General features: G+C 74.0%; 56 protein-coding genes and 1 pseudogene (1 of these 57 running past the window's edge). 25 read left to right on the plus strand and 32 right to left on the minus strand.

Annotated features, from left to right (window positions below):
* A pseudogene (locus LWC33_RS25460) lies at positions 1–1,513 on the minus strand (hypothetical protein); the annotation flags it as partial.
* A gap of 190 nt (positions 1,514–1,703) precedes the next feature.
* Here LWC33_RS25460 and LWC33_RS25465 point away from each other — a divergent pair.
* Positions 1,704–2,177 carry a hypothetical protein gene (locus tag LWC33_RS25465; RefSeq protein WP_233307198.1) on the plus strand — a complete coding sequence of 158 codons (474 nt, stop codon included), beginning with the start codon at positions 1,704–1,706 and terminating at the stop codon, positions 2,175–2,177.
* Position 2,178: 1 nt separating this feature from the next.
* Here LWC33_RS25465 and LWC33_RS25470 read toward each other — a convergent pair whose 3' ends face one another.
* The 5 genes from LWC33_RS25470 to LWC33_RS25490 form a co-directional block, all read right to left on the minus strand.
* Entirely contained in the window at positions 2,179–2,529 is a 351-nt protein-coding gene (locus LWC33_RS25470) for a VOC family protein (protein WP_233307199.1), read from the minus strand.
* A gap of 40 nt (positions 2,530–2,569) precedes the next feature.
* A complete protein-coding gene (locus tag LWC33_RS25475; protein WP_233307200.1) occupies positions 2,570–3,025 on the minus strand; it encodes a hypothetical protein in 456 nt (151 codons plus the stop codon).
* A 69-nt stretch (positions 3,026–3,094) separates the two neighbouring features.
* Complete coding sequence (locus tag LWC33_RS25480; RefSeq protein ID WP_233307201.1) at positions 3,095–4,150, minus strand: helix-turn-helix domain-containing protein; 1,056 nt, start codon at positions 4,148–4,150, stop codon at positions 3,095–3,097.
* 65 nt (positions 4,151–4,215) lie between these two features.
* Positions 4,216–5,178, minus strand: coding sequence for an alpha/beta hydrolase (locus tag LWC33_RS25485; protein WP_233307202.1), 963 nt, complete (start codon positions 5,176–5,178; stop codon positions 4,216–4,218).
* A gap of 57 nt (positions 5,179–5,235) precedes the next feature.
* The gene (locus LWC33_RS25490; RefSeq protein ID WP_233307203.1) at positions 5,236–6,408 is read right to left on the minus strand and encodes a serine hydrolase domain-containing protein; all 1,173 of its coding nucleotides are present in this window, start codon (positions 6,406–6,408) and stop codon (positions 5,236–5,238) included.
* A 165-nt stretch (positions 6,409–6,573) separates the two neighbouring features.
* Here LWC33_RS25490 and LWC33_RS25495 point away from each other — a divergent pair, with 165 nt between their 5' ends.
* Together LWC33_RS25495 and LWC33_RS25500 are read left to right on the plus strand one after the other, a co-directional pair.
* Positions 6,574–7,104 carry a GNAT family N-acetyltransferase gene (locus LWC33_RS25495; RefSeq protein ID WP_233307204.1) on the plus strand — a complete coding sequence of 177 codons (531 nt, stop codon included), beginning with the start codon at positions 6,574–6,576 and terminating at the stop codon, positions 7,102–7,104.
* Positions 7,105–7,114: 10 nt separating this feature from the next.
* A complete protein-coding gene (locus LWC33_RS25500) occupies positions 7,115–7,714 on the plus strand; it encodes a mycothiol-dependent nitroreductase Rv2466c family protein (RefSeq protein ID WP_233307205.1) in 600 nt (199 codons plus the stop codon).
* On the opposite strand, the gene LWC33_RS25505 is transcribed toward LWC33_RS25500, so the two are convergent.
* Entirely contained in the window at positions 7,711–8,259 is a 549-nt protein-coding gene (locus LWC33_RS25505) for a GNAT family N-acetyltransferase (RefSeq protein WP_233307206.1), read from the minus strand. The genes LWC33_RS25500 and LWC33_RS25505 overlap by 4 nt on opposite strands.
* A 198-nt stretch (positions 8,260–8,457) precedes the next feature.
* Between LWC33_RS25505 and LWC33_RS25510 the strand changes: the two genes are divergently transcribed.
* The gene (locus tag LWC33_RS25510) at positions 8,458–8,880 is read left to right on the plus strand and encodes an ATP-binding protein (protein WP_233307207.1); all 423 of its coding nucleotides are present in this window, start codon (positions 8,458–8,460) and stop codon (positions 8,878–8,880) included.
* A 274-nt stretch (positions 8,881–9,154) separates the two neighbouring features.
* Here the strand turns inward: LWC33_RS25510 and LWC33_RS25515 are convergent, their stop codons facing one another.
* On the minus strand, positions 9,155–10,822 hold the full coding sequence (locus tag LWC33_RS25515; RefSeq protein ID WP_233307208.1) for an FAD-binding dehydrogenase: 1,668 nt from the start codon (positions 10,820–10,822) through the stop codon (positions 9,155–9,157).
* A gap of 49 nt (positions 10,823–10,871) precedes the next feature.
* On the opposite strand from LWC33_RS25515, the gene LWC33_RS36250 reads away from it, so the two are divergent.
* A complete protein-coding gene (locus LWC33_RS36250; RefSeq protein WP_233307256.1) occupies positions 10,872–11,027 on the plus strand; it encodes a DUF899 family protein in 156 nt (51 codons plus the stop codon).
* 177 nt (positions 11,028–11,204) lie between these two features.
* On the opposite strand, the gene LWC33_RS25525 is transcribed toward LWC33_RS36250, so the two are convergent.
* Entirely contained in the window at positions 11,205–11,426 is a 222-nt protein-coding gene (locus LWC33_RS25525) for a hypothetical protein (RefSeq protein ID WP_233307209.1), read from the minus strand.
* A 258-nt stretch (positions 11,427–11,684) separates the two neighbouring features.
* Between LWC33_RS25525 and tatA the strand changes: the two genes are divergently transcribed.
* Entirely contained in the window at positions 11,685–11,957 is a 273-nt protein-coding gene (tatA, locus tag LWC33_RS25530) for a Sec-independent protein translocase subunit TatA (protein ID WP_233307210.1), read from the plus strand.
* Here tatA and LWC33_RS25535 read toward each other — a convergent pair.
* Positions 11,954–12,430: an NUDIX hydrolase gene (locus tag LWC33_RS25535; protein WP_233307211.1), complete on the minus strand. Its 477-nt coding sequence runs from the start codon at positions 12,428–12,430 to the stop codon at positions 11,954–11,956. The two genes, tatA and LWC33_RS25535, sit on opposite strands and share 4 nt — an antisense overlap.
* An 86-nt stretch (positions 12,431–12,516) precedes the next feature.
* Between LWC33_RS25535 and LWC33_RS25540 the strand changes: the two genes are divergently transcribed.
* The 3 genes from LWC33_RS25540 (at position 12,517) to LWC33_RS25550 (ending at position 14,399) form a co-directional block, all read left to right on the plus strand.
* A complete protein-coding gene (locus LWC33_RS25540; protein WP_233307212.1) occupies positions 12,517–12,954 on the plus strand; it encodes a hypothetical protein in 438 nt (145 codons plus the stop codon).
* A 110-nt stretch (positions 12,955–13,064) separates the two neighbouring features.
* On the plus strand, positions 13,065–13,883 hold the full coding sequence (locus tag LWC33_RS25545) for a Bax inhibitor-1/YccA family protein (RefSeq protein ID WP_233307213.1): 819 nt from the start codon (positions 13,065–13,067) through the stop codon (positions 13,881–13,883).
* A 60-nt stretch (positions 13,884–13,943) separates the two neighbouring features.
* Positions 13,944–14,399 carry a pyridoxamine 5'-phosphate oxidase family protein gene (locus LWC33_RS25550; RefSeq protein WP_233307214.1) on the plus strand — a complete coding sequence of 152 codons (456 nt, stop codon included), beginning with the start codon at positions 13,944–13,946 and terminating at the stop codon, positions 14,397–14,399.
* 58 nt (positions 14,400–14,457) lie between these two features.
* Here the strand turns inward: LWC33_RS25550 and shbA are convergent, their stop codons facing one another.
* Complete coding sequence (gene shbA / locus LWC33_RS25555; RefSeq protein ID WP_233307215.1) at positions 14,458–15,111, minus strand: RNA polymerase sigma factor ShbA; 654 nt, start codon at positions 15,109–15,111, stop codon at positions 14,458–14,460.
* 383 nt (positions 15,112–15,494) lie between these two features.
* Between shbA and LWC33_RS25560 the strand changes: the two genes are divergently transcribed.
* From LWC33_RS25560 to LWC33_RS25575, 4 genes are all read left to right on the plus strand, one after another.
* A complete protein-coding gene (locus LWC33_RS25560) occupies positions 15,495–17,147 on the plus strand; it encodes an nSTAND1 domain-containing NTPase (RefSeq protein ID WP_233307216.1) in 1,653 nt (550 codons plus the stop codon).
* A gap of 21 nt (positions 17,148–17,168) precedes the next feature.
* On the plus strand, positions 17,169–18,530 hold the full coding sequence (locus tag LWC33_RS25565; protein ID WP_233307217.1) for a cystathionine beta-synthase: 1,362 nt from the start codon (positions 17,169–17,171) through the stop codon (positions 18,528–18,530).
* A gap of 65 nt (positions 18,531–18,595) precedes the next feature.
* Positions 18,596–19,543: an endonuclease/exonuclease/phosphatase family protein gene (locus tag LWC33_RS25570; RefSeq protein ID WP_233307218.1), complete on the plus strand. Its 948-nt coding sequence runs from the start codon at positions 18,596–18,598 to the stop codon at positions 19,541–19,543.
* A gap of 10 nt (positions 19,544–19,553) precedes the next feature.
* Positions 19,554–20,702 carry a cystathionine gamma-synthase gene (locus LWC33_RS25575; protein WP_233307219.1) on the plus strand — a complete coding sequence of 383 codons (1,149 nt, stop codon included), beginning with the start codon at positions 19,554–19,556 and terminating at the stop codon, positions 20,700–20,702.
* 13 nt (positions 20,703–20,715) lie between these two features.
* Here LWC33_RS25575 and LWC33_RS25580 read toward each other — a convergent pair whose 3' ends face one another.
* Positions 20,716–20,982 (minus strand): hypothetical protein, encoded by a 267-nt coding sequence (locus tag LWC33_RS25580; protein WP_233307220.1) that lies wholly within the window; start codon positions 20,980–20,982, stop codon positions 20,716–20,718.
* 90 nt (positions 20,983–21,072) lie between these two features.
* Between LWC33_RS25580 and ilvA the strand changes: the two genes are divergently transcribed.
* Entirely contained in the window at positions 21,073–22,344 is a 1,272-nt protein-coding gene (gene ilvA / locus LWC33_RS25585) for a threonine ammonia-lyase (RefSeq protein WP_233307257.1), read from the plus strand.
* Between the two features lie 3 nt (positions 22,345–22,347).
* On the opposite strand, the gene greA is transcribed toward ilvA, so the two are convergent.
* A complete protein-coding gene (gene greA, locus LWC33_RS25590; protein ID WP_233307221.1) occupies positions 22,348–22,836 on the minus strand; it encodes a transcription elongation factor GreA in 489 nt (162 codons plus the stop codon).
* Positions 22,837–23,230: 394 nt separating this feature from the next.
* Between greA and mca the strand changes: the two genes are divergently transcribed.
* The 4 genes from mca (at position 23,231) to abmR (ending at position 27,309) form a co-directional block, all read left to right on the plus strand.
* Complete coding sequence (gene mca, locus LWC33_RS25595; protein ID WP_233307222.1) at positions 23,231–24,124, plus strand: mycothiol conjugate amidase Mca; 894 nt, start codon at positions 23,231–23,233, stop codon at positions 24,122–24,124.
* Positions 24,125–24,223: 99 nt separating this feature from the next.
* Complete coding sequence (locus tag LWC33_RS25600; RefSeq protein WP_233307223.1) at positions 24,224–24,505, plus strand: hypothetical protein; 282 nt, start codon at positions 24,224–24,226, stop codon at positions 24,503–24,505.
* 67 nt (positions 24,506–24,572) lie between these two features.
* Positions 24,573–26,582, plus strand: a complete 2,010-nt coding sequence (locus LWC33_RS25605) for a thioredoxin domain-containing protein (protein ID WP_233307224.1) — start codon at positions 24,573–24,575, stop codon at positions 26,580–26,582.
* Positions 26,583–26,706: 124 nt separating this feature from the next.
* Entirely contained in the window at positions 26,707–27,309 is a 603-nt protein-coding gene (gene abmR, locus LWC33_RS25610; RefSeq protein ID WP_372476691.1) for an ATP-binding transcription factor AbmR, read from the plus strand.
* Between the two features lie 15 nt (positions 27,310–27,324).
* On the opposite strand, the gene trhA is transcribed toward abmR, so the two are convergent.
* A complete protein-coding gene (gene trhA, locus LWC33_RS25615; protein ID WP_233307259.1) occupies positions 27,325–27,954 on the minus strand; it encodes a PAQR family membrane homeostasis protein TrhA in 630 nt (209 codons plus the stop codon).
* Positions 27,955–28,132: 178 nt separating this feature from the next.
* Between trhA and LWC33_RS25620 the strand changes: the two genes are divergently transcribed.
* Positions 28,133–28,900: an isoprenyl transferase gene (locus tag LWC33_RS25620; RefSeq protein WP_233307225.1), complete on the plus strand. Its 768-nt coding sequence runs from the start codon at positions 28,133–28,135 to the stop codon at positions 28,898–28,900.
* 93 nt (positions 28,901–28,993) lie between these two features.
* Here LWC33_RS25620 and LWC33_RS25625 read toward each other — a convergent pair whose 3' ends face one another.
* From LWC33_RS25625 to LWC33_RS25635, 3 genes are all read right to left on the minus strand, one after another.
* Positions 28,994–29,338 carry a hypothetical protein gene (locus tag LWC33_RS25625; RefSeq protein ID WP_233307226.1) on the minus strand — a complete coding sequence of 115 codons (345 nt, stop codon included), beginning with the start codon at positions 29,336–29,338 and terminating at the stop codon, positions 28,994–28,996.
* Positions 29,339–29,607: 269 nt separating this feature from the next.
* Complete coding sequence (locus tag LWC33_RS25630) at positions 29,608–29,952, minus strand: hypothetical protein (protein ID WP_233307227.1); 345 nt, start codon at positions 29,950–29,952, stop codon at positions 29,608–29,610.
* A 256-nt stretch (positions 29,953–30,208) separates the two neighbouring features.
* Entirely contained in the window at positions 30,209–30,598 is a 390-nt protein-coding gene (locus tag LWC33_RS25635) for a hypothetical protein (RefSeq protein ID WP_233307228.1), read from the minus strand.
* Between the two features lie 327 nt (positions 30,599–30,925).
* Between LWC33_RS25635 and LWC33_RS25640 the strand changes: the two genes are divergently transcribed.
* A complete protein-coding gene (locus tag LWC33_RS25640; protein WP_233307229.1) occupies positions 30,926–32,185 on the plus strand; it encodes a DUF885 domain-containing protein in 1,260 nt (419 codons plus the stop codon).
* A gap of 263 nt (positions 32,186–32,448) precedes the next feature.
* The gene (gene phoH2, locus LWC33_RS25645; RefSeq protein ID WP_372476692.1) at positions 32,449–33,807 is read left to right on the plus strand and encodes an RNA 5'-3' helicase PhoH2; all 1,359 of its coding nucleotides are present in this window, start codon (positions 32,449–32,451) and stop codon (positions 33,805–33,807) included.
* Between the two features lie 67 nt (positions 33,808–33,874).
* On the opposite strand, the gene LWC33_RS25650 is transcribed toward phoH2, so the two are convergent.
* From LWC33_RS25650 to LWC33_RS25700, 11 genes are all read right to left on the minus strand, one after another.
* Complete coding sequence (locus tag LWC33_RS25650; protein ID WP_233307230.1) at positions 33,875–35,407, minus strand: N,N-dimethylformamidase beta subunit family domain-containing protein; 1,533 nt, start codon at positions 35,405–35,407, stop codon at positions 33,875–33,877.
* Between the two features lie 101 nt (positions 35,408–35,508).
* A complete protein-coding gene (locus tag LWC33_RS25655; protein WP_233307231.1) occupies positions 35,509–36,948 on the minus strand; it encodes a GuaB1 family IMP dehydrogenase-related protein in 1,440 nt (479 codons plus the stop codon).
* Positions 36,949–37,072: 124 nt separating this feature from the next.
* Positions 37,073–38,512: an FAD-binding oxidoreductase gene (locus LWC33_RS25660; RefSeq protein WP_233307232.1), complete on the minus strand. Its 1,440-nt coding sequence runs from the start codon at positions 38,510–38,512 to the stop codon at positions 37,073–37,075.
* 212 nt (positions 38,513–38,724) lie between these two features.
* Positions 38,725–40,254, minus strand: a complete 1,530-nt coding sequence (locus LWC33_RS25665; RefSeq protein WP_233307233.1) for an ATP-dependent DNA ligase — start codon at positions 40,252–40,254, stop codon at positions 38,725–38,727.
* A gap of 76 nt (positions 40,255–40,330) precedes the next feature.
* Entirely contained in the window at positions 40,331–40,849 is a 519-nt protein-coding gene (locus LWC33_RS25670; protein ID WP_233307234.1) for a DinB family protein, read from the minus strand.
* 118 nt (positions 40,850–40,967) lie between these two features.
* Positions 40,968–42,479: a solute symporter family protein gene (locus tag LWC33_RS25675; protein WP_233307235.1), complete on the minus strand. Its 1,512-nt coding sequence runs from the start codon at positions 42,477–42,479 to the stop codon at positions 40,968–40,970.
* The gene (locus tag LWC33_RS25680; RefSeq protein ID WP_233307236.1) at positions 42,476–42,865 is read right to left on the minus strand and encodes a DUF485 domain-containing protein; all 390 of its coding nucleotides are present in this window, start codon (positions 42,863–42,865) and stop codon (positions 42,476–42,478) included. Before LWC33_RS25680 ends, LWC33_RS25675 begins: the two co-directional genes overlap by 4 nt.
* A 275-nt stretch (positions 42,866–43,140) precedes the next feature.
* Entirely contained in the window at positions 43,141–44,658 is a 1,518-nt protein-coding gene (locus tag LWC33_RS25685) for a class I adenylate-forming enzyme family protein (protein WP_233307237.1), read from the minus strand.
* A 2-nt stretch (positions 44,659–44,660) separates the two neighbouring features.
* Entirely contained in the window at positions 44,661–45,581 is a 921-nt protein-coding gene (locus LWC33_RS25690; protein ID WP_233307238.1) for an amidohydrolase family protein, read from the minus strand.
* Positions 45,582–46,391 carry an enoyl-CoA hydratase/isomerase family protein gene (locus LWC33_RS25695; RefSeq protein WP_233307239.1) on the minus strand — a complete coding sequence of 270 codons (810 nt, stop codon included), beginning with the start codon at positions 46,389–46,391 and terminating at the stop codon, positions 45,582–45,584.
* A complete protein-coding gene (locus LWC33_RS25700) occupies positions 46,388–47,623 on the minus strand; it encodes a CaiB/BaiF CoA transferase family protein (protein ID WP_233307240.1) in 1,236 nt (411 codons plus the stop codon). Before LWC33_RS25700 ends, LWC33_RS25695 begins: the two co-directional genes overlap by 4 nt.
* Positions 47,624–47,752: 129 nt before the next feature.
* Between LWC33_RS25700 and LWC33_RS25705 the strand changes: the two genes are divergently transcribed.
* From LWC33_RS25705 to LWC33_RS25720, 4 genes are read left to right on the plus strand one after another with little or no spacing between them, the layout of a single operon-like run.
* Entirely contained in the window at positions 47,753–48,421 is a 669-nt protein-coding gene (locus tag LWC33_RS25705; protein WP_233307241.1) for a TetR-type transcription factor C-terminal domain-containing protein, read from the plus strand.
* On the plus strand, positions 48,418–49,770 hold the full coding sequence (locus tag LWC33_RS25710; RefSeq protein WP_233307242.1) for a phosphotransferase family protein: 1,353 nt from the start codon (positions 48,418–48,420) through the stop codon (positions 49,768–49,770). Before LWC33_RS25705 ends, LWC33_RS25710 begins: the two co-directional genes overlap by 4 nt.
* Positions 49,771–49,806: 36 nt before the next feature.
* Positions 49,807–50,772, plus strand: a complete 966-nt coding sequence (locus LWC33_RS25715; protein WP_233307243.1) for an NADPH:quinone oxidoreductase family protein — start codon at positions 49,807–49,809, stop codon at positions 50,770–50,772.
* A 52-nt stretch (positions 50,773–50,824) separates the two neighbouring features.
* Positions 50,825–51,826: a helix-turn-helix transcriptional regulator gene (locus LWC33_RS25720; RefSeq protein WP_233307244.1), complete on the plus strand. Its 1,002-nt coding sequence runs from the start codon at positions 50,825–50,827 to the stop codon at positions 51,824–51,826.
* A gap of 32 nt (positions 51,827–51,858) precedes the next feature.
* On the opposite strand, the gene LWC33_RS25725 is transcribed toward LWC33_RS25720, so the two are convergent.
* The 4 genes in view from LWC33_RS25725 to LWC33_RS25740 are tightly spaced (at most 28 nt apart) and all read right to left on the minus strand, a layout consistent with a single transcriptional unit that may run on beyond the window.
* On the minus strand, positions 51,859–52,854 hold the full coding sequence (locus tag LWC33_RS25725) for an ABC transporter ATP-binding protein (RefSeq protein ID WP_233307245.1): 996 nt from the start codon (positions 52,852–52,854) through the stop codon (positions 51,859–51,861).
* Positions 52,855–52,882: 28 nt separating this feature from the next.
* Positions 52,883–53,698, minus strand: coding sequence for an ABC transporter permease (locus tag LWC33_RS25730; protein ID WP_233307246.1), 816 nt, complete (start codon positions 53,696–53,698; stop codon positions 52,883–52,885).
* A complete protein-coding gene (locus LWC33_RS25735; protein WP_233307247.1) occupies positions 53,695–54,603 on the minus strand; it encodes an ABC transporter permease in 909 nt (302 codons plus the stop codon). Before LWC33_RS25735 ends, LWC33_RS25730 begins: the two co-directional genes overlap by 4 nt.
* Positions 54,604–54,619: 16 nt before the next feature.
* Positions 54,620–55,715: the 3' portion of an ABC transporter substrate-binding protein gene (locus tag LWC33_RS25740; RefSeq protein ID WP_233307248.1), read on the minus strand. It continues 62 nt past the right edge of the window; 1,096 of the gene's 1,158 nt are visible here — the last part of the coding sequence; its start codon lies beyond the right edge, outside the window; it ends in the stop codon at positions 54,620–54,622.

A 55,715-nucleotide genomic window follows, 5' to 3' on the forward strand; every position in this document is an offset into this window, starting at 1 on the left:
GGGTCCAGCCGCGGTGTTTGAGGCCGTGGTCGTGGCGGCAGATCGGGCCGAGGTCTTCGGCGGTGGTGGGGCCGCCGTGGGCGTGGTCGCGGGTGTGGTCCAGGTCGGCGGTGTGGGCCGGGGCCAGGCAGCCGGTGAAGGTGCAGTGTCGGTCGCGCAGTTCGACGTGGCGGCGCAGTCCGGTGTGCGGGAACCGGGCGGTCGGGGCGTCGTCGAGGGCGCGGCCGCGGGCGGCGCGGATCTCGGCCAGCACCGCCCGCCAGGAGTCGGGCAGGTCGCTGCCGGGGGCGGCCAGCCGGGTGAGCAGCTCGGCGTCGACCAGCAGGTCGACCAGGCCCGGGGCGGCGGGGTCGGTGGCCGCGGCGGGTGGGCCGAGATCGTCGGGGTGTGGGCGGGTGCGCAGCGCCCCGGCCCGGATCAGGCGTCCGTCGGGTCCGGTGAGCGCGTAGCGCCACGGTGCCCGGTGCTGGGCGGCGACGAGCCGGCGGGCGCGGGAGGCGGGCAGCGGGCCGAGCGTGGGCAGGGTGGCGGGGCGCTCGTCGTGCCCGAGCAGGGTGGACAGCGCGATCTGCACCTGCACCCCACGCCGCGGGTGCGCCGGTGTGTCCGTTTCGGCGGGCTCGGTCTCGGCTCGGCCTGCGGTGGATCGGGCCACCGATCGGGATGCGGTGGCCCGTTCGGCTGTCGAGCTCTCCGGCTCAGCAGCCTGCGGCGACCCGACACCCGACTCTTCGCTCGTCTCCGAGGCCGAGCCCGAGGCCGAGGGCGAGGTCGTCGGCGGCGCCGCGGCCCCCGCCTGCTGCGCGCCATCGGCTCCGCGGCCGGACGCACCGGCGGCGGCGTCGTGGAGCAGGGCGGTGATGATCTGGGCGTCGGTCAGGGTGTGCAGACGCCCGTCGAGGAACCCGACGAACAGGTCGACCCGGATCTGGTCCAGCCGCCCCGGATGCCCGGCCCGGCGCACCTGATGGGCGAGTCGGTCGACCCGGGCCACCGCGGCGTCGGCGTCTTCCGGGGCCACCCCGTGCGCGGTGAGCGTGGCGGTGCCGTCCTCGGTCACGCACGCCGTCATGCCCCGGCGGGCGTGCGCGCGGCGGAACAGCCGCTCGTAGTGCGCCGGGTCGATCTCCAGGATCAGCCGGCGCAGCCGCCGGGAGATCTCGCTGGTGGTCCACCGCCGGGCCCGCGGCAGCACCAGCGCGCACAGCTGCGCGCTCTGCCCGGCCGACAGCCCGACGAGATGCCGCAGGAACACCGCCGCCTTCGGCCAGTCGATCTGCCCGCGCTCCAGCGCCACCCACACCGCGGGGAGTTCGACCACCAGCGCGACCGCCTCGTCGGTGCGCCCGTCCGCGGCGCGCCGGGTCCAGGCCAGCGCGGCGCGGATCTCATCGGCCCAGTCCAGATGCGGGTCGGGTAGCTCCGCGGCGGCGAAGGGCTGGTCCGGGTCGGCATACCCGACCGCGACCATGGCGCGCAGGAACCGGGCGTGGCTGACCGGTGAGCCGACCATGTCGGAGGCCGCGTGGCATGGGCAGAGGCGACGAGCCGACGACGCAGCGGCGGATCCGGCGGAGGAGCGCGTCGAGGAGGTCCCTCGCCGGCCTGAGCTGTGGAGCGCAGAGTGCTGTCCTTCCGCGGCCGATGAGGAACGGGACGTCGTCGAGTCCTTCCCTGCAACGCCCACCACCAGGAGGACCGAGATGGACGAGGCCGTCCGAGCTGCGGCGCTGACACGGCTGGAGCCGTTCGTGGGGGAGTGGGAGGCCGAGGCGCGCTTCTCCTTCACGCCCGAGCCGATCCGCGGAACCCTCGCCTTCACGTGGGACCTGGGCGGGCAGTTCCTGCGGCAGCAGTCCACGGTCGACCATCCCGCCGCGCCGGACGCCGTCGCCCTGGTGTCCGTGGCCGAGGAGGGCGACGGTCACGACTACGTGCAGCACTACTTCGACTCGCGTGGGGTCGTCCGCGTCTACCGCATGACGCTGCACGACGGCGAGTGGACGCTCCTCCGCGACCGACCCGACTTCACCCCGCTGCACTTCGCGCAGCGCTACACCGGCACGTTCGACGACGACGGGCGGACGATCGCGGGCCGCTGGGAGCAGTCGCACGACGGCGGCGCGACCTGGGAGCACGACTTCGCCGTCACCTACCGCAGGCTCGACCGCTCGTGAGCTACCCGTGCTCGGAGTACATGCTCAGCACATTGCCGTCCGGGTCGGCGAAGTCGAAGTAGTCGACGGCCCCGGGGACGTGCTCGAGCGGACCGACGACCACGCCCAGCCCCGTGAGCCGCGACCGCTCCCGGGCGGCGTCGTCGACGCCGAACCGGAGGACGACCTCCGCGCCGGAGCCGGCGGTCGAGTCCCGACCGAGCTGCAGCCACGCCGGCCCGACCCGGAACTCGACGACGCCGTCGGCAGGCTCCAGGTCGGGCTCGTCCAGTTCCAGGACGCGCCGGTACCACTCGATCGCACGGTCGAGATCGCCGACCGGAAGACCCACCGCCACGCTCGACACGTTCATACCCGACATTCTTCTCGAAGCGGTCCGACGGTCAACGCCCTCACGGAGCGAGGCGGGCGGCGCAGCGGGCGATCCCCTGCCTGATCATCCGGTCGTACCCGTCGTCGCCGAGGGCGCCGACGGCCTCCTCGGCCCGGTCGAGGTGCTCGCGCGCACGGGCGGGATCTCCGAGGCGGCGGTGGACGTCGGCCAGGTTGAGGTGCAGCGACGGGTAGAAGCCGGCCACGGCGAGGGAGTGGTGGTGCTGCTGCGCCCGCTCGTCCGTCAGTTCGTCGGCCGCCGCGAGGGCGCGGAGGTCCCAGCGCAGCTCCTCGGCGAGGTCCTCCTGGACGTCGGCCGCGTAGTGGGCGAGCGCGCAGCGGTGGAGCGGATCGCCGCGCGGGCCCAGCCGCGCCCAGAGCAGCGCGAACCGCTCCCGCGCCTCCGCCGCCGCGCGGGCCTGCCCCAGCTCGACCGCCTGCGCGATCTCCGCCATCACCGGGTCCGTCTGCTCCACCGCCGCCCCCTGTCTGCCTGCCCCGGACCGTACGGCGGGGGACCGACGGTTCCACCGGGCGAGGACACCTCAGCCCGCGGTGGATGCCCTGTACGTCGGCGCCGGCAGGTCCAGCACCCGTGAGTTGCGCAACCGCCAGACCAGGTACGCGATCCCGAGCCGGGTGCGGCCGATGCCGTCGAACGGGTCGAACCCGGCCACCTCGGTGATCGCGTCGAGCCGGGTCTGCAGCGTGCTGTGGTGCACCCCGGCCAGTCGCGCGGCCTGCCGGACCGACCCGGCGCGGACCAGCGCGTCGAGCGTGGCCGGGCCCCAGGCGTGGCCCATGATCTCGTCGAGGGAGTCGACGTCGGGGAGGTCGGCGTCGAGCGGGGCGTCGGCGAGCAGCTCGATCACCCCGCCGTACCAGTCGGCGAGCACGCAGCTCGTGGCCGGCGGCGCGCACAACCGCAGCGCGACGACGGCGGTGCGGAACGAGCGGTGCAGGTGCTCCACCGTGGTCGCGACCCCGATCCCCGACGGGATCGCCCCGCCGGGGGCCTGGTCCTGCGGGACGACGAGCGCGTGGATCGGCCCGTACGGCGTGGCGACGACGTCCTCGGCGCCGGTCGGATGCTCCGCCCACACCGCGAAGAGCGGCGCGGCGAGCACGCGGTACCGGACCCCCGGCGCGAGGTGCAGGCGTGCCGCGGCGGTGCGGCGTTCCTCCACCGGGACGGTCCGGTCGAGCAGCAGGCCCAGCTCGCGGCGGTTGTCCACGTCCCGCCGGCCCCGCCCGTGCCGGATCCGCAGGGCCAGCGCGAGCCGCTCGAGGATGATCCGGTCGTTGGCGTGAGCGGGCCCCGCGCGCTCCAGCCACACCGTGAGGCCGTCGCAGGAGATCGAGGAGTCCGGCGGCGGCAGCGCCCGTCCCTCGGCGATCTCGCCCTTCGGGGTGACCCGGACGGACCGTGGCGGCCGGTCCTGGCGGAAGCCCGCGGTGCAGCCCGCGAGCGAGGCCGCGGCGCTGAGCAGGCCGCGGGTGTTGACGTTGCCGACGACCAGCTCGTCGAAGCAGGCGATGACCCGCAGGCTCACACACGCCTGGGGATCGAGGGCGGAGATGCGGCCCAGGAGCTCCTGCACGACCACCTCACCACGTCGCTCCGAGGGCCCGAGTGTAGTGGCCCAGGTCACCGTCGAGTACCCGATCAGTCGGCCAGGATCTTCTCCACCCAGGCGTTCCGGGCGCGGATCATGCCGCGGGCGAGCGCGGTGTGCGGGGCGAAGATGTCGAAGGCGTGGAAGCCGCCCGCCCAGACGTGCAGCTCGGCGTCGCCACCCGCGGCCCAGATCCGGTCGGCGTAGCCGATCGCCTCGTCGCGGAAGATCTCCGCGGCCCCGACGTCGACGAACGCCGGCGGCAGCCCGCGCAGGTCCGTGGCGCGGGCGGGCGCGGCGTATTGCGAGACGTCCGGACCGCCGCGGGCCTCGCCGAGCAGCGCGGTCCACCCCGTCTCGTTGCTGACCCGGTCCCAGACGCCGACGCCGTCGAACTGCCGCGTCGACGGGGTGGCGCCCCGGTCGTCGAGCATCGGGTAGTCGAGCACCTGCCCGCAGAGCGCCGGCCCGCCCCGGTCACGGGCGGCCAGGGCCATCCCGGCTGCGAGGCCGCCGCCGGAGCTGGCGCCGGCGACCATCAGCCGGTCGCGCCGGATCCCGAGCCCCTCGGCGCTCGCGGCGACCCACTCGAGCGCCGCGTAGCAGTCCTCACGCGGGAACGGGTCGGGGAACTCCGGGGCCAGCCGGTACTCGACGGTCACCAGCACCGCTCCCAGCCCGTCGACCCAGTCCAGCACGAGGTCCGTCCCGCTGAAGCGGTCGCCGAACATCAGGCCACCGGAGTGCGCGAACAGCACCCCCGGGCGCGGGGTGTCGATCCCCGCAGGCCGCAGGACCGACACCGCGAGCGGATCGCCGCGATGGCCCGCGATCACGTGCTCGCGACGCTCGATCGCCCGGCCGCGCAGGGCTCCCTCGACCGGCGGCGACGCGTAGGAGCGCCGCATGAAGGCGATCAGGTCCGGTGTGATCGTCGGCGGGAAGACCCCGCCGACCACGGCCAGGCCGGCCTTCAGCTCCGGGTCGAACCCCGGCCGCGCGACCGCCGTCATCGAACCCCCTCCGACGTGCCCGCCGCGGCCGGAGCGCCGGCCGCGGCGGGCGGGCCCTCACAGGCTGGCGTAGAGCGCGGACTCGAAGTCCCCGTACAGCTTCCAGGCCTCGTTCTCGGTGATGAACGGCAGCGAGTTGGTGTAGATCGAGGCGCAGACGCCGGTGGCACGGTCGACGAAGAAGTGGGTGTTGAACAGCCCCGCCCACGCCCCCGTGCCCGCGCGCCGGCCGCCCGCGACGTCCCGGGTGTTCAGCAGCAGGCCCAGGCCCCACTTCCAGCCCGGCCCGACGCGGAGGGCGTCGGTGATCGGCGGGTCGGCCGTCGGGATCTCCGCCGGGAAGTCCAGGTCGCCGATCTGGTTGGTGAAGGCGGCGTCCACGGTCTGCTCGGTGAGGATCCGCACGCCGTCGAGCTCGCCGCCGCGGAGCAGGGCCCGCTCGAAGCGGATGAAGTCGCGCGGGGTGGAGTAGAGGCCGTGGCCACCGGCCCACCAGTCGGGCTGCTGCGGCAGCAGCTCGCCGGCCGAGGCCCAGTTCCCGTCCTCGTCCCGGACGTGCACGGTCACGCAGTTCTCGCGGCGGCCCTCGTCGAGCAGGAACATGGTGTCGTCCATGCCGAGCGGGCCGGTGATGTTCTCCTTGATCACCACGTCCAGGCCGGTGCCGGCGACGGCCTCGACGACCTTGCCCAGCCAGTCCGTGTTGATCCCGTAGACGAACTGCGTGCCGGGGTCGGCGACCAGCGGCGCCTTGAACGCGTCGGCCCCGCCCAGGACGTTCGGCAGGCCCGTGACCTTCTGGTACTCGTCGAGCGCCTCGTTCCAGAACCAGTAGCCGAGCCCCGACGTGTGCGTGATCAGCTGCTTCACCGTGGCGCGGCTGCCGGCCGGGCGCAGCTTGGGGGTGTCGCCGTCGAAGCCCTCGAGGACCTGGATGTCGGCGAACTCCGGGCGGTAGGTGTCGACGGGTGCCTCGAGCTCCAGCTCGCCCCGCTCGACCTGCTGCAACGCCGCGGTCGTCGCGACGATCTTGGTCATCGACATGATCCGGAACTGGGTGGAGGTCGAGACCTCGTCGCTGCTCTCGCCGACGACCCGGGGCCCGGCGCCGCCCTCGTAGAGGATCCCGTCGCGGTCCGCGGCGATGGCCGCGACGTGCGGCACCGCGCCCGTCTCGACCGCCTCCCGCAGGACCCGGTCGATGGCGCTTCCGTCGATGGCAGTGGTCATGCTGAGCTCCGTTGGTCGACACGAGGGACCGCGCCCGTCGAGCGCGCGGAGGTGATCGTGCCGACCTACCGCGCGCCGCGGTACCGACGATCATGCGCAGCTTCGGGTGCGGCGCCCGCCATTCGGCGGGGTCGTTCTCGGGCCGCGTGGGGGGACCATCACGGGGTGGTCGGGATCCGACGCGCCGTGCCCGCCGACGCGAGGGCGATCGCGCGGGTGGTGGTGGAGTCGTGGCGCAGCGCGTACCGGGACCTGCTGCCGGCGGGCCTCCTCGCCGGCCTCTCGGTCGACGGCCGGGAGGAGTTCTGGCGCCGCGTGCTCGGTGAGGACCCGCCCGCGGGCGTCGTGGTCGTCGCGGAGGAGGCCGGCCGGGACGTCGTCGGGTTCGTGGCCGTCCGTTCCCGGGCGGACGCCCCGCGCGTCGGTGAGCTCATGGCCCTCTACGTCGCCCCGTCGGAGTGGCGTCGCACGATCGGCACGCTGCTCCACAACGCGGGCGTCGAACACCTCGCCCGGCAGGGCTGCGCGCGGGCGGAGCTGTGGGTGCTCGCCGGCAACGAGCGCGCCATGGCGTTCTACCGCGCCCGCGGCTGGGTCCCGGACGGTCGGCGGCAGGTGGAGGAACGGCCGGACGGCTTCGTGCTGCCCGAGCAGGGGATGAGCCTCGAGGTGCGCGCGGCGGGCCGCCGGATGTGAGACTGGTCGGGTGCACACGGTCGACTTCTACTTCGACCCCGTCTGCCCGTTCGCGTGGATCACCTACGGGTGGATCTCCGAGGTCGAGCGGCTTCGGCCGATCGACCTGAGCGTCCGGATCATGAGCCTCGCCGCCCTCAACGAGGGCCGCGAGGGACGCGTGCCCGAGGCCGAGAAGGGGCTGGACAGCGGCTGGCGGCCGGTGCGCGCCGCGGTCGCCGTGGAGGAGCGGCTCGGGCAGGCCGGGCTGCGCCGCTACTACGAAGCCTTCGGCCGGCTGTTCCACGTCGAACGCGTGCGGCCCCGGGACCGCGTGATCCGGCAGGCGCTCGCGGAGCTCGACGCCGCCGATCTGCTCGCCGCCGCCGACGACCCGGCCTACGACGAGCGGGTCCGCAAGAGCCACGACGCCGGGATGGAGCCGGTGGGCCTGGAGGTCGGGACGCCCACGATCCACGTGGACGGCGTCGCCTTCTTCGGCCCTGTGCTGAACGCGATCCCGCGCGGGCAGGAGGCCGCCGACCTCTTCGACGGGGCGCTGCTCCTGGCCCGCAACCCGCACTTCTCCGAGCTGAAGCGCACCCGGGCAGGCGAGCTCCGCTTCGACTAGACCGTCGCCCCGTTCCATTCGATCTCGCCGTCCGGCCACTCCTCCTGCGTGACGGGCAGGACGAGGGTGGTCGTGGTGATCTCGTCGACGAACGGGCGGGGCTCGGTGGTGTCGTCGGGCGAGTACAGGGCGCGGCGCGGGGAGAGCCTGCGCCAGCCGCCGCGCTCGTAGAAGGGCACGTGGTGCTCGGCGCACATGAGGATGCCGAAGGGCACGGCGAGCTCGCCGAGGAAGGCCCGCACCCGGTCGAGCAAGGCCAGCCCGACGCCCTGCCGCTGCAACCCGGGGCGGACCGCCACCAGCCCCACCACGGCGGCCAGCTGGTCGGTGCCACCGACCTGCAGGAAACGTCGCAGCACACCGGCGTGTGCGGCCGGGCCCTCGACGTCCCATCCCAGGACCCGTGCCTCGGGCCGCACGGAGGACCAGGTCCGCACCCCGCCGTAGAGCCCGGGGAGATGTGCGTAGGCCGCCCGGAGCAGGGCCGCGAGCTCGGCGTGTTCCCGCATGCTGATCCGGCCCTCGCGACACGCACTCCACTGCACGTCCCCGACCCTCGCAGACATCGCCGCCGACGGCCCGGTGGAGGCGGGATCCGCGCCGGGGACGGCGCGTGATCGTCATGGCCCGGATCCGCTTGGGACGGGACGCCGGGCCCGGTGCGGAGGCACCTCCGGTCCGCGGATCGGGAGGCGTGCTCCACCGGACGCGTGAGGAGCGGCCGAACGGGGTACAGCCGCACCATGACCATGGTCGAGGCGGAGGAGAGGACGGACGTGGTCGGACGTGCGGACGGCCCACGACCCGCCTCGCTCGTCGCCGCGTTCCGGGACGCCACCTGCCTGCCCGGGCTGCGCGCGTGGCTGCGCGATCAGCTGGCACCGACGGACACCCTGCTCGACGCCGAGCTCGTGTGCACCGAGCTCGTGACCAACGCCGTCGAGCACGCGGGCGGCCCCCGGCGGCTGCGGGTCACCGTGCTCGACCGGGTCCGGATGCGCATCGAGGTCGACGACGCCGGCGCGGGCGACCCGCTGACGGTGGGGGAGTCCCGGCTCGGCGCGCACCGCGGCCGGGGACTGACGATCGTCAACGCCGTCGCGCGCTGGGGCGTCCGCCGCACCCGTACCGGCAAGACGGTCTGGGCCACGCTCGAGCTGACCTGAGAGGCATCCGGAAGATCTACGGAATTCCGGCACACCGTTTCCGATCCGGCGCGACGGGGTAGCCGAAACGTGATCGTCGTGGACCAGACTCCGTGACGGCACCGAGTCATCGGGGGTCGGGTGCCGTCACGAGCACGATCTGCCTCGCGCGCGCAACTGGGGAGCTACGCGCGCACCCCCGGAGGTACGCGGCCCGGCCGGCTCGACGGCGGCCGGGCCGCCCCCGTGCTCGTACCCCTGTGGGCCGCACCTCCCGGGCCCGGGCCTCCCGGGCTCACGCGGTGTCGCGCGCCGCGGCCCGTCCGGCGCCCCGGCCGCTGAACAGGCAGCCGCCGAGGAAGGTGCCCTCCAGCGAGCGGTAGCCGTGCACACCACCGCCACCGAATCCCGCCACCTCGCCGGCCGCGTACAGCCCCGGCACGGGCTCACCCGCGGTGTCGAGCACCCGGCCCGACAGGTCGGTCTGCAGGCCGCCGAGGGTCTTGCGGGTCAGTACGTGGAGCTTCACGCCGATCAGCGGGCCTGCCGCCGGGTCCAGAATGCGGTGCGGAGCAGCCGTGCGGCCCAATCGGTCGCCACGGTACCGCCGGGCGTTGTGGATGGCGGCGACCTGCAGGTCCTTGGTGAACGGGTTGCTCATCTCGCGGTCGCGGGCCACGATCTGCCGCTCGATCGCGGCCGCGTCGAGCAGGGGTTCCGTGGTCAGCTTGTTCATCCCGTCGACCAGCTCGGCCAACGTCGCGGCGACGACGAAGTCCTCGCCGCGCTCCTTGAACGCCTCGACGGGCGCGGGCGCGCCCGGGCGGATCCGGCCGAGGGTCGCCCGGACGTCCTTCTCGGTGAGGTCCGGGTTCTGCTCCGAGCCGGAGAGCGCGAACTCCTTCTCGATGATCTTCTGGGTCAGCACGAACCAGGAGTGGTCGTACCCGGTGGCGCGCAACGCCTGCAGCGTGCCGAGGGTGTCGAAACCGGGGAAGTTCGGCGCCGGCAGCCGCCGCCCCGTCGCGTCGAGCCAGATCGACGACGGCCCCGGTAGGATCCGGATCCCGTGCCCGGCCCAGATCGGGGTGTGGTTGCGGATCCCCTCCGTGTAGTGCCACATCCGGTCGCGGTTGACGATCCGCCCGCCCGCCGCCTCGGTGATGCCCAGCATCCGCCCGTCGACGTGCGCGGGGACGCCGGTGACCATCTGTTCCGGCGGGGTGCCGAGGCGGGCCGGCCAGTTCGCGCGGACCAGGTCGTGGTCCGCGCCGATCCCGCCCGCGGTCACGACGACCGCCTGGGCCCTCAGCTCGAACGTCCCGGTCTCGACGCGTGAGCTGGCCGCCCCGCGGGCGGCCGGGCTGGGTTCGAGCACGGCGCCCGACACGCCGTCGACCACGCCTCCGGTGCGGGTCAGGGCGTCGACCCGGTGCCGGAACCGCAGCTCGACGAGCCCGGCGCGCTCGGCGTCGCGCACCGCCGTCGCGAACGGTTCGACCAGGCCCGGCCCCGTGCCCCAGGTGACGTGGAAGCGCGGGACGGAGTTGCCGTGTCCGTCGGCGAGGTACCCGCCGCGCTCCGCCCAGCCCACCAGCGGGAACCACCGCACGCCGAGGCCGTGCAGCCAGGCGCGCTTCTCGCCGGACGCGAAGTCGACGTAGGCGGTGGCCCACTGCCGGGCCCAGAAGTCCTCACCCGCCGGGTCGTCGACGTCGCGGTCGAAGCCTGCGCTGCCCAGCCAGTCCTGCAGCGCGAGGTCCGCGGAGTCCCGGATCCCCATCCGGCGCTGCTCGGGGGAGTCGACGAGGAACAGCCCGCCGAACGACCAGAACGCCTGGCCACCCAGGTTCGTCTCCGGTTCCTGGTCCACGAGCACGACCCTGCGGCCCGCGGCCGCGAGCTCGGCGGTCGCGACGAGGCCCGCCAGCCCGGCCCCCACGACGATCACGTCGGCGTTCACGGGTCCAGCCTGGCCCCCGCCGCTCCCGCCGGCAATCCGGACATTCCGTATCCACACCTACTCGCAGTACGCCCGCGGGGCGGAGTGGACCGGTGGCTCCTACGCCTTCCTGGACCTCACCGCGCTCGGGCGGCAGGAGGAGTGGGAGGAGCCGAAGGGCCGCTCGGCGGCGGCGCGGCACACCGGCCCGAGCTTCGCGAGCTGAGGGTTTCTCATCGAATCGACGCAAGATCCGGCGACCGGCGTAACGCCGCTCCCTCACCACACGAGGTAAGGGGACACCGCGTGTTGCTGGGGAGCGAACACGCGCTGCCGGGCGCCGCGGTCCGGACCCTCGGGAGGACCGCGGCGCCCTTCTTCCGTCACGGCTGTCGCGTTGCGGCTACCGGGCCGGCCGGTCCTTCTCGGTGGTCCGCGCGGCCAGCGGCCCCTTCGAGCGGCGCTGCAGCCAGCCGCGGGTCTGGTGCAGCGTGCGGCTCACGGCGTTGGGCCCGCGACGCTGCTCGATCAGGTCCGCGACCTTGCCCATCAGCCAGCCGCCGAGCGGGACGGCGATCGCGAGGATCAACCACATCCGCAGCCGGCGGGAGAAGAAGGCCCACATCGTGTCCGGTGCTCCTGGGGTTCGTGCCCGGGCGGTTCCGCGGGCGGGACCGTGAGGGTAGGGCGCGCGCCGGACGGGCGCACCGCGGAGATCGGCTCCCCGCCGTCGCGCGACCGGGGTACGGGGGTGACGCGGCGGCCCCCGGGTCGTTGCAGGGGGAAGAAGAGCGGCCCGCGACGGTCGCGGTCGACGGCGACCGCGACCGGGCCGCCGACCGCGCGGGTCTCCTCGGCCCGTGCGACACGGAAGGACCACGTCGTGTCGAACCTCGGTGGCTGGGAGATCGTCATCCTGGTCGGTGTGCTGCTGCTCCTCTTCGGGGCGAAGCGGCTGCCGTCCATGGCCCGCTCGGTCGGACAGAGCGCCCGGATCTTCAAGGGCGAGATGCGCGGGCTGCGCGAGGACGCCCCCGCGCCCACCGTGAACGCCCAGCCGCCGACCCCGACGGCCGCCCTGCCCGTCGTCGCCGAGGCGGACGCCGGCAGGGCTGCCGAGGCGGACGCCGACAGGGCCGAGAACCAGGTCGTCTAGAACCCGAGCACGGCGCCGCGCGCCGGGTCCTCCGACCGCCAGGCCGCCAGCCCGGTCTCGACGAGAGGGACGCGGACCAGGCCCGCGACCTCGTCGAGCGGCACCCAGGCCGCCCGGTCGGTGGAGCCGCCGACCTCGTGCCGCAGCTCCCCGCCGACGACGTGGGCGGTGTAGACGATCCGGATGCCGAACATGTCGAGCGGCTCGCCCCCGCGGCTCACGGCGTCGGGGAAGTGCACGGAGTCGACGGTGAGCAGCCGGTCGAGGGCGACCGTGAAGCCGGTCTCCTCCTCGACCTCCCGCACCGCACCGGCGCGCGGGTCCTCGCCGTGGTGCAGCCCGCCGCCGGGCAGTGTCCACTCGGGGCCGTGCGGCCCGGTCCAGCGGGCGAGCAACACCTGCCCGTCCTCGACGCAGACCGCGTAGGCGGCGGGGCGGACGAGCCGGCGGGGCGCGGGTTCGGGGTGCGGCACCGGCCGAACCTAGCGCGCGTCTTGCGAACCGCCGCCCGCCGCCGTCAAGATCCCTCTGACCTGCGGATCCTCGGTACCGTGGGTGGGTGTCGGCAGACCGTCCGGTCGTCCTCGGCGTGCTGGTGTACGTCGTGATCGCCGCCGCGCCGACGCTCCTCATCTGGGCCGTGGCGCGGTTCCTCCCCGTGCTGCTCGGGCTGCCGGAGTTGCTGCACCGGCTGTTCCGCCGCTCCAGCCCCGCGCCCGCAGCCGGCCAGTCCTTCGAGTCGCTGGTCGCCGACCTGCACCGGCTGCGCCGCGAGGTGTGCGGGCGGCAGCCCACCACCCACGTCCGGCGGGTCGCCCTGATGGCCGCCTACGACGACGTCCTCCACGATCTCTGCCGCGCCGTCGGCGTCGCGCGCCCGCCCCTGTCCGAGGTCCCCCAGAGCGAGCGGCCCTTCGCCCGGCTGCAGACGGAGGCCGCGATCGAGGCGGCCGGCGTGGTGCTGGACCCGCCGGGTCCGGGCTCCGCCGCCGCATGACGCGCCGCCCGCCCCGATCTGGGTAAAGTCGTCTTTACCGAGCGGGAACCGATCGGGTCCCGCCGGCGTTGACCACGTAGCGCGGCGAGACACGCGACGAGGAGGAACCGGTGCGCACCACCAGCAATCCGGCGTTCCGCAACCTGCCGACGGGGCAGGGCGGCTACGCCACTTTCGACCGCCAGGGCGGCGGCATGATGGGCGGCGGGGCCGCCTACGCCGACTCCCAGGCCGCGCGTGCCGGGTTCGGCAGGGCGGGTGCCGGCGAGCGGCCGCTGACCGTCGACGACGTGGTGGTCAAGACCGCGATCACGGGTGCCGTGGCGTTGGTCGCCGGGATCCTGACGGCCTGGTCCGGCCTGTTCGGCCTGGCGCTCCCGGCGATCATCGTCGGCTTCGTCGTGTCGCTGATCGTGATCTTCAAGCAGAGCACGAACCCGTTCCTGGTACTGCTGTACTCGGCGTCGATGGGTGTCGCGCTCGGCGCGCTCACCGGGGCGCTCGAGTTCTCCGGCACGAACTTCCAGGGCATCGGCTTCCAGGCGATCGTGGGCACCGCCGGCGTGTTCGTCGGGATGCTGATCGTCTACAAGACCGGCGCCGTGCGGGTCACGCCGCGGTTCACGAAGTGGCTGATCGGTGCGTCGATCGGCGTCGTGCTCCTGATGCTCGCGAACATGGTCATGAGCTTCTTCACGATCGGCGGCCTGGGCCTGCGTGACGGGTCGCCGCTGGCCTACCTGTTCAGCATCGTCTGCATCGGCGTGGCCGCGTTCAGCCTGATGCTGGACTTCGACATGGCCGACCGGGCGGTCAAGGAGGGCGCGCCCGCGAAGTTCTCCTGGTACATCGCCTTCGGCCTGATGACCACGCTGGTCTGGCTGTACATCGAGATCCTGCGGCTGCTGAGCTACCTGCGGCAGGACTAGCAGGACCAGGGGGCGGCCTTCCTGACGCGGGTTGTCAGGGATCCGCGGGACCCTCGTGCCATGGCCTCCTGGAAGGACGTCGAGGAGCAGGCTCCCGAGCTGGCGGCACGCGCCCGCCGGCTCTTCGACGCGCACATGCACAAGACCATCGCCACACTCCGGGCGGACGGTTCGCCGCGGATCTCCGGCATCGAGGCGCAGTTCGAGGCGGGCGAGCTGACCTTCGGGTCGATGCCGGCCTCGCGCAAGGGCGCGGACCTGCGCCGCGACCCGCGCTTCGCCCTGCACAGCACGTCGACGGACCCGCCCGAGGGCGCCCCGGCGGACTGGGAGGGCGACGCCAAGATCGCGGGTCGGGCCGTGCCGACGGGCCCGCTGATCGGCGAGGCCGAGGGTGACGCCTTCCGCGCCGACGTCACCGAGGTCGTGGTGACGTGCCTCAACGAGGCGGCGGACCGCCTCGTCGTCGAGTTCTGGCGGGAGGGCTCAGGGGTCCGGCGCGTCGAGCGCGAATGAGCCCCCGGGTCCCGATCGAACGCGGTGCCGTGCGGCCGGCCGCCGCCCGCCACCGCGTTCACCCCTCGTTCAGCCAGGTCCTGAGCTTGCCGAGTGCGCGGTGCTGCGCCACCCGCACCGCGCCCGGCGTCGATCCGACCGCTGCGGCGGTCTCCTCCGCGGTGAGCTCGCCGAGCACGCGGAGCACCACGATCTCCCGCTGCTGCGCCGGGAGCCGGTCGATCAGCGCCATCAGCTCCGTCATCTGCGCGGAGCCGACGGCGGCGGCCTCCGGGCCGGCCCGCACGTCCGTGGACTCCGGGAGGTCGTCGAACGGGTCGGAGCGGTCCCGGGCGGCCGAGCGGAAGGCGTCCGCGACCTTGTTGCGCGCGATGCCGTACGCGAAGGCCATGAACGGCGTCTCCATGTCCCGGTAGCGCGGCAGGGCCGCGCAGAGCGCGATCACCACTTCCTGGGCGACGTCCTCGGGTGTCGCGAGCCCCGGCGCCCGGTTCCCGAGCCGGCCCTGGCAGTAGCGCACCAGCAGGGGGCTCGCGCCGCGCAGCAGCGCATCCAGGGCGCGCCGGTCACCCGTCGCCGCGAGCCGGGCGAGCCCCGTGAGCTGCGCGTCGAGATCGGCGGCCTGGTCGGTGCGCCGGCGGCCGGGGTGCCGGGACGGGGTCCACGACCCTCGCCCGCCGTCCCCGCGGGACTCTCCGTCGCCCGCGTACACCCGACGCCTGCCTCCTCGGCCCTGGACGGGGGCACGGGACGGGAGGGCCCGCGGCGCCCGGCGGTGGTGGGCGCCGCGGGTGCTCGTGGCCGGGCCTCGGCACCCGGGCGGGGAGCGCGGCGACGGCGGGCGACGTCGGCGTGCCCCTCCGGCCGCCACCCGCGTCGGGACCCCGGAATCTAGTCCGAACGGGCGGCCCACGTGCTCCGGAGAGACGCCGCAGCGCCGGTTCGTACAACTTCGTACAGACCTCGTACAGGCGGGGCGCCCTCCGACGTCGGCATCCGGCACCGGTGCCGGACGGCGCACGCGACCGCCGCGCCGCCCTATCCTCCCGGCACCGGGGGACGGGCCCCGGGCGCGGACGTCGGGGGGAGCCGGGGATGCCGCCGCAGCAGTCCGGCGATCCGGACGCGGTCGCGGACCGGGCCGGGCTGGCCGAGCAGCTGGGCCGGATGAAGGACGCGTCCGGGCTGAGCTTCCGGGCGCTCGCGAAGCGCACGCAGGAGTCCGGCGTGCCGCTGCTGCCGTTCACCACCTTCCGGGACTACGTGCAGGGCCGGTCCCTGCCCTCGCCGGTCCGGCTCGACGCGCTGCTCACCGCGTTCGGTGTCGCCGCCGACGACCCGGTGCGCGAGCGCTGGCGGGCCGCGCTGCGGCGCGCGGCCTCGGCTCCGGCGAAGCCGCCGCCCGGGCTGCATCCCTATCCCGCGTCGTCGCCGGTCGAGGGGGTCCTGCCCGGCCGGGCGGCCCTCGTGGTGGAGGTCGTCGGGCGGGTACGGGCCGCGCGGGCCGCGGGCGGGGTCGTCGTGGTCACCGGCCCGTCCGGGGCGGGGACGAGCTCGCTGCTGCGGGCCGGGGCCCTCCCGGCACTGGACGACGTCGTGATCCTCCCGTCGGGCACCGCACGGACGGCCCTGCCCGGCGGGGCCACGACCGTGCTGGTCGACGACGTCCACCACGCGGCGGAGGCCGCCGCGCTGAGGGACGTGCTCGGTGCCGTGCCGTCCGGGCGGGTCGTGCTGCTCGGGGTCCGCGAGGACGTCCTCGCGGACCTGGGCGAGTTCGGGTCGGACCCGGTGCGTGTGACCGCGATGTCCGCGGCGGAGCTGCGCGACGCCGTCACCGTGCCCGCCCTCGCGGCCGGGTTCCCCGCCGTCGACGGGCTGGCCGAGCTCGTGCTGGGGGAGCTCGAGGTCCCGCCGGGGGCGCCGTCCTCGCCGCCCGGGGCGTTGCCCCTGCTGTCCCTGGCCCTGGCCGGCGCCTGGGAGCGGACGGCCGCGATGGGCGGACCGGAGATCACGATCGCGCACTACCGCGAGGCCGGCGGGGTGTACGGGGCGATCGAGCGCGCGGCGGAGGCGGCCTACGCGGCCCTCCCGCCGCACCGCCAGGCGCTGGTCCGCCCCCTGCTGCTGCGGCTCGTGCGGATGCCGGGCACCGCGGGCGTGGCCGACCCCGTGCGCCGACGCATCCGCCGCTTCGGGCTCACCCATGGGCTCGACGCCGGGGCGTCCGCGGAGACCGACGCGACCGTCGAGGCGCTGGTCGCAGCACGGATCCTGGTCGCCGGGGAGGGCACGCTCGAGCTCGCCCACGACGTCGTGCTGCGGGCGTGGTCGCGACTGGCCGGCTGGGTGCGCGAGGACCGCGAGCGCCGGCCCCAGCGCGGCATCGTGACCGACGGCGCGCGGATCTGGCACGACAGCAAACGGGACGAGGGCGCGCTCCTGCGTGGCCGCGCGCTGGCGGAGGCGGAGGCCTTCGCGGCGGCGGAACCGGGCGAGCTCTACCCGCTCGAGCACGAGTTCCTGGCCGCGAGCCGGGGGCGCGCGGAGTCCGGCGCGCCCACCCCGACCCGGCGGCTGCAGGTCGCCGTCGCGGTGCTCGCCGTGCTGCTGGTGGTGGCGATGGCCGCCACGGCCTACGCGCTCACCCGTGTGCCGGCCGACCGGAGCGGGCACGACGGCCCGACGCCGGGCCTCGGTGGTGTGGTGGCTGCTGCCGGGCCGGAGGCGGACGACCCGCCGGCCTGACCCATCGGGCACGATGACGGCATGCGCTACGCCGAGCACATCTCCGACCTCGTCGGGAACACCCCGCTGGTGAAGCTGGGCGGCATCGCCGAGGGCCTGTCCCCGCTGGTCCTGGCGAAGGTCGAGTACATGAACCCCGGCGGCAGCGTGAAGGACCGCATCGCGCTGAAGATGGTCGACGCAGCCGAGGCCTCCGGCGAGCTGCGCCCCGGTGGCACGATCGTCGAGCCGACGTCCGGCAACACCGGCATCGGACTGGCCATGATCGCCCAGCGCCGCGGCTACCGGTGCGTGTTCGTGTGCCCGGACAAGGTCGGCGAGGACAAGCGCAACGTGCTCAAGGCCTACGGCGCCGAGGTCGTCGTGTGCCCCACCGCGGTCGACCCCGACCACCCCGACTCGTACTACTCGACGTCGGACCGGCTGGTCCGGGAGATCGAGGGCGCCTGGAAGCCGAACCAGTACGCCAACACGAACAACCCGGCGTCGCACTACGAGGCCACCGGACCGGAGATCTGGGAGCAGACCGAGGGCCGGATCACGCACTTCGTGGCCGGCATCGGCACCGGCGGCACGATCTCCGGCACCGGCCGCTACCTCAAGGAGGTCTCCGGCGGGCGCGTGCGGGTGGTCGGCGCCGACCCGGAGGGCTCGGTGTACTCGGGCGGGAGCGGGCGGCCGTACCTCGTCGAGGGTGTCGGCGAGGACTTCTGGCCGACCACCTACGACAAGGAGGTCTGCGACGAGATCGTCGCGGTCTCCGACGCCGACTCCTTCCACATGACCCGCCGGCTCGCCCGCGAGGAGGCGCTGCTGGTGGGCGGCTCGTGCGGGATGGCCGTGGTCGCGGCCCTGCGGGTGGCGGAGACGGCCCCGCCGGACTCGGTGATCGTCGTCCTGCTGCCCGACGGCGGCCGCGGCTATCTCGGCAAGGTCTTCAACGACACCTGGATGGCGAGCTACGGGTTCCTGCCGCCGAGCGCCGGCGCCACGGTGGGCGACGTGCTGCGGCGCAAGGACGGCACGCTGCCGGACCTGGTGCACGCGCACCCCAACGAGACGGTCGCCGACGCCGTCCACTACCTGCGGGAGTTCCACGTCTCGCAGATGCCGGTGGTCCGCGCCGAGCCGCCGGTGATGGCGGCCGAGGTCGTCGGCTCGGTGGTCGAGCGGGACATCCTCGACCTGCTGTTCACCAACCGCGCCAGGCTCTCCGACCGGCTCGACCAGCACATGTCCCCGCCGCTGCCGACGATCGGCGCGGGCGAGCCGCTGGAGACGGCGATGGGGGCCTTCGCCACGGCCGACGGCGCGCTGGTGCTCGTCGACGGCAAGCCCGCCGGGGTCGTCACCCGCTCGGACGTGCTGGCCTTCCTCGGCTGACTCGGGGAGTGGCGACGATCGCCACTCACAGGGGCCCCTCAGCCGGCGCGGCTACCGTCGGGACCATGCGGAGATCCCTGCTCGCGACCGTGCTCGGCGCGGGCGCCGCCGCCGTCGTCCTGCCGGACCGGCTCGGCCTCGACCGGCGGCACCCCTTCACCGCGCTCGGGGCGCTGCGCCCGCACACCACGGCCGCGGCGGCCGTCGCGGCGGGCGTGCTCGCGGTGGGCCGGCCCACCCGCCCGGCCGGGTTCGCCGTGGGCGCCGTCGCGCTCGCCGGCGCAGCGGGCCTGGTCCGCCGGGTCGTGCGGCGACGCCGGCCCTCCGGCACCGCGGACCTCACCGTCCTGGCCGCGAACGTCTGGGACGGCAAGGCCGACGCCGGTGCGCTCGCCGCCCTGATCGCCGGCGAGCGCCCGGACCTGGTGTCGTTGCCCGAATCCGGCCGCGAGTACCGCGACAAGCTCATGCCGCTGCTCGACGGCCTCGGCTACCGCTCCTGGGTCTCCACCGAGCCCGGCAAGCCCGACGGCTGGTCGGTCACGATGCTGGTGTCCGAGCGGATGGGCGACGTCGAGGTCGGCTCCGGGCCGGAGCTGCGCCGTCAGCATCTCTGGGCCCGCGGCGGGCTGCTCGGCCCGCACCGGTTCCGCGCGGTGCACCCGCAGGCGCCCATGGCCCGCTGGCAGGCGCGGGTGTGGTCGCGGGACATGGACAGCATCGCCCGATGGTGTGCCGCGCTCCCCGCGCCGATCGTCGCCGGCGACTTCAACGCGACCCTCGACCACGGCCCGCTGCGCCGGGCGCTGACCGGTGTCCGCGACGCCGCGGAGGGCACCGGCAGGGGCCTGACCGGCACGTACCACGCCGCGCTGCCCCGCTGGGCCGGCATCCGGATCGACCACGTGCTCGTGCCGCGCGAGGCGCACACGACCCGGTACGAGGTCGTCGACATCCCGGGGACGGACCACCGGGCGGTCCTGGTGGGCATGCGGTTGCCGGGGGCCGCGTAGCCTCGCGGCCATGCGCGGCTTCTCCACCCGGGCCATCCACGCCGGCCAGGACCCCGACCCGACCACGGGCGCGGTGATCGTGCCGATCCACGCCAGCTCGACCTTCGCCCAGGACGGCGTCGGCGGGCTGCGCGGCGGGTACGAGTACTCCCGCTCCGCGAACCCCACCCGCACCGCGCTGCAGGAGTGCCTGGCGGCGCTGGAGGGCGGGCGGCACGGCTTCGCCTTCGGCTCGGGCATGGGCGCCTCGGACGTCCTGCTGCGGGTGCTGCTCAAGCCGGGCGACCACATCGTCATCCCGCACGACGCCTACGGCGGCACGTTCCGGCTGGTCGACAAGGTGCTCCCGCAGTGGGGCGTGGAGTACTCGACCGTCGACCTCGCCGACGTCGACGCGCTGCGGGCCGCGCTGCGCCCGACCACCGAGGTCGTCTGGTGCGAGACCCCGACGAACCCGCTGCTCGGGATCGCCGACATCGCCGCCCTGGCCGAGGTCACCCGCGCGGCCGGCGCCCGGCTCGTCGTCGACAACACCTTCGCCTCGCCCTACCTGCAGCAGCCGCTGGCCCTCGGCGCGGACGTGGTGCTGCACTCCACGACCAAGTACGTCGGCGGCCACTCGGACGTCGTCGGCGGCGCCCTGGTGCTCGACGACGACGAGATCGCCGAGCAGCTCCGGTTCACCCAGAACTCGGTGGGCTCGGTGCCCGGCCCGTTCGACGCCTGGCTGACCCTGCGCGGCGCCAAGACGCTCGCGGTGCGGATGGAGCGGCACAGCGACAACGCCGAGCGGATCGCCGACGCCCTGGCCGCGCACCCCGCCGTCGCGAAGGTCCTCTACCCGGGCCTGCCCGGCCACCCCGGCCACGAGGTCGCGGCGAAGCAGATGCGCCGCTTCGGCGGGATGGTGTCCTTCCTGGTCGCGGGCGGGAAGGAGGCGGCGCTCACGGTCTGCGCCTCCACGCAGCTGTTCACGCTCGCGGAGTCCCTCGGCGGCGTCGAGTCGCTGATCGAGCACCCCGGCCAGATGACGCACGCCTCCGCCGCGGGTTCGGCGCTCGAGGTACCGGACTCCCTGGTCCGCCTGTCCGTGGGCATCGAGGACGCCGAGGATCTGGTCGAGGATCTCCGCACCGCTCTCGACGCGGCCGCGTCCTGAGCGGCGGGGGAGCCTAGGAGCGCGGGGGCACCGGCGCCGAGGGGGCGACCGGCGCGGGTGCCGACGGCGCGGCCGGGACGACGAGGTCGTCCGGGGCGAGGCAGCCGCCGACGAGCTCGTAGCCGCCCTGGACGGCGACGTAGTGGCCCGGGTCGGTGCAGCCCGCCTGCTCGACGGTGACGATCGCGAGGGTGCCGAGCACCGCCGCGGCGAGCAGCGGCACGGCCGCGCGGGCGCCCCTGGGCGCGCCGTTCAGCCGGTGTCCGACCCCGCCCCGCATCGTGCCTCCCCCGCAGAAACCGCCCGTTCGCGAGGCTACCGGGCCCGGTGGCACGATGCGGGGGTGAACGCCGACTCCGGCACGAGAGGCCTGCGAACGGTCGATCGTGACCCCCCGGCGGGGGCCCCGGTCGGGCTCGACGAGATCCGCGGGGCCCGGGAGCTGCTCGCCGGCGTCACCCGGACCACGCCCGTCGCACGCTCCCGCGCGCTCACCGAGGCCGTGGGCGGACCGGTGTGGTTCAAGTGCGAGAACCTGCAGCGCACCGGTTCGTTCAAGATCCGCGGCGCGTTCACCCGGCTCGCGCGGCTCTCCGACGAGGAGCGCGCCCGCGGCGTGGTCGCCGCCAGCGCCGGCAACCACGCGCAGGGCGTGGCCCTGGCGGCGCAGCTGCTCGGCATCGACGCCACGGTGTTCATGCCGGCGGGCGCCGCGCTGCCCAAGGTCGAGGCGACCCGCGGCTACGGCGCGCGCGTCCGGCTCGGCGGCGCCACGGTCGACGAGGCCCTCGCCGGGGCGCTCGAGCACGCCGAGCGGACCGGGGCGGTGCTCATCCACCCGTTCGACCACCCGGACGTGATCGCCGGGCAGGGCACGGTCGGCATGGAGATCCTCGAGCAGGTGCCGGACGTGGCCACCGTCCTGGTGGCGGCGGGCGGGGGCGGGCTGCTCGGCGGGGTCGCCGCGGCCGTCAAGGCGCAGCGGCCCGGGGTGCGGGTCGTCGGGGTGCAGGCCGCCGGCGCCGCCGCCTGGCCCGCCTCGCTCGCCGCCGGCGAGCCCGTGGCCCTGGGTGGGATGCGGACCATCGCCGACGGCATCGCGGTCGGCCGGCCCGGCGACGTCACCTTCCGGCAGGTCGAGGCCCTCGTCGACGAGTTCACCGTGGTCGGCGAGGACGCGCTCTCCCGCGCCCTGCTCTTCAGCCTGGAGCGGGCGAAGATGCTGGTCGAGCCCGCGGGCGCGGCGCCGGTGGCCGCGCTTCTCGACGACCCGGAACGCTTCGCGCCGCCCGTGGTGGCGGTGCTGTCCGGCGGCAACGTGGACCCGCTGGTCCTGCTGCACGTGATCCAGAACGGCATGGCCGCGACCGCCCGCTACCTGTCGCTGGTGGTGCGGATCGGGGACCTCCCGGGCGCCCTGGCCACGCTGCTGACCCGGGTGGGCGAGCTCGGCGCCAACGTGATCGACGTCGAGCACACCCGGATCAGCGCGACCGTCCCGATGGGGGAGGTCGACGTGGCCGTGAGCCTGGAGATGCGGGGCCCGGAACACTGCCGCGAGCTGGTCACCGCACTACGGGACGCCGGCCACCGCGTGACGGTGACCGGCGTGCCGGAAGGGGACCCGCGGCTCGGGGCGTGAGGGTCAGCCGGTGAAGGGCTCGATGTCGACGAGTGTGACGCGCATGCTGCCGCCGTCGGGCAGCGCGTACTCGCGGTCCTCGCCCTTCTTCGCGCCCAGCAGCGCGGCGCCCAGCGGCGAGTTCGGGGAGATCACCTGCAGGTCGCCGTGGCTGCCCTCCTCGCGGGAGCCGAGCAGCACCTTCTCGGTGTCCTCGTCGTCCTCGTACTTGACGGTGAGGACGGTGCCGGGAGCCGCCTCCTCGGCGCTGGTCGGGGAGGTGCCGACCTGGGCGGTGCGCAGGAGCTCCTGCAGCTGGCGGATCCGCGCCTCCTGCTGGCCCTGCTCCTCGCGGGCGGCGTGGTAGCCGCCGTTCTCCTTGAGGTCGCCCTCCTCGCGGCGGGCGTTGATCTCGGCGGCGATGACGGGACGGTTCGCGATCAGCTCGTCGAGCTCCGTCTTGAGCCGGTCGAAGGCATCCTGGGTGAGCCAGGTCACCTGAGTCTCCGTCACGGTCATCACTCCTCCAGCGAACCGGGCACCGCACCGCGCGGGCCGGGCGCCCGGCATGTCGCACGGGCACGATCGGGGCCGTCCACCTACAGGCCCCCGAGTAAGGAAAAACACGACCCGCCTGCGGGCCGTGTGCGAGCAACCTTAGCACGGGACCGACCGCTCGGCGCGGTCCTTCGCCGAACGGTCGGGCGTCCGAAGAAGTTCCCGGGCAGCCTGTTTCTGCTGGTCGGCGGGGTCCGGGAAGAGTCGCGGGGGCTCGCGCGTTGCCTCCCGCGGAAGAAGCGTCGGTCCTGCGTGCCAGGATCGGCCTCGACCGGCCGGGCGGGCGCCCGGCCCTGCGAAAGCCGCCCGTCACCGCGGGCGCGAGGACACGGAAGGACCCCGGTCACCCATGACGTCCGAACGCGAGCCGTTGCGGCTGATGACCGTCCACGCCCACCCGGACGACGAGTCGAGCAAGGGTGCGGCGACCACCGCCCGGTACGTCGACGAGGGCCACGAGGTCATGGTCGTCACGTGCACCGGCGGCGAGGCGGGCAGCATCCTCAATCCCGCCATGGACCGGCCGGACGTCCTGGAGAACATGACCACCATCCGGAAGCAGGAGATGGCCCGGGCGGCCGACATCCTGGGCGTGCAGCACCGGTGGCTCGGCTTCGTCGACTCCGGGCTCCCCGAGGGCGACCCCAAGCCCCCGCTGCCCGAGGGCTGCTTCGCGCTGGTACCGCTCGAGGAGTCGACCGAGCGCCTGGTGCAGGTGATCCGGGAGTTCCGCCCGCACGTGCTCGTGACCTACGACGAGAACGGCGGCTACCCGCACCCGGACCACATCCGCACCCACGAGGTGTCGATGGCGGCGTTCGAGGCGGCTGCGGACCCGGACCGGTTCCGCGCGGCGGGCGCGCCGTGGCAGGTGCTCAAGCTGTACTACTCGCACGGCTTCTCCAAGAAGCGGATCCTCGCCTTCGACGAGGGCCTCAAGGCCCGCGGCCTCGAGTCGCCGTACGCCGAGTGGATCGCGAACTGGAAGGACCGGCCGGACCCGGGCGAGCGCGTCACCACCCGGGTGGAGTGCGCGGACTGGTTCGACCGGCGGGACGACGCGCTGCGCGCCCACGCCACCCAGATCGACCCCACCAGCCGCTGGTTCTTCACGCCGTTGGAGCTGCAGCGGGAGATCTGGCCGTGGGAGGAGTACGAGCTGGTCCGTTCGCTCGTGGCCGGCCCGACCCCGGAGGACGACCTGTTCGCGGGCCTGCGGGAGCCGGCGCTGCGGGCGGGCTGAGCGGCGGGTCCGGCGGCCCACCGACCGGCGCATGCGCGGCGCGCGACCCCGCGTAGCCTGGACGTCGGAGGACGTGACCTGCGACAGGAGTGACGGAACGTGCTGGTCGAGCTGGGCGCCGTGCCCACCGCGGAAACGGTCGCGAGCGTCCTGGCGCAGAACCCGGAGCCCCCGCCGGACAAGGGCGAGGAGTTCGGCAAGGCCTCGCCCGTCGCGCTCGTCGTCATCCTGTTGCTGGCCGTGGTCACGATCGCGCTGATCGTGTCGATGAGCCGGCGGATCCGGCGGCTGCCGCAGTCCTTCGACGAGCAGGCCGAGCAGGAGCCGGGCGGCGCGGACCGCGACGAGGCCGGCACCGGGGAGCGCCCCGAGCAGCGGTGAGCATCCGCCGACCCGTCGCCGGGTCGCCCGGGCGGCGGGTCGCGCCCGCCGGTGACAGGGTGGGCGCATGCCCAACCGGCTCGCGGAGGCGACCAGCCCGTATCTGCTCCAGCATGCGGACAACCCCATCGACTGGTGGGAGTGGTCCGACGAGGCGTTCGCGGAGGCGCAGCGCCGGGACGTCCCGGTGCTGCTCTCCGTGGGCTACGCCGCCTGCCACTGGTGCCACGTCATGGCGCACGAGTCCTTCTCCGACACGGAGACGGCCGCGCAGGTGAACCGGGACTTCGTGGCGATCAAGGTCGACCGCGAGGAGCGTCCGGACATCGACGCCGTCTACATGGCGGCGACGCAGGCCATGACCGGGCAGGGCGGCTGGCCGATGACCTGCTTCCTCACCCCGATCGGTGAGCCTTTCCACTGCGGCACCTACTACCCACCCACGCCGCGGCACGGCATGCCCGGGTTCCGCCAGCTGCTCGACGCCGTGACGCGGGCCTGGACCGAGGACGGTGCCCGGGTCCGCGGGGCCGCCGGGGAGATCGCGGCCCGGCTGGCCGACGCCGCCCGCGCCGAGCCGACGCCCGTGCCGGTGGACCCGGACGTCCTCGACTCCGCGGTGGCCGGTCTGGCGGCGGACTTCGACGCCGAGCGCGGCGGGTTCGGCGGCGCCCCCAAGTTCCCGCCGTCGATGGTGCTGGAGTTCCTGCTGCGCCACCACGAGCGCACCGGCTCGGCCGACGCCCTGCGGATGGTCGAGCGGACCTGCGACGCGATGGCCCGCGGCGGGATGTACGACCAGCTCGCCGGCGGGTTCGCGCGGTACAGCGTCGACGCCGGCTGGGTGGTGCCGCACTTCGAGAAGATGCTCTACGACAACGCCCTGCTCCTGCGGGTCTACGTGCACTGGGCCCGGCGCACCGGCTCGCCCCTGGCGACCCGCGTGGCCGAGGAGACGGCGGGATTCCTTTTGCACGACCTGCGGACCCCCGACGGCGGGTTCGCCTCCGCGCTCGACGCCGACACCGACGGCGTCGAGGGCCTGACCTACTCGTGGACGCCCGGCCAGCTCGCCGAGGTCCTCACCCCGGAGGACGCCACCTGGGCGGCCCAGCTCCTCGAGGTGACCCAGGCCGGCACCTTCGAGCACGGGGCGTCGACGCTGCAGCTGCTGCGCGACCCGGACGACCCGGAGCGCTGGGAGCGCGTCCGCACCGTGCTCTCCGCGGCCCGGTCGACCCGCCCGCAGCCCGCCCGGGACGACAAGGTCGTCACCGCGTGGAACGGCATGGCGGTGCAGGCGCTCGCCGAGGCCGGTGCCGCGCTCGGCCGGCTGGACTGGGTGGCCGCCGCGGAGGAGACGGCCGACCTGCTGCTGCGCCTGCACGTGGTCGACGGGCGCCTGCGCCGCTCCTCGCGCGACGGCGTGGTGGGCGCCGCCCCGGGCGTCCTCGACGACCACGCCTGCCTCGTCGAGGGCCTGCTCGCGCTGCACCAGGCGACGGGCGACCCGGGGCGGCTGGCCGCGGCCGTGGAGATCCTGGACCTGGCCGTGGCCCGGTTCCGGGGTGACGGCCCGGGGAGCTGGTTCGACACGGCCGACGACGCCGAGGAGCTCCTGCACCGGCCGCGCGAGATCACCGACAACGCGACGCCCGCCGGCGGCTCCGCGATGACCAACGCGCTGCTCACGGCGTCGGTCCTGGTCGACGAGGAGCGCTCCGGCCGGTACCGGGAGCTGGCCGAGGAGTCCGTGCGTGCTGTCGGCGGGCTGTTCGCCAGGCACGCCCGCTTCGCCGGGCACTGGCTCACCGCCGCCGAGGCGTCGGCCTCCGGGCCGCCGCAGGTGGCCCTGGTCGGTCCCGTCGGCGATCCGGACCGGGAGGAGCTGCTAGCCCGCGCCCGGGCGCTGGTGCCCGGCGGCGGCGTCGTCGTGCCGGGGGATCCGGATGCGCCGGGTGTGCCGCTGCTCGCCGCGCGCCCGCTCGTGGCGGACCGGCCCGCCGCCTACGTCTGCCGCGGGTTCGTGTGCGACCGGCCGGTGACCACGCCCGAGGAGCTGGCCGCCCTGCTCTGAACCTCGCCCCGAACCCCTCCTCGGAACCCTGCCGCGGATCTTCGTTCGCTTCGCTTCCGGAGAACGGCCTCGTGCATCTTGTGTTGCTGTGTAATCTCGTAAGCAACGCAGCAGGAGGTGCGGGATGACGGGACGGATGCACAAGGGTTGGCACGGCGGCGGGCGCGGGCAGGGACGCGGACCCCGCGGAGGGTGGCAGCAGGCGGACCTGCCGGACACCGGCGATGCGCAGGCCTGGCTGCGCGGCCGGCTGCCCGACGGCTGGTTCGTCGGCGCGCCGGAGGTGACCATCGACCGGGAGGAGATCGTGATCGTCGGCGAGCTGCCGGCGGTGGAGGGCGACTTCCCCGACACGGACGCCGGACGGGCCGAGAAGGCGGCCACGGCGGCGGGGCGCATCTCGCGCTTCCGTGAGGAGACCCGGGACGAGCGGATCGACATCGCCCGTCAGGCCGAGCACCGCTACCAGCGGAAGGTCGCCTGGGGCGCCCGGATCGGCGAGGTCGAGGAGCTGTTCACGACCGCGTCGGTGCCGGTGATGACGCGGCTGCGCCAGCCCGAGCGCATGGTGCTGGACACCCTGGTCGACTCGGGGGTCGCGCGCTCGCGGTCCGACGCGCTTGCCTGGGCGGTACGCCTGGTGGGCCGCAACGCGGACACCTGGCTCGCCGACCTGCGCGAGGCCATGGCCAAGGTCGACGAGCTGCGGACCCGCGGCCCGGAGTAGCCGTCCGCGGCGGGGTCAGCTGGGGAAGAGCGCGAACCAGATCGCGATCTGGTGGCAGATCGCCGCCAGCACCGTGGCCGCGTGGAAGAACTCGTGGTAGCCGAAGGTCTTCGGCCACGGGTTGGGCCAGTGCACGGCGTAGAAGACCGCACCGGCCGTGTAGAGCGCGCCGCCGACCAGTAGCAGGACCAGGGCGGCCACGCCGGCGTTGTGCAGCAGGTCGGGCAGCACGAACACCGCGACCCAGCCGAGCGCGAGGTAGATCGGGACCGCGAGCCACTTCGGCGAGTGGGGCCAGCACATCTTGAGGATCACGCCGGCCAGCGCGCCGCCCCACACCACGCCCAGCACGACGCGGCCGGTGCCCGGGGCCATCGCCAGCATCGCCACGGGCGTGTACGTGCCCGCGATGAAGACGAAGATCATCGAATGGTCGAGGCGACGCATGATCAGCCGGCTGCGCGGCGTGGTCCAGGTGCGGCGGTGGTAGAGCGCGCTCACGCCGAACAGGCCGAGGATCGTCACGCTGTAGACCGACGTCGCCAGGGCGGCGGCCCCGCCCACGAGCGACGCGGCGACGGCGACCAGCGTGGCGCACGCCGCGACCGAGGTGACGAACGACCAGAAGTGCAGCCAGCCGCGCATCCGCGGCTTGACGAAGGGGAGGTCCGACGGCGGCTGGAGGGTCCCGGCGGTCACCCGCCCGAGGGTACGGGATCACCGTCCGCGCCCGGGTTGCCCACCGGTGGCCGGGCGGTGAAGCACGCCGGGTCGACGGCCTTCGGGCGCAGGCGGTCCGGGACCGCGGCGTAGGCTCCGCCCCGTGGGTGTCCGTGACCTCCTCTATTCGACCTACGAGGCGAGGCTCGCCCGGCGGCTGGTCGGTGCGGAGCGCCCCCGCCACGTCGCGCTGATCCTCGACGGCAACCGGCGCTGGGCACGCGACGCCGGGCTCGAGGACGTGAACGACGGCCACCGGGTCGGCGCGGCGAAGATCTCCGACCTGCTCGGCTGGTGCGGCGACGCGGGTGTCGAGGTCGTGACCCTGTTCCTGCTCTCCACGGACAACCTGTCCCGCCCCGCCGACGAGCTCGAGCCGCTGCTGGAGATCATCGCCGACGTCGTCGACGAGCTGAGCGGCCCGACCGCCCCGTGGCGGCTCCGGGTCGTCGGCGCCCTGGAGCTGCTCCCGCCGCGGATCGCGCAGCGGCTGGCCGCGGCCGCCGCCCGCACCACCGACCGCCCGGGGCTGGAGCTCAACGTCGCCGTCGGGTACGGCGGCCGACAGGAGATCGCCGACGCGGTGCGCAAGCTGCTGCTGCAGCACGCCGAGGCGGGCTCGTCGATCGAGGAACTGGCCGAGGTGCTCGACGTCGACCACATCGCCGCGCACCTCTACACCTCCGGCCAGCCGGATCCCGACCTCGTGATCCGGACGTCGGGGGAGCAGCGACTCTCGGGTTTCCTGCTCTGGCAGAGCGCGCATTCGGAATTTCATTTCTGCGAGGCCTACTGGCCCGAGTTCCGCCGCGTCGACTTCCTCCGGGCGCTGCGCGACTACGCCGCCCGGCACCGCCGATTCGGCGGCTGACACCGACGCCCCGGGGCTCGCGGGGTAAACGGCCGAGAACGCCGAACGGCGCCGGTCCCGAAGGGGACCGACGCCGTCGGTGGAGTGCGGTTCTCAGTCGACCGAGTCGCCCGCGCCCGAGACGATGCCGCAGGAGCGGTCGGTGTCGGTGTGCACCGAGCTGTTGGCCTGGGCCTTGCCGAACAGGCCGAGCGCGCCGGTGGCGGAGCCGACGATGTCCTTGACGTTGGCCTGGCCCGCGAGCAGACCGGCGTTGACCGGAACGTCGTTGTTGCAGGCCTGGACCGGCACGTTGGCGTTGTTGCCGGAGACGTTGATCAGGCCCTTGCCCGACTTGTCGATGCCGGTGTCGTGCGACTCGTGGGCGAACGCGAGCGGGCTGATGGCGACGACGGACGCGGCCGAGGCGGCGGCGACCAGGGCGACCTTCTTCAGCATTTCTTCTCCTGTGTGTGTACGGGCCCGGGTAGGGCCCGGACTTCTCGAGTCGGTGTCCGACCGGGGAGCCCGCACCGACTGCTGATCACGCTATCCGAGCAATGCGGAAATCGCGAAATCCGTACCACGATCGTGTCGGACCGCGTTTCCCGTCGAAGTTACGCCCACGATCGGATGAGTTCTGTGCCACCCATCGTGGAAGTGTCGGAAAAAGCAGGACGCCGGCCCGGAGGAACCGGGCCGGCGTCCTGTCGGTCGATGCCGGGAGGTCAGCCGACCTTGTCGCCGGCGCCCGACTTGATGCCGCAGGAGCGGTCGGAGTCGGTGTGCACGTCGCTCTTGGCCTTGGCGTCGCCCGCGATGCCGAGGGCGCCGGTGGCCACGCCGGTGATGTCCTTGAGGTTGGCCTGGCCGACCAGCGCGCCGGCGTTGACCGGGACGTCGTTGTTGCAGGCCTGGACCGGCACGTTGGCGTTGTTGCCGGAGACGTTGATCAGGCCCTTGCCCGACTTGTCGATGCCGGTCTCGTGCGACTCGTGCGCGAACGCGAGCGGGCTGATGGCGACGACGGACGCGGCCGAGGCGGCGGCGACCAGGGCGACCTTCTTCAGCATTTCTTCTCCTGTGTGTGTACGGGCCCGGGGAGGCCCGGACTTGTCGAGTCGGTGTCCGACCGGGGAGCCCGCACCGACTACGGCTGAATTTATCCGGCGTATCCGCGAATCGCGAATTCGGTACCACGATCGTGTCGGATCGCGTTTTCCCCGGAAGTTACTACCTCGATCGGATGATGTGCGACCGAGGCGACAAGGCGAACAGGCCGACCCGGGAACCGGGCCGGCCTGCTGCAGGGCGGAGCTGACGGGAAGGTCAGGCGTCGACCTTGTCGCCCGCGCCGGCCTCGAGGCCGCAGGTGCGGTCCGAGTCGGTGTGGACGGTGGTGTCGGCCTTGGCCTTGCCGAACAGGCCCAGGGCGCCGGTCAGCGCGCCGGTGATGTCCTTGGCGTTGCCCTGGATGGCGCCCACACCGGCGTTCACCGGGACGTCGTTGTTGCAGACCTGGATCGGGACGTTCACGTTGTTGCCCGACACGTTCAGCAGGCCCTTGCCCGACTTGTCGATGCCCGTGACCGACGAGCCGTGGTGGCCGTGGTCGCCCTTGTCGTGGTCGTGGCCCTTGTCACCGGCGAAGGCGAGCGGGCTGACGGCGACGAGAGAGGCGGCGACGCCGGTCGCGACGATTCCAGCCTTCTTCAGCACAGTTCTTCTCCTGTAGGTCTGCGGAACCGGCGAGCCGGCACCTTTCAGGTCAGCGTCCGACCGGGGAGCCCGCGCTGACTGATTCGAAAGCTATCCGCAGCCGCGCCTGTACAACAAACTTCGTGCCACTATCGTGTGAGCTACGAACTGTGCGTTTGGTTATTCCCCGGATAGGTGGAATTCAACGGCACGGCCGCACCGCTTTCCGCCGGACTTCCGGAACGGTGGGTAGCCGATCCACTCGTTCGGGAGGGTGGTCTTCCCGATCGTGTACGAGGGGCCGGTCGGGTGTCCGGCGGGTAGCGTCCCGGTGATGCGGAGAGTGCCGTGAAGGCGGACGCGGTGGCCCGCGGGATCGCGCTGCTCGCGCTGCGGCTGGACCGCCTCGCGCCCGGCACCGTGGAGGCCTTCGACGGTGACCCCGTGGTCCGCCGGCACGTCCGCGCCGAGGCCGTCCCCGTGCCGTCGGAGCTCGCCCGCGAGGCGGCGCGGCTGCGCCGGGCGGTCCCGTACCTCCGACTCCCGCCGGTGCGCGAGGCCTTCCTCGACGGCGAGCTGCGGGCCCTCGAGCGGACGGCCCGGACCCTCGCGGGCGAGCGCGTGTCGTTGCGCACCGAGATCCGGGAGACCTACGGCGTCGACGTCGCCCCGGGCGACCCGGACCGGTACCGGGCGGCACAGCGGGCGGTCGACTCGCTGCTGCCCGGGCGGGGCCCGCTCGCCGACCGGCTGGCCGCGCATCGCGTGCGGGACGAGCTGCCCGGCGAGCGCCGCGGCCCGGCGATCCACGCCCTGACCGAGGCCCTGCGGGAGCGGACCGCCGCCGTCCTCGACCTGCCGGCGGGCGAGGAGGTCGAGATCGAGCTCGTCGAGGGACGGCCGTGGAGCGGGTTCACCCGCCACCTCGGCGGGCGCCGCTCGCTCGCCCGGTTCAGCACGGACGCGCCGCAGCGGGCGGGACAGCTCGCCCGGCTCGTCGCGCACGAGACCTACCCGGGGCACCACGTCGAGCACCTCCGCCGCGCGGCCGCGGCCCGGTCGGAACCCGAGCGGGCGCTGAGTCTCACCCGCAGTCCGCGCGCCCTCGTCGTCGAGGGGGTGGCGGACCTCGGGCTCGACGCCGTCGTCGGGCCGGGGTGGGGGCCGTGGGCTGCCGACGTGCTGGCCGACGTGGGTGTGGTCACGGACGGTGAGCTGGCCGAGGCGCTGGAGGAGGCGATGCTGCCGCTGCAGCACGTCCGGCTCGACGCGGCGCTCCTCGTCGACCGGTCAGGTACGGCGGCGGCCCGCGACCATCTGCGCCGGTGGCTCCTGCTCGACGACGCCCGCGCGGACCGTGCGCTCCGGTTCCTCACCGACCCGCGTTGGCGGGCGTACACGGTCACCTACGTGGTCGGGTACCCACTGGTGCGTGGCTGGTGGGCGGGCGACACCGCGCGGTTCCTCCGGGCGCTCGACCGGCCCGTCACGCCGGGGGTGCTGGCCTCACCGGGCGCGCGGGGCTGGTCCGGACGGTCGGCGGCCGACCGGGGTGTGCCGGCGACGGACGGTGTCGATCATGCGATGAGCGGTCGGCCGTTCTGTTAATTCTCGGGATCGGTCACGGACGCGACACGATCTCACCCTTGACCGCATGAGGGTGACCGCTAGTAGCGTCAGCGGTGGCGGTGCGTACCGATCGCACCGTCCGGGGAGGCCCTGGACGTGGTGTTGCGAAGCACCCGAGAGGGCCGGCACCCGGCCCTTGCGGGCGTGCGGGCGGCGTCGCAGACGTGGTTCGTGCAACCGCACCGGGGTCGGCCGGCCCACCGGAACTGTGGGCGTGGTGCCGCGCCCGCGAGGGAGCACCCGTGACCGAACGTCGTACGGCCCCGGTTCAGGAGAGCGGCTCCGACGTCCCCGCGGACGTCACGCCCCGCTGCTACGTGCTCGACACCTCGGTTCTCCTCTCCGACCCGTGGTCGCTGACCCGGTTCGACGAGCACCAGGTCGTCCTCCCGCTCGTGGTCATCTCCGAACTCGAGGGCAAGCGGCACCACCCGGAACTGGGGTGGTTCGCCCGCGCGGCGCTGCGTCAGCTCGACGAGCTGCGCATCAAGCACGGTCGGCTCGACGCGCCGGTCCCGATCGGGGACACAGGCGGCACGCTCCACGTCGAGCTGAACCACAGCGACCAGTCCGTGCTGCCGGCCGGTTTCCGGACCGACAGCAACGACAGCCGGATCCTCGCCTGTGCGTTGAACCTGCGCGCCGACTACGGCACGTCCCGCGAGGTCGTGCTGGTCACGAAGGACATGCCGCTGCGGGTCAAGGCGGCGGCGGTCGGGCTCCCCGCCGACGAGTACCACGGGCAGGACGTCGTCCCCTCCGGCTGGACCGGGATGGCCGACGTCGAGGTCACCCCGGAGGAGGTCGACACGCTCTTCCGGGACGGCGTGCTGGACCACCCCGAGGCGGGGGAGCTGCCCTGCAACACCGGCATCCGGCTGCTCGGCGGCACGTCGAGCGCGCTCGGCCGGGTCACTCCCGACAAGCAGATCAAGCTGGTCCGCGGCGACCGCGAGGCCTTCGGGCTGCACGGGCGCTCGGCGGAGCAGCGGGTGGCGCTCGACCTCCTGCTCGACCCGGAGGTCGGGATCGTGTCCCTCGGCGGTCGTGCGGGCACCGGCAAGTCGGCGCTCGCGCTGCTCGCCGGCCTCGAGGCCGTCATGGAGCGCCAGCAGCACCGCAAGATCGTGGTCTTCCGGCCGCTCTACGCCGTCGGCGGGCAGGAGCTCGGGTACCTGCCCGGCAGCGAGGCGGAGAAGATGGGCCCCTGGGCCCAGGCGGTGTTCGACACGCTCGGCGCGCTGGTCAGCCAGAACGTGCTCGACGAGGTGATCGCCCGCGGGATGCTCGAGGTCCTGCCGCTCACCCACATCCGCGGCCGGTCGCTGCACGACACCTTCGTGATCGTCGACGAGGCGCAGTCGCTGGAGCGCAACGTGCTCCTGACCGTGCTCTCCCGGCTGGGCACCGCCTCCCGGGTGGTCCTGACCCACGACGTCGCCCAGCGCGACAACCTGCGGGTCGGCCGGCACGACGGCATCGCCGCGGTGATCGAGAAGCTGAAGGGCCACCCGCTCTTCGCCCACGTCACCCTGACCCGCTCCGAGCGCAGCCCCATCGCCGCGCTCGTGACCGAGATGCTGGAGGGCCCCGGCAACTGAGTCACCCCCGACGGCGTCCCACCCACCGGGGTGGGGCGCCGTCGGTGTGTCGGGCCCCGGCCGACGGTCACGGGTGCTCGATGCCGAGGGCGGCCAGGTTGTCCTCGGCGGGGTGCGCGGCACCCGCCGGCCCCGCGGCGAAGGCGGTCAGCAACCGCGTGGTGGCCGCCCCGATGATCGGGGCGCTCGTCCCGCCGCGACACGTCGGGTCGAGCCCGCAGATCCAGTACTGGGTCCCCGCGGAGAACACGCCCGCGCCGCTCGGCACGGAGTACCAGGTCGCGTCGGCGAAGTCCGGCCGGCCGCGGCAGGTCACCGGCGAGTGGAACAGCACCTCGATCGGCCGCGGCGTCGGCACACGCAGATCGACGCGCTCGTACTCGTTGCCGACGAGGCCGGGCAGCCGCTGACCGTTCTGCACCAGACCCGAGAGCAGCCAGTTCCCGGCGTCGGCGACGACGAGATCGGCCTGCGCGGGGTTGCACTGGTAGAAGTTGCCGAGCAGGACGCTCTCCGGCCGCGGGTAGGGCGCGTCGCGCCACTGCGGCGTCGCCTCGAGCGGATCGGTGCGGCTCGTCGGGTCCTCGGTGAACGACTTGTAGTCGACCTCCGTCCGGTTCGGTCCGAGGGCGGTGTCCTCGAACCGGATGTGCCGGTAGATCTCGTTGCCGCCCAGGAAGGCGAGGTTCACGCCGCGGTCGCGGGCGGCGGTCGCCGTCGCGCGCATCGCCGTTGACCAGTACTCGTCGTGGCCGAGCGTGATCATGCCCCGCGCGCCGTCGAGCAGGTGGGGATCGGCATGGAGGTCGACGTCGGTGGCGTAGCCGAGCGGGAGACCGGAGCGTTCCGCGAACTCCACGAACGGCAGCTCGAAGATGAGGAAGTCGCCGGCGCCCTGCATGTCCTTCGCCTGGTAGGGCCGGTCGAAGGTGACGGCGCGGGAGCGGTCGGCGAACCGGCCGGTGCCCGCGGCGTACAGGCTGTACCCGCCCCACCGGTTGTAGGCCTGCCAGGTGGTCACGGCGTTGACCACGACGAGGCGGCCCGTGTTGTCCGGGGTCGCGAGCGTCAGCGGGACGAACTGCTGGGCGGCGCCGTCGTCGGCATCGAGCCGGAGGAGGTAGGCGCCCGGCGGCCAGCCGGTGGTGTCGACGGTCAGTGTCGGGCTCCACGGCGCCACCACCGTGTTCCGCGGGGCCTGCACGACCGGATCGGCCTGGCGCCGTCCCGGCAACGTCGGCGAGACCCAGACGCGGGCCGCGCCCGTGGGCGGGTAGTCGCCCATCCGGAAGGCCGTCACCGTGTAGTGGGCGGCCGTCGTCGAGACGAACAGGTGCACCGGGTCGCCGGGATGCACGGAGGTGCGGTCCGCGAAGCCCTCGACGGCGTGTTCCGGCCCGGGGTGGGTGATCCGCCAGTCGGCGCCGAGGACGGCACCGGGTGGGAGGCCGGTCGGCGAGGACGCGGAGGTGGACGGTGGGGGCGAGGGCGTCGCCGGTCCGGACCCGCCCGACGTGCACGCCGCGACCAGCGTGAACACCGCCACGAGGCCGATCACGACGAGGGCGGGCGACGACCGCCCCGGCCAGCCTGCGCGCACGCGTCCCCCTCACCGGCCGACCGGCGGTGAGGCGGTCGGACGGGAGACGTTAGGGACCCGCCGGAGGAATGCCTAGGGCATCTCGGCCCTACCGCCGTCGATCACAACCCGTGCGGTGTGCCCTCCGTGAAGCCCGCGGTGGTCTGGATGCCCACGACCGCGCGCTCGTGCAGCTCCGCGAGGCTGCGCGCGCCCGCGTAGGTGCAGGCGGAGCGGACGCCGGAGCAGATGCCGTCGAGCACGTCCTCGACGCCGGGACGGGCCGGGTCGAGCAGCTGCCGGGAGCTGGAGATCCCCTCCTCGAACAGGCTCTTGCGCGCCCGGTCGAAGTCGCCGTCGGCACGGGTCCGCGCACTCACCGCGCGCTTCGACGCCATCCCGAAGGACTCCTTGTACGCGCGGCCGGACTCGTCGCGCAGCAGGTCGCCTGGGGACTCGTAGGTGCCGGCGAGCCAGGAGCCGATCATCACCGAGGCGGCGCCGGCGGCGAGGGCCAGTGCGACGTCCCGCGGGAACCGGACGCCACCGTCGGCCCAGATGGCCACGCCGTGCTCGCGCCCGGCCGCGGCGCACTCCAGGACCGAGGAGAACTGCGGGCGTCCGACGCCGGTCATCATCCGCGTGGTGCACATGGCGCCCGGCCCGACCCCGACCTTGACGACGTCGGCGCCGGCCTCGGCGAGGTCGCGCACGCCCTCGGCGGTGACGACGTTGCCCGCCGCGATCGGCACGGGCAGCCCGGAGTCGCGGACGACGGCCCGGACCGCCCGGAGCGCCTCGATCATCTTCTCCTGGTGGCCGTGCGCGGTGTCGACGACGAGGACGTCCACCCCGGCGTCGAGCAGCGCCTTGGCCTTGGTCGGGACGTCACCGTTGATGCCGATCGCCGCCGCGGTGCGCAGCCGGCCGTGGCTGTCGAGGGCGGGGGTGTAGATCCCGGCCCGGATCGCGCCGAGCGCGGTGAGCAAACCGGCGAGGCGGCCGTCGTCGTCGAGGCCGAGGGCGACCCCGCGCCCGCCGAGCGCGTCGAAGATCTCCCGTGGCGGGGTGCCGAGCGGGAGCATGACCGGCGACCCGTCGAGGACGTCGGCGAGCCGGGTGAAGCGGTCGACACCCGTGCACGCGGCCTCGTCGACCGTGCCGACCGGCCGGCCGCCGTCGTCGACCACGACGACGGTGCCGTGCGCGCGCTTCGGCAGCAGGTTGACCGCGTCGGCCACCGCGTCGCCGGTGCGCAGCACGAGCGGGGTGTCCCACACGGGGTGCCGCGACTTGATCCACGCGACGATCTCGGCGACGGCCTCCGGCGCGACGTCCTGCGGCAGCACGGTCAGCCCTCCGCGGCGGGCCAGTGTCTCGGCCATCCGGCGGCCCGCGACCGCGGTCATGTTGGCCGCGACGACCGGCACCGTGGCGCCCGTGCCGTCCGCGGTGGTCAGGTCGACGTCGAAACGGGAGGCGACGGAGGACCGCCCCGGGACGAGGAAGACGTCGTCGTACGTGAGATCCGAGGTGGGCCGGTGCCCGTCGATGAAGCGCACGAGGAGCCAAGGGTAGCGGCCCGATCGGCCGCGCGCCGCCGGAGCGGGCGAGAGATCTGCGACAGGTTCCGACCGCTCGCGCCCCGGCGGGTCGCGGACGCCCGGCCAGGCCCCTCCGGAGCCGTCAGTCGGGCGTGGGGACGATGTTGTTGTTGAGCTGGAAGACGTTGTCCGGGTCGAGGGCGGCCTTGATCCGGCCGAGGCGGTGCAGGTTGCGGCCGAAGGCGGTGTCCGTGCCGGCCTGCAGGGGCTCGTCCTGCCGGCCGGTGAAGTTCAGGAACACCCGGCCGTTGCCGTACTTCGTCATCTCCTCGAAGGCCGACCGGCTCCAGGCGATCGCGGCCTCGTCCTGGTCCGCGTCGGTCCACATGGTGTCGAACGAGACCATGTAGGGCGAGGTCCGCTCGGCGAACGCGGTGGCCTCCGGGTCCACGGCGTGCACCGCACCACCGATGCGGAAGGTGTTCACCAGCGTGAGCGGTGCGGGCCGGTCCTGGGACAGGCGGGCGAGCGCGTCGATCGCGTCGTCGGTGAGCTCGTCGAGGTACTGGGACTTCCAGTAGGCCCGGTGCCCGCCGCGGGGGAAGAGCCCGTCGAACGAGGACTGGACGACGGCGTAGGGCATCGGTTGGGAGAGGTCGAACAGCGGCGTGCCCAGCTCGCGCAGCGGCTGCAGCACGCGCATCCCCGCCTCCGGGTCGGGCCCGCTGTGCACCGCGGCGACGACCGCGACCGGCCGGTCGTGGATGATCTCGGGCATGCCGGGCGCCGCCGGGAACGTCAAGGTGAAGACGGCGGTGGTGACCTCGTCCGGCGCGGCGTCGGCGTACTCCCGCCAGCCGCGCTCGATCGCCGCGACGTCCTCCAGCGGGTACATCACGCCGGCGAACGCGACGATCGGGCCGACCGGGTGCAGCCGGAAGGTGAAGGTGGTGACGACGCCGAAGTTGCCGCCGCCGCCCCGGATCGCCCAGAACAGGTCCGGGTCGTCGGTCTCCGACGCGGTCCGGACGCTGCCGTCGGCGCACACGACCTGCGCCTCGACGAGATTGTCGCAGGCCAGGCCGTACTTCTTGTCGAGATTCCCGTAGCCCCCACCCAGGGTCAGTCCGGCGACCCCGGTCTCCGACACCCGGCCCAACGGCGTCACCAGCCCGAACGCCTGGGTCTCCCGGTCCACGGCGCCGAGGACGGCGCCACCCTGCACGCGGACCAGCCTGCGCTCCGGGTCGACCAGCACACCGCGCATGCCCGACAGGTCGATCAGCAGACCCTCGGGATTGCTCGACAGCCCGGCGACCGAGTGGCCGCCGCCGCGCACCGCGGCCAGCAGCCCGTGCGAGCGGGCGAAACGCACGGCCTCGACGACGTCGGCGGTCCCCGTGCACCGCGCGGTCAGCGCCGCCCGGCTCCCGTACATCGCGTTCCACTCCGCGCGTGGCTCGGGAGTGCCGGTGTCGCTGCCGGGCACCAGGGGCCCACGCAGGGCGGTGCTCAGCTCGTCGAGGACATCGTCGGACAGTCGCTCGCGAGAACCATCGGCCCGGGTCAGCGTGACGGTCATGGCGCACCTCTCAACCCGGCCGCCCCGGAGGGCGGTCGTGTGACGTGCCGATCGCGGAAGCGACCGGGGTAGGAGCAGGCACGGCCGTGGGCCGGCAGGCTACCGACTCCGGTATCCCGGACAAAGCGGTCGACCGACCTCTTCGTGGAAGGACGTAGTCCTCTGGGCCCGAACCGGGCAACTCGGTCGCCCGGCCGTGGCGGCTCGCGGGGTCACAGCAGGGCGCGGACCGCGTCGATCGTGTCGGCCTCGGCGGGGGTCTTGTCGGGGCGGTAGCGGAGGACCCGGGCGAAGCGGAGGGCGACGCCGCCGGGGTAACGGATGCTGCGCTGCGCGCCGTCGAGGGCGATCTCGACGACGAGCTCGGGGCGCATCTCGACCACGTGCCCGTCGTCGTGCACCGCGTGGCCGGGGAACTCCTTCGTCTGCCAGGCGAGCAGCTCGTCCGTCATGCCCTTGAAGGTCTTGCCGACCATGATGGGCGGGCCGCCGTCGGGGTCGCGGGCGCCCAGGTGGATGTTCGAGAGCGTGCCGGTGCGGCGGCCGTAGCCCCACTCCGCGCCGAGCACCACGAGGTCGAGCGTGTGCACCGGTTTGACCTTCTGCCAGCTCTTCCCGCGCCGCCCGGCCGCGTAGGGGGCGCCGAGCGCCTTGACGACGACGCCCTCGTGCCCGGCCGAGAGCGCCCCGTCGAGCACGTCGGCCGCCTGCTCCGCCGTCGGCCGGCGGATCCCGGGCATGCGCAGCGGTTCCTGCGCCGGGTCGACGAGGAGGCCGGCCAGGGCGTCGAGCCGGGTGGCCAGGGGCTCGTCGAGCAGGTCGCGGCCGTCGAGGTGCAGCAGGTCGAAGAAGAACGGGCTCAGCAGCACGTCCTCGGACCCCTCGGACCCGAAGCGGGACATCGTGTCCTGGAACTTGCGGGGCCGACCGTCGTCGTCGAGCGCGAGGGTCTCGCCGTCGAGCACCGCGGTCGTGCACGGCAGTTCCCGCACCCGGGCGACCAGCTCCGGCACCCCGTCGGTGACCTCGCGCAGCGTCCGCGTCCACACCCGCACTTCGTCGCCGGAGCGGTGCACCTGGATGCGTGCACCGTCGAGCTTGTACTCGACGGTGACCTCCCCGCCGAGTGACTCGAGCGCCGCGTCGAGCGACGAGCCCGGGCTGGCGAGCATGGGCCGCACCGGCCGCCCGACCTCCAGCCGCACCGCCTCCAGCCCGGCGGCGCCCTCGGCCAGGGCCAGCGCGGCCGTCTCCGGCAGCCGGCCGGAGAGCATGAACGCCCGGCGCACCACGGCCGCGGGGACCTCGGCGGCCGTGGCGATCGCGTCGAGCATCACGCCCTCCAGCGCCCCCTGCCGCAGCTCCCCGGTGAGCAGCCGGACGAGGAAGGCCTGCTCCTCCTCGGTCGCCGCGCCGAACAGCGACTCCAGCAGCTCGCGGCGCCGCCGGGCGGAGCCCGCCCCGGAGGTGTCGGCCAGCTCGGTGAGCAGCGCGTCGACCCGGGCGACGCCGAGCGTGGGCTCCGCGGAGGGCGCCCCGGCCAGTCCCGACAGGGTGCGCCAGCCGGTGCCGATCCGCCCCTGCCGGGGCTCGCCGGCGAGCCAGGCGGTGGCCGGGGCGACCTCCTCCGGCGCGGCCAGGTTCAGCAGCGCGGCCAGCGCCGCCGACTTCTCCTTGCGGGAGCGGGTGGCGCCGACCGCGGCGGAGGTCCGGACGACGTGGTGGAGCAGCACGGTCCGCATTAGACCAGTGCCCACCGACAGTCGCGCGCCGCTGGACCGGCCCCCCGCCCGGTCCGGCGGCGCACCGCGGGGCCGGTCAGCCCATGGTCTTCTGGCCGTCGATCGTCTCGCGCAGGATGTCCGCGTGCCCGGCATGCTGGGTCGTCTCGGCGATGATGTGCGCGAGGACGCGGCGTGCCGACCACGCCTTCTCGGTGAACCAGGGCGCCTCGGGCAGCGGGTGGGAGAGGTCGAGCGAGGGCAGTGCGGCGACCACGGCCTCGGTGCGCTCCGCGATCCGGTCGTACTCCGCGAGCAGGCCCTCGACCGTCTCGCCCGGGAGCATCCGGAAGGTCTTCGCGTGCTCGACGAGGCTCTCCTCGGTGAACGACATCGCCGAGGGGCCCTCCAGCACGAAGGTGATCCAGCTCTGCTCGCCGTACGCCACGTGCTTGATCAGCCCGCCGAGGCACAGCTCACTCGCCGTCGGTGTCGCGGCGGCCTGTTCGTCGGTCAACCCCTGGACGGTGTGGCGGAACAGGGAGCGGTGCAGGGCGAGGGTGCCGAGCAGGTCGGTCTTCTCGCTGGTCAGGCCGGGGATCTCGGTGGTGGTCATCGCGTCCGCCTCTCGTCGCTTCCTGGTGACGAGGACAACGCTACGGAGCCCAGCGGTCAGATCCTGTCCTCAATTCCGGACCCGCCCGAGAAACCTCGGACGGGCCCGGAACCGCAGGTCAGACGACCGCGCGCCCGGTCATCGCCTGGACGTGCATCTCGTCGTAGGGCGCCTCCGCCTCGACGCGCGGCCGGCTGAGGATCGTCCCCAGCCAGCAGCCGAGGAAGCCGATCGGCACCGACACGAGCGTGGGGTACGAGAGCGGGTAGAGCGCCGCCGTCCCCATCACCCCGGGTCCGACGAGCACCAGGACGACCGAGCTGACCAGGCCGGCCACCACCCCGACGATCACGCCCGTGGTGTTCAGCCGCCGCCAGAAGAGCAGCAGCACGAGCACCGGGACGTTCGCACTGGCCGCGACCACGACCGCCATCAGCGCCAGGAGCGCGATGTTGGTGTTCTGCGCGCCCAGGGCGAGGACGATCGAGACGGCGGCGATGGCCACCGCCGCGATCCGGCCCGCCTTGACCTGCTCGGCGTCGGACGCCTTGCCCTTGCGGATGAGCGAGCTGTAGATGTCGTGCGCGACCGCCCCGGAGCCCGCGATCACGAGGCCGGCGACGACCGCGAGGATCGTCGCGAACGCGACCGCGGAGATCACCGCGAACAGCACGGGCCCGCCGAGCGTCTCGGCCAGCTGCGGCGCGGCCAGGTTCCCGGCCTTGTTCGCCGCCGCCACCTGCGCCTGCCCGACGATCGCCGCCGCGCCGTAGCCGATGAACGGCATCGCGAGGAACGCCAGGCCGAGGATCCACAGCGCGACGCTCATCGACTTCCGGGCCACCTTGGCGTCGGGCACGGTGAAGAACCGGATGAGGATGTGCGGCAGCGCCGCGGTGCCCAGCACCTGGGCGACGGCCACCGACAGCAGGTCCAGCCCCGGGACGACGCCGGTGGCCCGCGAGAACAGGTCCGTCGGCGAGGCCTCGGACACCGCCTGGAACAGCGCCATCGGGTTCCAGCCGAACCGGGCGAGCACCAGGACCACCAGCAGGGCCATCGCGGCGAGCAGCATGACGGCCTTGACGATCTGGATCCACGTGGTGGCGAGCATGCCGCCGACGGTGATGTAGACGGCCATCAGCACGCCGACGACGATCACCGCGACCCAGTACGGCACGTCGATCAGCAGGCTGATCAGCACGCCCGCGCCGACCAGCTGGGCGATCATGTAGAAGACCGTGACCACCAGGGTGTTCACCGCCATCACCGCGCGGACGCCCTTCGAGCGGAAGCGGCTCGAGAGCACGTCGGCGATCGTGTAGCGGCCCAGGTTGCGCAGCGGCTCGGCCACGAGCAGCAGGACCAGCAGGAAGGCGACGAGCCCGCCCGCGACGAGGTAGAAGCCGTACACGCCCTGCAGCGCGAGGATGCCCGCCACGCCGAGGAAGGTCGAGGCGGAGAGCAGGTCGCCGCAGATCGCCAGGCCGTTCTGCCAGCCGGTGATCTGCCCGCCCGCCACGTAGTGCGAGCCGGCGTCGCGGTTGCGCCGGCCCGCCCAGGCCGTGATGCCCAGGGTCACCAGGATGACCGCGACGAAGATCGCGATCGTGATCGGGTCGGCGCTCACCGGTGCAGCCCCTTCTCGGCGGTGGGAGCGGTGGCACGGGCCTCGATGCCGGACTCCGCGATCGCCCCGTCGGCGAGCTCGTCCCACCGCGCGGCCCGCCGGGTGTAGAGCCCGCAGAGCAGCCAGACGAGCGGGAAGATCACCGCGGTGAGCACGAAGGTCCAGCTCAACTGGCCCGCCGCCTTGCCGTTGAGTACGGATGTGAAGCCGGACAGCACGATCACGAGCAGGTAGGCGCCGAAGCCGATCGCCGCCGCGGGGACGGCGAAGCGATTCCGGCTGCGGACCAGCTGGGCGAACGCCGGCGTCGCCGTGACGGCGGCGACGCGTGCACGCGCGGACGGGGCGTCGGGAGCCGGGGATGGCGGCTCGGCGTGGTCGGTCATGGGTGCCTCTCCTGATTCGTCGCAGGGGTCGTGCGGGAGGTCGTGCGGAACGTCGAGCGGTGCCGCTGCACCACACCGGCGACCGGTGGGGAGGGCACGGCGCGGACCCGCCCGGACCGGGCGGGTGATCGCGATGGGTGTGTCGTGACGGCGGCGCGGATCGCCGCCGCCGCACGCTCGTGGTGATCAGGGGCGCCCGCCGTGGGCCGGAGCTCCCGACTCGCGGTCCGGGAGCTCCCGACTCGCGATGCGGGAGCCCCCGACTCGCGGGTGGGTCAGGCCCCGAACCTCTCCCGGAGCACGTGCTTCTGGATCTTGCCGACGGCGGTGCGGGGGAACTCGTCGACGAAGTGGACCTGCTTGGGGGTGTTGTAGCCCGCCAGCCGCTCCTTCACGAACGCGGTGAGCTCGGCGGCGAGGGTCTCCGAGGGCTCGCCCTTCGGCACGACGACCGCGACCACCTGCTCCTCGTACACCGGGTCCGGCAGGCCGATCACCGCTGCGTCGGCGACGCCCGGGTGCTTCGCCAGGCAGTCCTCGACCTCCTTCGACCACACGTTCTGGCCGCCCGAGCGGATCATGTCCTTCTTGCGGTCGACGATGGTGAGGAAGCCGTCGGCGTCGGCCACGGCGATGTCGCCGGTGTGCAGCCGGCCGCCGGCGAGGGCGGTCTTCGAGGCCTCCTCGTTGCGCCAGTACCCGCTCATCCGCGGGCCCCGGACGCAGATCTCGCCGGGCTCGCCGGGCGGGACCTCGTTGCCGTCGTCGTCGAGCAGGGCGACGTCGACGCCGGGCATGGCGCGCCCGATCGAGCCCCAGCGGTCGAAGACGTCCTCCGGCGGGCACCAGGTGACGAACGGGCCGCCCTCGGTGAGGCCGTAGGTGTGCGCGAACTGCACCTTGCCCTCGCGGGCGCCGAAGGCGTCGGCGGTGCGGTCCATGATCCCGCTGGGGTCGTAGGCGCCGTAGTAGAGCAGCCGGACGGACGAGGTGTCCGTCGCCGGGAAGCGCTCGTGCGTGATCAGCGCGTGCAGCATCGTCGGCACCCCGAGGATCACCGAGACCCGGTGGCGCGGGAGGAGGTCCAGCACCACGTCGGGATCGAACTCGCGCAGCAGGATGACCGTGGCGCCCATGATCAGGAACGGCTTCATGTGGTCCCAGTTGCCCACGTGGAAGGGCGGGAAGTAGTTCATGAAGACGTCGCGGTCGTGCACCCGCAGCGTGGCCGCCATGGCCAGCCCGTCGTCGACGGTCCGGCGGTGGGAGAGCATGGCGCCCTTGGGCTTCCCCGTGGTCCCCGAGGTGTAGAGGATCATGTGCGGGTCGCGCTCGTCGACCGTCACGGTCGGCACGTCGACGGCGGCGGCGCTGAAGGCGTCCCAGTCGGCGCGGTCGCCCTCGGGCCCCGGGATCCGCAGCACCGGCAGGTCCGGGTGCGCAGCGCGGGCCTCCTGCGACACCTCGTCGTACTGCGCCTCGACGAACCACAGTGCCGGCTCGGAGTCGCCGATCGTGTAGGCGTGCTCGGCACCGCGGTGCCAGAAGTTGAGCGGCACGAGGATCGCGCCGAGCGACGCGGTGGCGAAGTAGAGCTGGACGTACTCCAGGCTGTTCTTCGCCAGCACCGCGACCCGGTCGCCGTAGCCGATCCCGCGGGCCGTCAGGGCCCCCGCGGTCTCCTCGACGAGCTCCTGCAGGGCCGCGTAGGTGATCTCGCGCCCGTCGACGACGAGCGCGACGGAGCCGCCGCGCGCCCGGGCGTTGTTCCGGATGATGTCGGAGACCAGCACCGCTACCCCCTCCCGAGGAGGCGGAGGGCGTTGCCGCCCAGCCACTTGTCCATGACGTCGTCCTTCAGCGGGAGCGCGCGGACCTCGGCGACCAGGTCGGCGGGCGGGATGCCGAGCAGCGTCCAGGTCGAGGCGAAGAGGACCTTGTCGGCGAGCTGCCGGTTGCCGAACTGCAGCAGGGGCTCCCAACCCGAGTTCGGCCGGGTGAAGGTCCGCGGGCGGTGGGCGGACAGGTCGACGTACACGTTGTCGTGCCGCCAGGTCACCATCATCATGTCCTCGACCCACGGCCACGCCGCGTGCAGCGCGACGAGCTTCAGGTCGGGGAACGCCGTGGCGACGGCGTCGATGTACCGCGGGTGCCCCACGTCGTAGGCGGCGTCGAGCGACCAGTTGATCCCGGTGTGCAGCAGGACGGGGACGCCGAGGGCCTCGCAGCGGCCGTAGACCCGGGCCATCCGCGGGTCGTCCGGCAGGAGCTGCTGCTTGAACGGGGACAGCACGACCCCGGACAGCCCCAGCTCGACGGCCTCGTCGACGGTCCGGGCCGCGTCGATCTCCCACGGGTCCACGCCGCCGAAGCCGACGACCTTGTCGGAGTGCCGCTTCACGAAGTCCGCGACCACGCCGTTGTCCGCGGTCGGCACGCCCAGCCGGGAGCCGAAGGACTCGGTGTAGACGCCGGCGAGACCGATCCCGCCATCGGTGAGCATCCGGAGGAAGTCCTCCTCGGAGGGCACCCGCTCCCGGGCCGCATCCCGGGCCGCCTGCCAGCGCTCGGTGACCTCGGCGTGGGTGCGGGCGGGCTTCACGGTGCCGCCGAAGTGCTCGGCGTAGCCGCGCAGCCGGCCGTTCGTGACGGCCTCGGAGAGGGTGAACGCGTCCTCGTCGGGCACGGCGCCCGCCAGGAAGTCGACGATCATCTACTCGCCCTTCAGGATCTCGTCGGTCGACGCGGGACGCTGCGCGGTGAACCGTGGCCGGCGGCCCTCGAGCGCCGCCGCCGCGCCCTCGGCGTAGTCCGGCCCGCGGAAGGTGGCGAACGCCGCGGCCTGCTCCTCGGCGTCGTAGGCCCGGCTGGGTCCGTCGCCGGCCAGGCCGTAGCAGCGGTGGATGCCCAGCTTGGTGAGCGGCAGGGCGTACGCGGAGTACGCGGCGTACCGCTGCGATGCCTTCTCGACCTCGGCGGCGAGGTCGTCCGCCACCGTGGTGACCAGGCCCAGCTCGAGCGCCTCCGCGGCGGGCACCAGCCGGCCGCCGTAGATCAGCTCCTTGGCCTTGCCGATGCCGACGTAGGCGGTGAGGCGCTGGGCGGGGGAGACGAAGCCGACCTTCATCTCCGGCAGCCCGATCCGGACGTCCGGCGTGCAGATCCGGAAGTCACAGGCCAGCGCCAGCTCGGTCGCGTTCCCGACGCAGGGCCCCGCGAGCGCCGCGACGGTGATCAGCGGCAGGTCCTCCACCTCGGCGAACAGCGTGTACTCGGTGGCGATGTAGTGCTTGTAGGCGTCGTCGTCGAGCGACCCGAGGTAGCCCAGGTCGGCGCCGCCGGAGAAGACGGTGTCCTTGCCGGTGAGCACCAGGACGCGGACGGCGCGGTCCGCCGCGACCTCGGCCACCTTCTCCCGCAGCGCCTCCAGCGTGTCGACTGTGAAGACGTTCATCGGGTGGTCGCTCGCGAACCTGAGGGTCGCGATCGTGCCGTCGGCGTTCCGGTCGAGCGTGACGGTCATCGGGCTCCTTTCCCTGTGTCGTGGGGGCCGTGGACGGCCCCGTCGTCGAAGAGGGCCGTGACCGCCGCGTCGTCGAGGCCGAGCACGTCGGCGAGGACGTCGGCGGTGTCGGCGGCGATCGGTCCGGCGGGTCGCCCCGGGCGGACCTCGGACCCGGAGAAGCGGTACGGCGCGGTCTGCAGGAGGACCTCGCCGTGCCCCGGCTGCCGGACCGGGCTGAGCGTGCCGCGGGCGACGAGGTGCGGGTCGGCGAGGTTCTCCCGCACGGTGCGGACCCGGGCCGCGGAGAGCCCGTGCGCGACGAGGTGCTCGACCAGCGCGTCGGCCGTGGGCCAGGTGGCCGCCCAGGCCTCGATGCGGTCGTAGAGCGGTCCCGGGTTGCCGACGCGCTGGGCGACGGTGCCGTACTCCTCCTGCAGCTCCGGCGCGTCCATGGCCTTCACCAGCCGTGCGAAGAAGACGTCGCCGCTCATGCCGTAGGCGAGGTGCGTGCCGTCGGCACAGGTCGCGACCCCCGAGGGCACGCTCGTGGTGTGCCGGTTGCCGTACTTGCCGCGCACCGCCTCGCCGCCGGTGACGGCGCCGGCGGCCGGCTGCTGGTCGATCATGGCGAAGAGGGAGTCGAAGGCCGAGATGTCGACGTGGCTGCCCTGCCCGGTGCTCGACCGGTGGTGCAGGGCGGCGCCGATCGCGGCGAGCGCGTGCACCGCCGAGTTGACGTCGGCGAGCGCGGTGCCGAAGTGCATCGGCGGCCCGCCCTCCTCGCCGGTCAGCGACATCAGCCCCGAGTACGCCTCGGCGACCAGCCCGAACCCGGACAGGTGCGAGTAGGGGCCCTCGGCGCCGAAGGTGGACAGCGAGCAGAGGATCGTGCGCGGGTCGCGGGCGTGCAGCACGTCCCAGCCGAGGCCGAGCCGGCCCAGGACCCCGGGCGCGAAGTTCTCGACCACGACGTCGGCCCAGTCCGCGAGCCGCAGCGCCAGGTCGAGCCCGCGCGGGTCCTTGAGGTTCAGGCCGATCGACCGCTTACCCGTGTTGTACTGGGCGTAGGCGCTGGAGACGTGGTCCTCCGGGTCGCCGACGGCCACCGGCAGCGCCCGCATCAGGTCGCCCGTGGGCTGCTCGACGCGGATCACGTCGGCGCCCAGGTCGGCCAGCATGCGCGTGCAGAACGGCCCGGCGATCACGTGGCTGAGATCGAAGACCCTCAACCCCGCGTAGGGACCGGCCATGGGATCGCACCTCCGTCGGTGCCCGGGTCCGGCCTGTCGCCGAACGCTCGTTCAGCGCACGTTAGGACGACTCACCAGCTTCGTCAACAGTGCTTTGAACGCTCGTTCAGAGCGGTTAGGGTGGACCGCATGGTCAGCGCCGAGAAGCCGGTCGCGCCCGCCGGGGCGCGCCGCGGGAGCCCCGGGGAGGGGCTGTCACCCACCACGCTCGTGCTGCCGGGCGACGAGCCGACGGCGGGCGCGCTGATCGCCGCGGCGGTCGAGGTCATGTCCGTGCACGGCTACCACGGGACCTCGGTGCGCGACATCGCCGCGGCCGCGGGCACCAGCCCGGCCGTCCTCTACCACCACTTCACCTCCAAGCACGGCCTGCTCGCGACGATGCTGGACCGGGGGCTGGACGTCCTGATCGCCGCGACCGAGGAGGCGCTCGACCTCGCCGGCGAGGACCCGGCCGACCGGCTGCGGGCGGTCGTGGGGGCGCACGTGCGCGTGCACCTGGAGTCGCAGCGGGAGAGCCTGCTCGGCAACAGCGAGCTGCGCTCCCTCGAGCCGGGGGCGCTGGCGCTCGTGGTCGCGAAGCGCGACGTCCAGCAGCGCAACTTCGACCGGGTGGTGCGCGACGGGGTGCGGCGCGGGGTGTTCGGCACCGAGCACCCCGCCGACGCGGCCCGCTTCGTGAGCGCCGCCTGCACCAGCGTGGCCTCCTGGTACCGGGCCGGCGGCCCGCTCGGACCCGGGGAGATCGTGGTGCGGCACCAGGAGCTCGCGCTGGACACCGTGCGGTACCGGCGATGACGGCCGTCGTCCCCGACTCGCTGGCCGCCGCGCTCGGACGCGTGGTGGGCGCCCCGGTCACCGACCTGTGCCGGCTGTCGGCCGGGGCGAGCCGCGAGACCTGGTCGTTCGACGCCGGCGGGCGCGGCCTGATCCTGCGCCGCGACCCGCCGGAGGCCCCGGAACCCGAGGGGATGGCGCGCGAGGCCGAGTGCTTCCGCGCGGCCGCCCGCGCCGGCGTCCCGATCCCGGAGCTGCTGGCCGCGGGGGACGGGACGGACGGCGTCGGCAGCCCCTACCTGCTGATGGAGCGGCTGGCGGGGGAGACCCTGCCGCCCCGGCTGCTGCGCTCCGAGCGGTGGGCCACGGTCCGGCCGCGGCTGGCGCGGCAGTTCGGCGAGATCCTCGGCCGTATCCACGCCGTCGACCCCGCGGAGGCACCACGGCTGGAGCACCACGCCGACCCGCTCGCGCTGCTGCGCGACACCCACGCGGCGTTCGGCGAGCCCCGGCCCGCGATGGAGCTGGTGTTCCGCCGCCTCGCCGACACCCGCCCCGACCCGGTGTCCCCCGCGCTGGTGCACGGCGACTTCCGCAACGGCAACCTGCTCGTCGACGACACCGGGGTGCGGGCGGTGCTCGACTGGGAGCTCGCCCACGTCGGCGACCCGCGGGAGGACCTCGGCTGGGTGTGCGCGCGGGCCTGGCGGTTCGGCGCGGCCCCGGAGGTCGGGGGCTACGGCTCCCGCGAGGAGCTGTTCGCCGGGTACGAGGCATCGACCGGCGCCCGCCCCGATCCGGAGGCGGTGCGCTGGTGGGAGGCGTTCGCCTGCGCTCGCTGGGCGGTGATCTGCCGGATCCAGGCCGAACGGCACCTCGGCGGGACCGAGCGGTCGGTGGAGATGGCCGTGCTGGGCCGCCGGATCGCGGAGGCGGAGCACGACGCGCTGCTGGCGCTCGGCCTCACCGAGCCCGCCGTCGTCGCCGATGCGATGCGCGGTCCGGTGCCGGTCGAGGAGCCCGGGGTGCACGACCGGCCGTCGGTCGACGAGCTGCTCGAGGCCGTGACCGGGTTCCTGCGCGAGGAGCTGACCCCGCCCGACCCGCGCACCGCCTACCTCGCCAAGGTGGCGGCCAACGCGCTCACGATCGCCCGCCGCGAGCTGCGGCTCGGCCCGGCGCAGCGCGCGGAGCACCGCGCCCGGCTGCACGCCCTGGGCTGCACCGACGACGCCGAGCTGGCCGCCCGGATCCGCGACGGCGCGCTGCCCGCCGACGGCCCCGACGTCGTCGGCGCCGTCCGGGCGTCGATCACCGCGCAGGTCGCCGTGGCGAACCCGCGGTACCTGGCGCCCCCACCGAGGACCTGACATGTTCGACGACGAACGCGACGACAGGAGACATGCATGCGCGCAGCACGGGTGACCCGCACGGACGGTCCGCAGGCGCTGGAGATCGGCGAGGTGCCGGACCCGGTCGCGGGGCCGGGTGAGGTGCTGATCGAGGTCAAGGCGGCCGGGGTCAACTTCCCGGACCTGCTGCTCACGCAGGACAAGTACCAGTACAAGCCGGAGCTGCCCTTCACCCTCGGCGGTGAGCTGGCGGGCGTGGTCCGCGAGGCCCCGGAGGGCTCGGAGTTCTCCCCGGGCGACCGGGTCGCGGCCAGCACGTCGACCGGGGCGTTCGCGGAGCTGGCGACGGCTCAGGCGCTGTCGGTGTTCCCGTTGCCGGACAACGTGAGTTTCGCCGCGGGCGCCTGCCTGCCGATGAACTACCTGACCATGACCTTCGCACTGATCACGCGCGGCCAGCTGCAGAAGGGCGAGACCGTGCTGGTGCACGGGGCCGCCGGCGGCATCGGCACCGCCACGATCCAGCTCGCGAAGGCCCTCGGCGCCCGGGTGATCTCGGTCGTCTCCACGCAGGAGAAGGCGGACTTCGTGAAGTCCGTCGGCTCGGACGAGGCGGTGCTGACGGACGGGTTCAAGGACGCCGTCAAGGAACTGACGGGCGGCACCGGCGTCGACATGGTCGTCGACCCCGTCGGCGGGGACCGGTTCACCGACTCGTTGCGCTCCCTCGCCCCGCTCGGCCGGCTGCTCGTCATCGGGTTCACCGCGGGCGAGATCCCCACGGTCAAGGTGAACCGGCTGCTGCTCAACAACATCGACGTCCGCGGCGTCGGCTGGGGTGCCTACGCCATGCCGCGCGAGGGCTACACCCGCGCGGAGTGGGACAAGCTGATCCCGTACCTGGAGTCCGGGATCGTCGACCCGCCGATCGCCGGGACCTACCCGCTGGAGAAGGCGGGCGAGGCCGTCGCGCTGCTGGGCGAGCGGGGCGTGCTGGGCAAGGCGGTCGTCGAGCCGTAGACCGGCGGGAATGCGGTCAGTATCCGGCCGCAATGGGCCGGATACTGACCGGGTGACCTCACCGAGCTCGCGGACGCTGCGGCTGCTCTCGCTCCTCCAGACCCATCGGTACTGGCCGGGACCAGAGCTGGCGTCCCGGCTGGAGGTGTCCGTGCGGACCCTGCGCCGGGACGTCGACCGGCTCCGCGAGCTCGGGTACCCGGTCATGGCGACCCGGGGTGTCGACGGCGGCTACCAGCTCGCGGCGGGCGCCGCGCTGCCGCCGCTCGTCGTCGACGACGACGAGGCGGTCGCGTTGGCCGTCGGCATGCAGGCGGCGACGCAGGGCGCGGTGGCCGGGATCGAGGAGCCGGCCCTGCGCGCGCTGACGAAGGTCGTGCAGGTCATGCCGCCGCGGCTGCGCCGCCGGGTCGACGCGCTGCGCGGGGTCACGGTGCCGAGCACCTGGAGCGCACCCCGGGCCGAGGCCCTGGACCCCGAGGCGCTGATCGTGGTGGCCCAGGCCTGCCGCGACTCGGAGCGGATCGAGTTCGGCTACACCGCCCGCGGCGCAGATCCGGCGAGCAGTGCCGATGGTCGGCTCCGAACGCTCCGCCTCCGGCACGTCGAGCCGCACCGGCTCGTCCCCCTCGGCCGGCGCTGGTACCTGGTGGCCTACGACCTGGACCGGCACGACTGGCGCAGCTTCCGGCTCGACCGGCTCGCCGAGCCGCGCCGCACCGGGGCCCGGTTCCGACCGCGCGAGCTGCCGACCGCCGACGCCGCCGACTTCGTCCAGGCCGGCATCCGCAACCGCCCTTCCACCTACACCGTCGAGGCGCTGGTCGAGGCCCCCGCGGAGCGGCTGGCCCACCTCGGGCGCTGGGCCACGGTCGAGCCGCTCGGTCCCGACCGCTGCCTGCTCCGGATGGCCACCGACGATCTCGACTGGCCGCTGCTCGCCCTCGGCGGCTGCGGCGCGGAGTTCGAGATCCGCTCGCCCGTCGAGCTGACCGCCCGGGTGCGGGAGTGGGGGGAGCGGTTCCTCCGGGCCTCCGGCGCGCGCACGCCGTGAGCGGTGCGGGAGCACCAGCCACCGCGCCTGGCTCAGCCGCTGATCTGGACCGTGGTGGCGTCGCCGATGCCGGGCAGGCCCGGACGGGTGACGGCGTCGGCGGTCAGCTCGCCGACCTCGGTGCGGATCACCAGCCGGGTCACCGGGCCGAGGAAGGTGCTGGTCAGCACGGTGCCGGCAAGCCCGTCGGGGGCGCCGACGAGCAGCGCCTCCGGGCGGACCTGCGCGGTCTCCGCCGCGCCCGGGGTGATCCGGTTCCCCGAGACCGGGACGGTGTTCATCACGCCCACGAACTCGGCGACGAACGGGGTCGCGGGCCGCGCGTAGACCTCCTGCGGCACGTCGACCTGCTCCATCCGCCCGGCGTTGAGCACCGCGACCCGGTCGGCGACGGCGAGCGCCTCGGACTGGTCGTGCGTGACGAAGAGCGTGGTGATCCCCTCGGCGAGCTGCAGCCGGCGGATCTCGTCGCGCAGCTGGACCCGCACCCGGGCGTCGAGCGCGGAGAGCGGCTCGTCGAGGAGCAGCACGCTGGGCCGCACCGCCAGCGCCCGCGCGAGCGCCACCCGCTGCTGCTGCCCGCCGGAGAGCTCGTGCGGGTAGGAACCGCCACGGTCGCCGAGCCCGACGAGCTCCAGCAGCTCGGCCGCCCGACGGCTGCGTTCGGCCCCGCCGACCTTGCGCATCCGCAGCCCGAACGCGACGTTCTCCGCCGCCGTCATCGTCGGGAACAGGCTGTAGGCCTGGAACACCATCCCGGTGTCCCGCTTGCTCGCGGGGACGCCCGTGACGTCCGTGCCGTCGATGCGGATCTCCCCGCTCGTCGGCCGGTCGAACCCGGCGAGCAGGCGCAGCGCCGTCGTCTTGCCGCAGCCGGACGGCCCGAGCAGCGCGAGCAGCTCGCCGCGGCGCAGCGCGAGGTCCAGCCCGTCGAGCGCGCGGGTCTCGCCGAACACCCGGCTCACCCCGCGGAACTCGACGGCGGCGTCCGTCGCCGTCTCCGCGGGGGACTTCTGCACAGCGGTCACGGTGTTCTCCTCGGCAGCGATAACCGGTTCACGGGTTCCGCCTCGGAGCGGACGGTCGGCTCCGCGAGCTCCGCCTCCGGCGCGAACCCACGAACGACACGGCCAGCAGCAGCACCCAGGTGAGCAGCAGGCTGGCCAGGGACAGGGCGACCGACACGCCCGCGGCGCTGCGGCCGACCTCCACGACCGCGATCGGGAAGGTGTCGGTGTAGAGCAGGATCCGCGCGATCACGATCTCGCCCAGCACCAGCGCCAGGGTGAGGAAGGCGGCGCCGAGCACGGCGCTGCGGACGGCCGGCAGGACCACCCGGACCAGCGCCGTCGTCATCCCCGCGCCGAGGTTGCGGGCGGCCTCGACGAGCGTCCGCAGCGGGATGGCGGCCAGCCCGTTGTCCACGGCCCGGTAGGCGAAGGGCAGCGCGAGGATCACGTAGAAGGGCGTCAGCGCGCTGGTCGACGAGTCGAACAGGGCCCGGAACACCGGGCCGCCCAGGTTGGCCTGCACGAACGCGATGCCGGCCGCCATCACCACCGGCGGGATGACGATCGGCAGGATCGTCGCGCTCTCCAGCACGGCGGCCAGCGACGGGAACCTCAGGCGCACCCATACCGCCGTCGGGACCACCAGCAGCAGCACGACCACGGCGGTCAGCACCGCGATCCGCAGCGACGTGAACAGGGCGGAGAGCAGGACCGGGTCCTCGGCGATGCGGGTGTAGTTCGCGACGCCGTAGCCGCCGCCGGGCGCACGGAGGCTGAACTCGGCCGACGCGATCAGCGGGATCAGGAAGTACAGCGCGGCCAGGGCGAGCACGACGACCCGCCAGCGCCGCCCCCGCGTCACCGCCGGCTCCAGCGCGCGGCGCGCCGCTGCAGCCACAGGTAGGCGACCATCACGACCGCGATCACCACCACCATGTCGAGGCCGAGCGCCAGGCCGACGTTGGCCTGCCCGACGAGCACGTTGCCGGACAGCGCCGACGCGATCGCCGTCGGCACGAGGGGGATGGAACCGCTGGTCAGGGCCAGTGCCGTGGCATAGGCGGCGAACGCGTTGCCGAACAGGACCAGCGTGGCGCCGGCGAAGGCGGGCGCCAGCACCGGCAGCGCCACCAGCCGCCAGTACGACCACGCCGAGGCGCCCAGGTTCTCCGCCGCCTCCCGCCACTGCGGCAGCAGCCCCTCCAGCGCCGGCGTGATCAGGATGACCATGAGCGGGATCTGGAAGTAGACGTAGGTCAGCGCGAGGCCGGCCAGCGAGTCGATCCGGAAACCCGACGCGTACAGGTCGAGCCCCGCCGACCGCAGCCACGCCGTCGCCAGCCCGGTCTGCCCGAGCGCGGCGATGAACGCGAACGCCAGCGGCACGCCGCCGAAGTAGGCGAGTACGCCCGAGGCCGTGGAGACGATGCGGCGCAACGGCGACCGCGGCCGGGCCGTGAGCACCGCCTGGGCCAGGAAGGTGCCGAACACGGCGCCGATCACCGCCGTGACCGCGGACAGCACCAGGCTCTGCCGGAACGCCAGCAGGTACTGCGGCGAGGTCAGGGAGGCGACGAGGTTGCCCACCGTCGGCAGGCCGTCGGCGTCGGTGAAGGCGCCGCTGATCACGAAGTAGAGCGGTCCGCCGAGGAAGACCAGGAAGTAGAGCGCGAAGGGCAGCAGGCCCAGCGCGGCGCACCACCGCCGCTCCGGGCGCGCGGCGGGCGCGTCCGGAGCGGCGGTGGGCGTGTCGAGAAGGGAGGTCACGGTGCGACGGCCGGACTCAGGCCGTGGCCGACGCCCACTGCTGGGCGACCACCTGCTTGGCCTTGTCGGTCTGCGCCTGCGTCGGGTACTGCGCGGTGCCCTGGACCGGCGGCAGCGCGGCGACGAGCTCCGGGGTGGCGGTGCCGGCCTGCTGCATCTGGGTCAGGCGGACCGGACGGGCCTTGCCGGCCAGCCACAGGTTCTGGCCCTCGTCGGAGTACAGGAACTCCTGCCAGAGCCGGGCGGCGGCCGGGTGCGGCGCGTTCTTGTTGACCGCCTGCGAGTAGTACTCGGCGAACAGGCCGTCGGCGGGCACGTTCACCTTCCACTCGAAGCTCGCCTTGACCTTCTCGGCCTGCGCGACGTTCGTGTAGTCCCAGTCCAGGACGATCGGGGTCTGCCCGCTCTCGATCGTCGCCGCGTTCGGGTCGACCTTGAGCAGGTTGCCGCTCTTCGCGAGCTGCCCGAAGTAGTTCACGCCGGGGTTGATGTCGTCGAGCGATCCGCCGTTGGCCAGCGCGCCGGCCCAGACGGACGCGAACCCGGCCGCCGCCTGCGTCGGGTCGCCGTTGATCGCGACCTGGCCCTTGTACTCGGGCTTCGCGAGGTCCGCGATCGTGGTGGGGCAGTTCGCGACCAGCTTCGCGTTGCAGCCGATCGAGATGTAGCCGCCGTAGTCGTTCACCCAGGCGCCGTTCGCGTCCTTGTTCGCCGCGGGGACGTCGTTCCAGGTGGCGACCTGGTACGGCGCGAACAGCTGGGTGTTGCCGGTGGCGAAGGCCTGGCCGAGGTCCAGCACGTCGGGCGCCCGGTCCTGGGAGCCGAGCTGGGTGACGGCGTTGATCTCGTCCTGGCTCGAGCCCTCCGGGTTCGCCGAGTTCACGGTGATCCCGTACTTGTCGCCGAACGCCTTGATGATCGCGCCGTAGTTCGCCCAGTCCGGCGGGAGCGCGATGACGTTGAGCCGGCCCTCCTGCTTGGCGGCCTGCAGGAGCGCGTCCATGCCGCCGCCCGCCTGGGCCGAGGTGGCCGTGGCCCAGCCGCCGGACGCGGAGGAGCCGCCGCCCGAGCCGCTGCCACCGCCCGAGCTCACACACGCCGTGGCCGCCAGG

This window comes from Pseudonocardia terrae (assembly GCF_021343995.1).
GTDB lineage: Bacteria > Actinomycetota > Actinomycetes > Mycobacteriales > Pseudonocardiaceae > Pseudonocardia > Pseudonocardia terrae.

Excerpts from the sequence above, each read along its gene's own strand:
- LWC33_RS25510 (WP_233307207.1), top strand. The coding sequence starts at position 8,458 with ATGACCATGGTCGAGGCGGAGGAGAGGACGGACGTGGTCGGACGTGCG.
- LWC33_RS25710 (WP_233307242.1), top strand. The coding sequence starts at position 48,418 with ATGACGGCCGTCGTCCCCGACTCGCTGGCCGCCGCGCTCGGACGCGTG.
- LWC33_RS25665 (WP_233307233.1), bottom strand. The coding sequence starts at position 40,254 with ATGCGGACCGTGCTGCTCCACCACGTCGTCCGGACCTCCGCCGCGGTC.
- LWC33_RS25525 (WP_233307209.1), bottom strand. The coding sequence starts at position 11,426 with ATGTGGGCCTTCTTCTCCCGCCGGCTGCGGATGTGGTTGATCCTCGCG.
- LWC33_RS25625 (WP_233307226.1), bottom strand. The coding sequence starts at position 29,338 with ATGCTGAAGAAGGTCGCCCTGGTCGCCGCCGCCTCGGCCGCGTCCGTC.
- LWC33_RS25465 (WP_233307198.1), top strand. The coding sequence starts at position 1,704 with ATGGACGAGGCCGTCCGAGCTGCGGCGCTGACACGGCTGGAGCCGTTC.
- LWC33_RS25690 (WP_233307238.1), bottom strand. The coding sequence starts at position 45,581 with ATGATCGTCGACTTCCTGGCGGGCGCCGTGCCCGACGAGGACGCGTTC.
- LWC33_RS25560 (WP_233307216.1), top strand. The coding sequence starts at position 15,495 with ATGCCGCCGCAGCAGTCCGGCGATCCGGACGCGGTCGCGGACCGGGCC.
- LWC33_RS25695 (WP_233307239.1), bottom strand. The coding sequence starts at position 46,391 with ATGACCGTCACGCTCGACCGGAACGCCGACGGCACGATCGCGACCCTC.
- LWC33_RS25705 (WP_233307241.1), top strand. The coding sequence starts at position 47,753 with ATGGTCAGCGCCGAGAAGCCGGTCGCGCCCGCCGGGGCGCGCCGCGGG.
- LWC33_RS25630 (WP_233307227.1), bottom strand. The coding sequence starts at position 29,952 with ATGCTGAAGAAGGTCGCCCTGGTCGCCGCCGCCTCGGCCGCGTCCGTC.
- LWC33_RS25490 (WP_233307203.1), bottom strand. The coding sequence starts at position 6,408 with ATGACCACTGCCATCGACGGAAGCGCCATCGACCGGGTCCTGCGGGAG.
- LWC33_RS25660 (WP_233307232.1), bottom strand. The coding sequence starts at position 38,512 with ATGACCGTCACGCTGACCCGGGCCGATGGTTCTCGCGAGCGACTGTCC.
- LWC33_RS25550 (WP_233307214.1), top strand. The coding sequence starts at position 13,944 with ATGGCCTCCTGGAAGGACGTCGAGGAGCAGGCTCCCGAGCTGGCGGCA.
- LWC33_RS25575 (WP_233307219.1), top strand. The coding sequence starts at position 19,554 with ATGCGCGGCTTCTCCACCCGGGCCATCCACGCCGGCCAGGACCCCGAC.
- LWC33_RS25470 (WP_233307199.1), bottom strand. The coding sequence starts at position 2,529 with ATGAACGTGTCGAGCGTGGCGGTGGGTCTTCCGGTCGGCGATCTCGAC.
- LWC33_RS25680 (WP_233307236.1), bottom strand. The coding sequence starts at position 42,865 with ATGACCGACCACGCCGAGCCGCCATCCCCGGCTCCCGACGCCCCGTCC.
- abmR (WP_372476691.1), top strand. The coding sequence starts at position 26,707 with ATGACGGGACGGATGCACAAGGGTTGGCACGGCGGCGGGCGCGGGCAG.
- trhA (WP_233307259.1), bottom strand. The coding sequence starts at position 27,954 with ATGCGCGGCTGGCTGCACTTCTGGTCGTTCGTCACCTCGGTCGCGGCG.
- LWC33_RS25605 (WP_233307224.1), top strand. The coding sequence starts at position 24,573 with ATGCCCAACCGGCTCGCGGAGGCGACCAGCCCGTATCTGCTCCAGCAT.
- LWC33_RS25485 (WP_233307202.1), bottom strand. The coding sequence starts at position 5,178 with ATGACGGCGGTCGCGCGGCCGGGGTTCGACCCGGAGCTGAAGGCCGGC.
- LWC33_RS25580 (WP_233307220.1), bottom strand. The coding sequence starts at position 20,982 with ATGCGGGGCGGGGTCGGACACCGGCTGAACGGCGCGCCCAGGGGCGCC.
- LWC33_RS25570 (WP_233307218.1), top strand. The coding sequence starts at position 18,596 with ATGCGGAGATCCCTGCTCGCGACCGTGCTCGGCGCGGGCGCCGCCGCC.
- LWC33_RS25565 (WP_233307217.1), top strand. The coding sequence starts at position 17,169 with ATGCGCTACGCCGAGCACATCTCCGACCTCGTCGGGAACACCCCGCTG.
- LWC33_RS25700 (WP_233307240.1), bottom strand. The coding sequence starts at position 47,623 with ATGGCCGGTCCCTACGCGGGGTTGAGGGTCTTCGATCTCAGCCACGTG.
- LWC33_RS25715 (WP_233307243.1), top strand. The coding sequence starts at position 49,807 with ATGCGCGCAGCACGGGTGACCCGCACGGACGGTCCGCAGGCGCTGGAG.
- mca (WP_233307222.1), top strand. The coding sequence starts at position 23,231 with ATGACGTCCGAACGCGAGCCGTTGCGGCTGATGACCGTCCACGCCCAC.
- LWC33_RS25670 (WP_233307234.1), bottom strand. The coding sequence starts at position 40,849 with ATGACCACCACCGAGATCCCCGGCCTGACCAGCGAGAAGACCGACCTG.